General features: G+C 62.8%; 58 protein-coding genes. 33 read left to right on the top strand and 25 right to left on the bottom strand.

Annotated elements, in window-relative coordinates:
- The first annotated feature begins 15 nt into the window (after window positions 1-15).
- Complete coding sequence (locus QFZ91_RS00290) at window positions 16-804, top strand: hypothetical protein (RefSeq protein WP_176378495.1); 789 nt, start codon at window positions 16-18, stop codon at window positions 802-804.
- Window positions 805-843: 39 nt separating this feature from the next.
- Here the strand turns inward: QFZ91_RS00290 and QFZ91_RS00285 are convergent, their stop codons facing one another.
- On the bottom strand, window positions 844-2,121 hold the full coding sequence (locus QFZ91_RS00285) for a hypothetical protein (RefSeq protein WP_429565817.1): 1,278 nt from the start codon (window positions 2,119-2,121) through the stop codon (window positions 844-846).
- A gap of 456 nt (window positions 2,122-2,577) precedes the next feature.
- Here QFZ91_RS00285 and QFZ91_RS00280 point away from each other — a divergent pair, with 456 nt between their 5' ends.
- From QFZ91_RS00280 to QFZ91_RS00265, 4 genes are all read left to right on the top strand, one after another.
- Complete coding sequence (locus QFZ91_RS00280; protein WP_176111517.1) at window positions 2,578-3,651, top strand: AI-2E family transporter; 1,074 nt, start codon at window positions 2,578-2,580, stop codon at window positions 3,649-3,651.
- A 104-nt stretch (window positions 3,652-3,755) separates the two neighbouring features.
- Entirely contained in the window at window positions 3,756-4,250 is a 495-nt protein-coding gene (locus QFZ91_RS00275) for a helix-turn-helix domain-containing protein (RefSeq protein WP_429566621.1), read from the top strand.
- A 177-nt stretch (window positions 4,251-4,427) separates the two neighbouring features.
- Entirely contained in the window at window positions 4,428-4,730 is a 303-nt protein-coding gene (locus QFZ91_RS00270; protein WP_429565816.1) for a hypothetical protein, read from the top strand.
- Between the two features lie 88 nt (window positions 4,731-4,818).
- Window positions 4,819-5,232 (top strand): VOC family protein, encoded by a 414-nt coding sequence (locus tag QFZ91_RS00265; protein ID WP_429565815.1) that lies wholly within the window; start codon window positions 4,819-4,821, stop codon window positions 5,230-5,232.
- A gap of 109 nt (window positions 5,233-5,341) precedes the next feature.
- On the opposite strand, the gene QFZ91_RS00260 is transcribed toward QFZ91_RS00265, so the two are convergent.
- The 6 genes from QFZ91_RS00260 to QFZ91_RS00235 all read right to left on the bottom strand — a co-directional run bounded on the left by QFZ91_RS00260 (window position 5,342) and on the right by QFZ91_RS00235 (window position 12,399).
- Entirely contained in the window at window positions 5,342-5,734 is a 393-nt protein-coding gene (locus tag QFZ91_RS00260; RefSeq protein ID WP_184227037.1) for a 2-oxoglutarate dehydrogenase, read from the bottom strand.
- Between the two features lie 57 nt (window positions 5,735-5,791).
- The gene (locus QFZ91_RS00255) at window positions 5,792-7,627 is read right to left on the bottom strand and encodes a S10 family serine carboxypeptidase-like protein (protein WP_429565814.1); all 1,836 of its coding nucleotides are present in this window, start codon (window positions 7,625-7,627) and stop codon (window positions 5,792-5,794) included.
- Between the two features lie 526 nt (window positions 7,628-8,153).
- Window positions 8,154-8,522 (bottom strand): DUF2784 domain-containing protein, encoded by a 369-nt coding sequence (locus tag QFZ91_RS00250; RefSeq protein ID WP_429565813.1) that lies wholly within the window; start codon window positions 8,520-8,522, stop codon window positions 8,154-8,156.
- 74 nt (window positions 8,523-8,596) lie between these two features.
- Entirely contained in the window at window positions 8,597-10,270 is a 1,674-nt protein-coding gene (gene treA / locus QFZ91_RS00245; RefSeq protein ID WP_429565812.1) for an alpha,alpha-trehalase TreA, read from the bottom strand.
- 361 nt (window positions 10,271-10,631) lie between these two features.
- The gene (locus QFZ91_RS00240) at window positions 10,632-11,432 is read right to left on the bottom strand and encodes a transporter substrate-binding domain-containing protein (RefSeq protein WP_176111508.1); all 801 of its coding nucleotides are present in this window, start codon (window positions 11,430-11,432) and stop codon (window positions 10,632-10,634) included.
- Between the two features lie 211 nt (window positions 11,433-11,643).
- A complete protein-coding gene (locus QFZ91_RS00235) occupies window positions 11,644-12,399 on the bottom strand; it encodes a DeoR/GlpR family DNA-binding transcription regulator (protein ID WP_176369357.1) in 756 nt (251 codons plus the stop codon).
- Window positions 12,400-12,479: 80 nt separating this feature from the next.
- Between QFZ91_RS00235 and QFZ91_RS00230 the strand changes: the two genes are divergently transcribed.
- Window positions 12,480-13,079 (top strand): NUDIX domain-containing protein, encoded by a 600-nt coding sequence (locus QFZ91_RS00230; RefSeq protein ID WP_429565811.1) that lies wholly within the window; start codon window positions 12,480-12,482, stop codon window positions 13,077-13,079.
- Here the strand turns inward: QFZ91_RS00230 and QFZ91_RS00225 are convergent.
- Window positions 13,062-13,796, bottom strand: coding sequence for a haloacid dehalogenase type II (locus tag QFZ91_RS00225; RefSeq protein ID WP_429565810.1), 735 nt, complete (start codon window positions 13,794-13,796; stop codon window positions 13,062-13,064). The genes QFZ91_RS00230 and QFZ91_RS00225 overlap by 18 nt on opposite strands.
- Before the next feature lie 216 nt (window positions 13,797-14,012).
- On the opposite strand from QFZ91_RS00225, the gene QFZ91_RS00220 reads away from it, so the two are divergent.
- On the top strand, window positions 14,013-14,459 hold the full coding sequence (locus QFZ91_RS00220) for an SRPBCC family protein (protein ID WP_176111504.1): 447 nt from the start codon (window positions 14,013-14,015) through the stop codon (window positions 14,457-14,459).
- A gap of 116 nt (window positions 14,460-14,575) precedes the next feature.
- Here QFZ91_RS00220 and QFZ91_RS00215 read toward each other — a convergent pair whose 3' ends face one another.
- Window positions 14,576-15,268: a CBS domain-containing protein gene (locus QFZ91_RS00215; RefSeq protein WP_429565809.1), complete on the bottom strand. Its 693-nt coding sequence runs from the start codon at window positions 15,266-15,268 to the stop codon at window positions 14,576-14,578.
- A 527-nt stretch (window positions 15,269-15,795) separates the two neighbouring features.
- Between QFZ91_RS00215 and QFZ91_RS00210 the strand changes: the two genes are divergently transcribed.
- Together QFZ91_RS00210 and QFZ91_RS00205 are read left to right on the top strand one after the other, a co-directional pair.
- The gene (locus QFZ91_RS00210; RefSeq protein ID WP_176378148.1) at window positions 15,796-15,963 is read left to right on the top strand and encodes a hypothetical protein; all 168 of its coding nucleotides are present in this window, start codon (window positions 15,796-15,798) and stop codon (window positions 15,961-15,963) included.
- A gap of 10 nt (window positions 15,964-15,973) precedes the next feature.
- A complete protein-coding gene (locus QFZ91_RS00205) occupies window positions 15,974-16,153 on the top strand; it encodes a hypothetical protein (protein ID WP_176111502.1) in 180 nt (59 codons plus the stop codon).
- Window positions 16,154-16,274: 121 nt separating this feature from the next.
- Here the strand turns inward: QFZ91_RS00205 and QFZ91_RS00200 are convergent, their stop codons facing one another.
- Both QFZ91_RS00200 and QFZ91_RS00195 read right to left on the bottom strand, forming a co-directional pair.
- The gene (locus QFZ91_RS00200) at window positions 16,275-17,909 is read right to left on the bottom strand and encodes an NADP-dependent glyceraldehyde-3-phosphate dehydrogenase (RefSeq protein ID WP_429565808.1); all 1,635 of its coding nucleotides are present in this window, start codon (window positions 17,907-17,909) and stop codon (window positions 16,275-16,277) included.
- A gap of 96 nt (window positions 17,910-18,005) precedes the next feature.
- Window positions 18,006-18,275: a hypothetical protein gene (locus QFZ91_RS00195; RefSeq protein ID WP_429565807.1), complete on the bottom strand. Its 270-nt coding sequence runs from the start codon at window positions 18,273-18,275 to the stop codon at window positions 18,006-18,008.
- A gap of 401 nt (window positions 18,276-18,676) precedes the next feature.
- On the opposite strand from QFZ91_RS00195, the gene QFZ91_RS00190 reads away from it, so the two are divergent.
- From QFZ91_RS00190 to QFZ91_RS00180, 3 genes are read left to right on the top strand one after another with little or no spacing between them, the layout of a single operon-like run.
- Entirely contained in the window at window positions 18,677-19,117 is a 441-nt protein-coding gene (locus QFZ91_RS00190; protein WP_429565806.1) for a hypothetical protein, read from the top strand.
- Window positions 19,118-19,138: 21 nt separating this feature from the next.
- The gene (locus tag QFZ91_RS00185) at window positions 19,139-20,227 is read left to right on the top strand and encodes a hypothetical protein (protein ID WP_429565805.1); all 1,089 of its coding nucleotides are present in this window, start codon (window positions 19,139-19,141) and stop codon (window positions 20,225-20,227) included.
- Window positions 20,228-20,273: 46 nt separating this feature from the next.
- Window positions 20,274-20,579, top strand: a complete 306-nt coding sequence (locus QFZ91_RS00180) for an acylphosphatase (protein ID WP_429565804.1) — start codon at window positions 20,274-20,276, stop codon at window positions 20,577-20,579.
- Between the two features lie 57 nt (window positions 20,580-20,636).
- Here the strand turns inward: QFZ91_RS00180 and QFZ91_RS00175 are convergent, their stop codons facing one another.
- Window positions 20,637-21,452 carry a class I SAM-dependent methyltransferase gene (locus tag QFZ91_RS00175; RefSeq protein ID WP_429565803.1) on the bottom strand — a complete coding sequence of 272 codons (816 nt, stop codon included), beginning with the start codon at window positions 21,450-21,452 and terminating at the stop codon, window positions 20,637-20,639.
- A 258-nt stretch (window positions 21,453-21,710) separates the two neighbouring features.
- Here QFZ91_RS00175 and QFZ91_RS00170 point away from each other — a divergent pair, with 258 nt between their 5' ends.
- Window positions 21,711-21,983, top strand: a complete 273-nt coding sequence (locus QFZ91_RS00170) for a hypothetical protein (RefSeq protein WP_176121464.1) — start codon at window positions 21,711-21,713, stop codon at window positions 21,981-21,983.
- Window positions 21,984-22,063: 80 nt separating this feature from the next.
- On the opposite strand, the gene QFZ91_RS00165 is transcribed toward QFZ91_RS00170, so the two are convergent.
- The gene (locus tag QFZ91_RS00165) at window positions 22,064-22,969 is read right to left on the bottom strand and encodes a cation diffusion facilitator family transporter (protein WP_429565802.1); all 906 of its coding nucleotides are present in this window, start codon (window positions 22,967-22,969) and stop codon (window positions 22,064-22,066) included.
- Between the two features lie 452 nt (window positions 22,970-23,421).
- Between QFZ91_RS00165 and QFZ91_RS00160 the strand changes: the two genes are divergently transcribed.
- The 9 genes from QFZ91_RS00160 (at window position 23,422) to QFZ91_RS00120 (ending at window position 31,687) form a co-directional block, all read left to right on the top strand.
- Complete coding sequence (locus QFZ91_RS00160; protein WP_176378482.1) at window positions 23,422-24,693, top strand: MFS transporter; 1,272 nt, start codon at window positions 23,422-23,424, stop codon at window positions 24,691-24,693.
- A 120-nt stretch (window positions 24,694-24,813) separates the two neighbouring features.
- On the top strand, window positions 24,814-25,743 hold the full coding sequence (locus tag QFZ91_RS00155; RefSeq protein WP_176121461.1) for a LysR family transcriptional regulator: 930 nt from the start codon (window positions 24,814-24,816) through the stop codon (window positions 25,741-25,743).
- A gap of 179 nt (window positions 25,744-25,922) precedes the next feature.
- A complete protein-coding gene (locus QFZ91_RS00150; protein WP_429565801.1) occupies window positions 25,923-26,417 on the top strand; it encodes a hydroxyquinol 1,2-dioxygenase in 495 nt (164 codons plus the stop codon).
- 91 nt (window positions 26,418-26,508) lie between these two features.
- A complete protein-coding gene (locus QFZ91_RS00145) occupies window positions 26,509-27,528 on the top strand; it encodes a hydroxyquinol 1,2-dioxygenase (RefSeq protein WP_429565800.1) in 1,020 nt (339 codons plus the stop codon).
- A 46-nt stretch (window positions 27,529-27,574) separates the two neighbouring features.
- On the top strand, window positions 27,575-29,041 hold the full coding sequence (locus QFZ91_RS00140; RefSeq protein ID WP_429565799.1) for an aldehyde dehydrogenase family protein: 1,467 nt from the start codon (window positions 27,575-27,577) through the stop codon (window positions 29,039-29,041).
- Window positions 29,042-29,048: 7 nt separating this feature from the next.
- Window positions 29,049-30,116, top strand: a complete 1,068-nt coding sequence (locus QFZ91_RS00135; RefSeq protein ID WP_429565798.1) for a maleylacetate reductase — start codon at window positions 29,049-29,051, stop codon at window positions 30,114-30,116.
- A 45-nt stretch (window positions 30,117-30,161) separates the two neighbouring features.
- Window positions 30,162-31,034 (top strand): intradiol ring-cleavage dioxygenase, encoded by an 873-nt coding sequence (locus tag QFZ91_RS00130; RefSeq protein ID WP_429565797.1) that lies wholly within the window; start codon window positions 30,162-30,164, stop codon window positions 31,032-31,034.
- Window positions 31,035-31,039: 5 nt separating this feature from the next.
- Entirely contained in the window at window positions 31,040-31,351 is a 312-nt protein-coding gene (locus tag QFZ91_RS00125; RefSeq protein ID WP_176111488.1) for a YciI family protein, read from the top strand.
- A gap of 3 nt (window positions 31,352-31,354) precedes the next feature.
- A complete protein-coding gene (locus QFZ91_RS00120) occupies window positions 31,355-31,687 on the top strand; it encodes a Rieske (2Fe-2S) protein (protein WP_429565796.1) in 333 nt (110 codons plus the stop codon).
- Between the two features lie 32 nt (window positions 31,688-31,719).
- On the opposite strand, the gene QFZ91_RS00115 is transcribed toward QFZ91_RS00120, so the two are convergent.
- Both QFZ91_RS00115 and QFZ91_RS00110 read right to left on the bottom strand, forming a co-directional pair.
- Window positions 31,720-32,202 (bottom strand): hypothetical protein, encoded by a 483-nt coding sequence (locus QFZ91_RS00115; protein WP_429565795.1) that lies wholly within the window; start codon window positions 32,200-32,202, stop codon window positions 31,720-31,722.
- Window positions 32,195-32,968 (bottom strand): hypothetical protein, encoded by a 774-nt coding sequence (locus QFZ91_RS00110; protein ID WP_429565794.1) that lies wholly within the window; start codon window positions 32,966-32,968, stop codon window positions 32,195-32,197. Before QFZ91_RS00110 ends, QFZ91_RS00115 begins: the two co-directional genes overlap by 8 nt.
- A 533-nt stretch (window positions 32,969-33,501) precedes the next feature.
- On the opposite strand from QFZ91_RS00110, the gene QFZ91_RS00105 reads away from it, so the two are divergent.
- Both QFZ91_RS00105 and QFZ91_RS00100 read left to right on the top strand, forming a co-directional pair.
- Entirely contained in the window at window positions 33,502-33,639 is a 138-nt protein-coding gene (locus QFZ91_RS00105) for a hypothetical protein (RefSeq protein ID WP_429565793.1), read from the top strand.
- Window positions 33,636-33,935, top strand: coding sequence for a PIN domain-containing protein (locus QFZ91_RS00100; RefSeq protein ID WP_429565792.1), 300 nt, complete (start codon window positions 33,636-33,638; stop codon window positions 33,933-33,935). The genes QFZ91_RS00105 and QFZ91_RS00100 overlap by 4 nt, the downstream gene beginning before the upstream one ends.
- A gap of 71 nt (window positions 33,936-34,006) precedes the next feature.
- Here QFZ91_RS00100 and QFZ91_RS00095 read toward each other — a convergent pair whose 3' ends face one another.
- The 5 genes from QFZ91_RS00095 to QFZ91_RS00075 form a co-directional block, all read right to left on the bottom strand.
- Window positions 34,007-34,774 carry an ABC transporter ATP-binding protein gene (locus QFZ91_RS00095; RefSeq protein WP_368591354.1) on the bottom strand — a complete coding sequence of 256 codons (768 nt, stop codon included), beginning with the start codon at window positions 34,772-34,774 and terminating at the stop codon, window positions 34,007-34,009.
- 32 nt (window positions 34,775-34,806) lie between these two features.
- A complete protein-coding gene (locus QFZ91_RS00090) occupies window positions 34,807-35,520 on the bottom strand; it encodes an ABC transporter permease (protein ID WP_429565791.1) in 714 nt (237 codons plus the stop codon).
- Window positions 35,517-36,206: an ABC transporter permease gene (locus QFZ91_RS00085; RefSeq protein ID WP_018434772.1), complete on the bottom strand. Its 690-nt coding sequence runs from the start codon at window positions 36,204-36,206 to the stop codon at window positions 35,517-35,519. Before QFZ91_RS00085 ends, QFZ91_RS00090 begins: the two co-directional genes overlap by 4 nt.
- Window positions 36,207-36,295: 89 nt before the next feature.
- Complete coding sequence (locus QFZ91_RS00080) at window positions 36,296-37,069, bottom strand: ABC transporter substrate-binding protein (protein WP_429565790.1); 774 nt, start codon at window positions 37,067-37,069, stop codon at window positions 36,296-36,298.
- Window positions 37,070-37,356: 287 nt separating this feature from the next.
- Complete coding sequence (locus tag QFZ91_RS00075; protein ID WP_176111474.1) at window positions 37,357-38,274, bottom strand: LysR family transcriptional regulator; 918 nt, start codon at window positions 38,272-38,274, stop codon at window positions 37,357-37,359.
- A gap of 445 nt (window positions 38,275-38,719) precedes the next feature.
- Between QFZ91_RS00075 and benA the strand changes: the two genes are divergently transcribed.
- From benA to QFZ91_RS00050, 5 genes are all read left to right on the top strand, one after another.
- Window positions 38,720-40,087: a benzoate 1,2-dioxygenase large subunit gene (benA, locus tag QFZ91_RS00070; protein ID WP_429565789.1), complete on the top strand. Its 1,368-nt coding sequence runs from the start codon at window positions 38,720-38,722 to the stop codon at window positions 40,085-40,087.
- Entirely contained in the window at window positions 40,084-40,575 is a 492-nt protein-coding gene (gene benB, locus QFZ91_RS00065) for a benzoate 1,2-dioxygenase small subunit (RefSeq protein ID WP_176111472.1), read from the top strand. The genes benA and benB overlap by 4 nt, the downstream gene beginning before the upstream one ends.
- Window positions 40,576-40,600: 25 nt before the next feature.
- Window positions 40,601-41,623: a benzoate 1,2-dioxygenase electron transfer component BenC gene (gene benC / locus QFZ91_RS00060; RefSeq protein ID WP_429565788.1), complete on the top strand. Its 1,023-nt coding sequence runs from the start codon at window positions 40,601-40,603 to the stop codon at window positions 41,621-41,623.
- On the top strand, window positions 41,620-42,411 hold the full coding sequence (locus QFZ91_RS00055; protein ID WP_429565787.1) for a 1,6-dihydroxycyclohexa-2,4-diene-1-carboxylate dehydrogenase: 792 nt from the start codon (window positions 41,620-41,622) through the stop codon (window positions 42,409-42,411). The genes benC and QFZ91_RS00055 overlap by 4 nt, the downstream gene beginning before the upstream one ends.
- 173 nt (window positions 42,412-42,584) lie before the next feature.
- Window positions 42,585-43,802, top strand: a complete 1,218-nt coding sequence (locus QFZ91_RS00050; protein WP_429565786.1) for a benzoate/H(+) symporter BenE family transporter — start codon at window positions 42,585-42,587, stop codon at window positions 43,800-43,802.
- A gap of 12 nt (window positions 43,803-43,814) precedes the next feature.
- Here the strand turns inward: QFZ91_RS00050 and QFZ91_RS00045 are convergent, their stop codons facing one another.
- Genes QFZ91_RS00045 through QFZ91_RS00025 form a run of 5 tightly spaced genes read right to left on the bottom strand, consistent with a single transcriptional unit; the run spans window position 43,815 to window position 49,133 of the window.
- The gene (locus tag QFZ91_RS00045; RefSeq protein WP_429565785.1) at window positions 43,815-45,332 is read right to left on the bottom strand and encodes an efflux transporter outer membrane subunit; all 1,518 of its coding nucleotides are present in this window, start codon (window positions 45,330-45,332) and stop codon (window positions 43,815-43,817) included.
- 12 nt (window positions 45,333-45,344) lie between these two features.
- Entirely contained in the window at window positions 45,345-46,460 is a 1,116-nt protein-coding gene (locus tag QFZ91_RS00040; RefSeq protein ID WP_368623772.1) for an ABC transporter permease, read from the bottom strand.
- 32 nt (window positions 46,461-46,492) lie between these two features.
- Window positions 46,493-47,479 (bottom strand): ABC transporter ATP-binding protein, encoded by a 987-nt coding sequence (locus tag QFZ91_RS00035; RefSeq protein WP_429565784.1) that lies wholly within the window; start codon window positions 47,477-47,479, stop codon window positions 46,493-46,495.
- Window positions 47,476-48,441: an HlyD family secretion protein gene (locus QFZ91_RS00030; RefSeq protein ID WP_429565783.1), complete on the bottom strand. Its 966-nt coding sequence runs from the start codon at window positions 48,439-48,441 to the stop codon at window positions 47,476-47,478. Before QFZ91_RS00030 ends, QFZ91_RS00035 begins: the two co-directional genes overlap by 4 nt.
- Window positions 48,438-49,133, bottom strand: coding sequence for a TetR/AcrR family transcriptional regulator (locus tag QFZ91_RS00025; RefSeq protein ID WP_429565782.1), 696 nt, complete (start codon window positions 49,131-49,133; stop codon window positions 48,438-48,440). The genes QFZ91_RS00030 and QFZ91_RS00025 overlap by 4 nt, the downstream gene beginning before the upstream one ends.
- Window positions 49,134-49,618: 485 nt before the next feature.
- Between QFZ91_RS00025 and QFZ91_RS00020 the strand changes: the two genes are divergently transcribed.
- From QFZ91_RS00020 to QFZ91_RS00005, 4 genes are all read left to right on the top strand, one after another.
- Window positions 49,619-50,293 carry a glycosyltransferase gene (locus QFZ91_RS00020; protein ID WP_429565781.1) on the top strand — a complete coding sequence of 225 codons (675 nt, stop codon included), beginning with the start codon at window positions 49,619-49,621 and terminating at the stop codon, window positions 50,291-50,293.
- Between the two features lie 236 nt (window positions 50,294-50,529).
- Window positions 50,530-52,446 carry a potassium transporter Kup gene (locus QFZ91_RS00015; RefSeq protein WP_429565780.1) on the top strand — a complete coding sequence of 639 codons (1,917 nt, stop codon included), beginning with the start codon at window positions 50,530-50,532 and terminating at the stop codon, window positions 52,444-52,446.
- Between the two features lie 188 nt (window positions 52,447-52,634).
- Window positions 52,635-54,122 carry an alkaline phosphatase family protein gene (locus QFZ91_RS00010; RefSeq protein WP_429565779.1) on the top strand — a complete coding sequence of 496 codons (1,488 nt, stop codon included), beginning with the start codon at window positions 52,635-52,637 and terminating at the stop codon, window positions 54,120-54,122.
- 334 nt (window positions 54,123-54,456) lie between these two features.
- The coding region (locus tag QFZ91_RS00005) for a trehalase family glycosidase (RefSeq protein ID WP_429565778.1) at window positions 54,457-55,251 on the top strand (795 nt) is incomplete at its 3' end.

Raw genomic sequence — 55,251 nt, 5'->3', positions numbered from 1 at the left:
GTGGAGTCGAGCAACGTGAAGATCTCCCGCTTGCTGCTGGCTAGCGTGCTGCTTTTCGTGGCGGGCACCGTGCTGCAGATGATATGGCCGCTCGCGCAGCCGGCCTCGTATCACCACTTCGCCGATCAGCGCTCGCTGGGGCCGCTGCACAATGCGGCGGACGTGCTCTCGAACGTCGTCATTCTGATCGCCGGCGTGCTCTGTCTGCGCTGGGTCACGCGGCATGCGTCGAACCAGCCGGCGCAATTCCCCGGCATGGTCGTCGCCGCGATCGGGCTGCTGTTCACCGCATTCGGTTCGGCTTACTACCACATGGCGCCGAACGACGCGACGCTCGTCTGGGATCGCCTGCCGATGACGATCGTGTTCGCCGGCATCCTCGCGATGCTATGGACGTCGTGGAGCGGACAGCGCGTCGGCTGGGCGCAGATGCTGATCATGGTGGTCGTGTCGCCCGCTACCGTCGGCTACTGGCTGGTATTCAACAGCCTGTGGCCTTACGCGATTCTTCAGTTCGGCGGCCTCATGCTGATCGTCGGCATGACGCTCACGCGCAAGGTGGACGGCGTGATCGCATGGACGCTCGTGATCGTCTTCTACGGGGTCGCGAAGATTTTCGAAAGCCTCGATTGGCAGATATGGGAGCTCACGCATCACGTGATCGCCGGCCATGCGTTGAAGCATGTGTCGAGCGGTCTTGCCGGCGCGTCGATGATTCTGGTCGCGAACACGGCGCCGCGCTCCGTCGCGGGCATCATGCCGCGCCGGCCGGGCGGCATCGGGCATTCGGGTACGCCGCGTTGAAGCCGCGTCACGGCGAAGTGATGCGGCCTGCGGCCGATGTTACTGCGGCTCGTACCACGAATACGTCGCCAACGTGCTCACCGGCGGCGTGCCGATCTGCAGCGTGATGTCGCGCAACGATGTCAGTTCGATATTGCGCAAGTCGCCCATATAGCGGCGCGAATCGCCGTTGTCGTTGATATACGCGACCACGTCGCCCATGATGCCCGCGACGTTCGTGCTCGTCAGCGGCTCGCCCCAGATATCGAAGAAGTCGCCGAGCGTATAGGTCTTTGCGTTCGGCGCTTCCATATGGATGATGCCGGTGTTGTCGTGCGTGTGCATTTCATACGTGCATTGCGACAGGATGCCGACGTTCGCCGGCAACGCGAGCCATTGCCCGTCCTTGATGATCGCGAGGTGCGCGTGCACGTGGTACAGCACATTCATGTTCGGCGCGCAGGTCAGGCCGTCGACCGGCGAGCCGTTGCCGCCCGTCGACGTCGTGCCGTTCGGCCAGAACGACGAGCCGACCACGCCTCCGAAGACGAGCGTGATCGGGTTCGGGTCGAACGGCGGCGGATCGGTCCACGTATAGGTGGGCACTTGTGTGACAGGCGTGCCGGCCATGATCGTGATTTCGTCGTGCGGCTTCAGCACGAGGCTCGCGGGGTCGCCCGTGTATTGCGTGAGCGTGCCGCCGTCGTTCACGTAGATCGAGACCGGCGAGGCGGTCAGACCGGCCACGTTCGACGCACTCAGCGGCTCTCCCCAGATCGAGAAGAACTGGCCGAGCGTATAGGTCGCGCCGGTCGTCGCGTCCATATGGATCTTGCCGCTCGAATCGACCGTGTGCACCGGATACGCGCAGCCAGTCGGCGCGGTGATGGTCGGCTCGACCATGCCGATGTTGGGCGGCAGCGTCAGGAGTTGCCCGTTCTGGTAGATCGAGACGTGCGCATACGTGTACGCGGTGCTGCGCAACGCGCAGTTCAGTCCGCCGACGGGCTGACCGGTTCCGCCCGCTGAGGTGGCGCCCGCGGGCCAGATGGCGGCGCCGAGTGTCGCGCCGTCGATGATCGGCGTCGCGGCGGCGAGCTTGGGCGTCGTCGCGCTCGCGTCCGATGCGCCCGACGGGCTCGACGCCGGAGTTGGACTTGATGTCGGTGTCGGACTCGATGCGGGCGCGGGACTCGATGCGGGGGTGGTCGCTCCCGCCGCGCCGTTCGAGCCGGTGCCGCCCGGCTCCGCGCCGCTGCCGCCACCTCCGCCGCCACAAGCGGACAATGTCCAGATCAGACCGAATGCGACGAATCGCGACCCCAGCCGTTGCAGCATCTCGTTCTCCATGCCGTGAATTGAGAGGGATGCGTGCAGCGGACATCGCGCACAGACCTAGTGCGGACATCGCACCGCCACGCGCGGCGCGGGCTTCACTGCGTGGATTTGACCAAGCGCTACCACCGCGTGGCGCAGGCGCTCGCGTCGGATCACGTCAGGTGATTGAAACCGATTAAAACAGCGTAACAGATGGTTTCACGAGCGAATGCGGCTCATCACAACGTTCCGCGACATTCTGCTGGCGCATTTCGAGGTATCGGCCTGGAGTTTGCGGACGGAACGATCTGGCGCGCTTTATATGTGAGCTGTCATCGTTCTGTGCGAAGATCGGTTCTGTCCATCGCGCGGCCTGCTGTGTAAGGGGCTCGTACGGCGGGCGCGTGCGCGGCGATCGCCGTCGTCCTCGGGTCGAGCGCGGGCGCACCTGTTTGCGGATTCATGGAGCACTGACCAATGACCGACAGATTGCAAGCGTCCGTATACGTAGTGCTGCTGCTGCTGATTGTGGGCTGGTTGCTGTATATCGGGCGTGCGGTTTTCGTGCCGATCGTGTTCGGCGCGATCGCGGTGTACCTGGTGGTCGACCTCACGCGGCTGCTGCAACGCATTCCGCTGATCGGCCCGCGGCTGCCGGTGCAGTTGCGCTATGGGCTGTCGATGTTCCTGATCTGCGCCGCGATTTTCTTCGCGGTCGACATGCTGGTCGCCAACTATGACGCGCTCGTCGCGCTCGCGCCGCGCTACCAGGACTCGGTCTTGCTGATGATCCACAAGATCTCGACGCTGCTGCACCTCGAAAGCGAGCCGACCTGGGAGTCACTGCGGCGGAACATACTCACGCAACTCAACATTCAGGCGATGGTGACGGGCCTGCTGGCGTCGCTCTCGTCGATGATCATCGACCTGTTCGTGATCGTGCTGTATGCGAGTTTTCTGCTGTTCGAGCGCCGCACGTTCGGCGACAAGCTGGCGAACATGACCGCCAATTCGACCAACGCGGCGCGCATCCGGGGCGTGGTCATCGACATCAACCGGCGCATTGGCGCGTATCTCGCGCTGAAGACGTTTCTCGGCGTGCTGCTCGGCGGGCTCTGCTGGCTCGCGATGCGCAGCGTCGGCCTCGAGTTCGCCGGGCTGTGGGCGATACTGACCGCGCTGCTGAACTATGTGCCATATATCGGCTCGGTGCTCGCGGTTGCGTTCCCGGTGCTGATGTCGGTACTGCAGTTCGGCGACGTGAATTCGGTCCTGATCGTGCTGGTTTCGCTGTCCGCGATTCACTTCGTGATCGGCAATATTCTCGATCCGTATCTGACGGGCAATTCGCTGAACCTGAGCCCGTTCGCGATTGTCGCGAGCATGGCGGTGTGGTCGGCGTTGTGGGGCGTGCCGGGCGCCTTTCTCGCGGTGCCGATCACCGCCAGCATGACGATCATTTTCTCCGAGTTCGAAATGACGCGGCCGGTCGCGGTGCTGCTGTCGAAAAACGGCCGGCTCACTTACGGCAAGACCGAGCAGACCGCTTGAAGCGGTTGCCGCGGCGGCCCTTTCACCAGCGTGTTCTTCGACGAGCCGTTCCAATGCGAACTCATGTCCCGCTCACACGACCCTGAACTCCAGCCCCTCTTCCGATCCCGGGCAGCGCCGAAGCGCTCGAAGATCCGGCGTTGTTGCGCCGCCTGCTGCGCGCGAAAGACCGCATCGATGCCGCGTCGCACGAAGCCTGGCCGGTGCGGCGCCTGGCTGAAGTAAGCGGCGTGTCGGAAGCGCACTTCGCGCGTTCGTTCAAGCGGGCCTTCGGCGTGCCGCCGCACCGCTATCTGTTGACGCGGCGTATCGAGCAAGCCACCACGCTGCTGCGTGACACCGACCTCGGCATCACGGACATCGCGTTCGCGACCGGCTGGGAAAGCCTCGGCACGTTCGGCCGCGTGTTTCGCGACATCACCGGCCTGAGCCCGAGCGAGATGCGCGTGCAGGCACGCGCCAATCAGACCGAACTCGATCGCGTGCCCGCCTGTGTGCTGAAGGCCGCGCAACGTCCGGACCTGACGACCGCGGTTCTGGAAAAGCGCCGCCGCGCGAACGGCGACGCTGCCGAGCCTCCTGCCAGCGAGAAAACATGAATCAGGCAGTGCTCGCGCCCGCCGCGCCTTGATGCCGGAATCCGCATATTCGATGCGGCTTCCAACCAAGACCCGCCCATTTCGACTTCCTATACTCGTTCGATCAAGCCCGGTGCCACGGCGCCGCCATTTCTGGAAGGAAGTTATGTCGACGATTCCCGCGCGTAGAGCGAGGCCTTGCATATCGAGGGCGTGCGCTATGGCCTGTCGGCCGAGAGCGCGGCCAAGATCGACATCGTGCGTGAAGCCGGCTTGAAGCCGCTGGAGATTTTCAAGCGCGCCGGGGTCAAGATGGGCTTCGGTTCCGATCTGCTCGGCCCGGGCCATCGGATGCAAAGCGACAAGTTTTCGATCCGCGCACAAGTGCTGCCCCCCGCCGAGATCATCGGCAGGCGCGATCTGAGTTGTCTGACGGGCCAGGGCGAGCGTATCCCGCTGGTGATGAAGGGCCGGCGCGTCGAGTTCAACGAATTGCATTGAACCGGCGCGCGAGCCGAGCGCAGTTCTGGAGAAGCGCCGCCCGGTGCTCGGCGATACAGTCGAGCCCTCAACCACCGAGGGAGGAGTCATGAATCAGGGTATCGATGTGGTCGGTTTGTACGTCGACGATCAGGACGCGGCGCTTTCGTTCTACGTCGACAAGCTCGGCTTTCGCGTCCACACGGACGTGCGCAACGGCGCTTACCGCTGGCTCACGGTCCAGCACCCGGAGCAGCCGACTTTCCAGTTGGGCCTGTTCGTGCCGGGGCCGCCGATCCACGATGAGGCGACCGCGCAAACGCTGCGCGCGATGGTCGCGAAGGGAGCGATGCCGCCGCTGGTGCTCTGCGTTGCCGACTGTCGGGCGAGCTACGCGCAGTTGAAGGCGCGCGGCGTGGAATTCACGCAGGAGCCGGTGGATCGTTTCGGCAGCGTCGATGCGGGCTTTCGCGATCCGGCGGGCAATGGATGGAAGATGATCCAGGCGGCGGCGGAGAAGTGAGCGTAAGCGATCCGCGCGGCGCGTAGTCACAAACGGCCGGCGCCAAGTCGCACGATCGCGACGCGTTCGCCGGCCGTCCCACCTACGGGACCGATGGCCTAATCGGGTATCACTGCTGATGCTGCTGCAGATACTGCCGCACGTCGTTCAACGTCACACGACCCGAATGCGCGCTATCGATCTCGTCAAAATGCCTCGCGATATAGCCGAGCCCATTGCTTTGCGCCTGAGCCTTGGTGATCGACGAGCCGTTGCTGAGCACCGAATTCGCGCCCAGCCTGCTCTCCATGCGCTGCTGAGCCTGCTGCTGCAATGTCGAGCCGGTGGTCGGCGCGACCGCGCTAGCACGGTTATGAGGAAAGAACGGACCGTCGACGCCGTGTCCGCCGTGGGGTAGCGTCACGGGCGCGACCGGCTGAGGCGGCAGCGCGTGCGCACTACCGACGACCACACCGAGGACGATCAACGCCAGCGTACGTCGCAAGATATCGATTGAAGACATGATCACTCGCCATAAAAAGTAGTCGGAGGGTCTCGCGCGAAGCGAAACCACCATCGATCAGGGCGCGGCCGCGGCGACCGCCTCGCTCGTCGGCGTGGCGGCGGGCGCTTCGTCGGCCCACGGCTGCGGCAGCGTCGCGAGCGTGAGTGCGCCCGCTATCGGCGTGCCACCATAGAAGGCCGCCAGGTCCGCCTTCATCTGCGGGCGCGCCACGTCATCCAGATAAATCATATGCCCGCCCTGGAAGAAGTTGACCTGCAGATTCGGATTGAGGCCCTGCACCGTCTTCAGTCGCGCCAGCTGCTTCTCGGTATTGAAGAACGGCGTGGCCAGATCGTGGTAGCCGTTTTCCGCCAGCACCTTCAGTTGCGGATTCAGCTTCAGTGCGCCGAGCAGATCGGGGATCGTGTCGGGCAGCGGCTGACCGCCGTGCGAGAAATTCCACGCCTCGATGACCGCGTCGTTCAGCGGCATATACGCGGCGTTCGGTGCGGTGTAGCCGAGGTAATCCGGCATCTGCGTGGCCAACGCATTGGTGAACGGCAGCGAGATCAGGATGTCCGACGGGTCGCCGTCGCTTTGCAGGCGCGGGTCCGAGTTGGGCAACGACACGCGACCATCGTAGCGGCCGATGGTCGAGCCCGGCACCAGCGTGAGGTTGAACGGATCGATGTTGAAGTAACCCTGCATCGCCTGCAACGTGAGGCCGGATTCGGCGTCCCAGAACTTCTCGAGCCACGTCGGCGGGAAGTTCGGCGGTCCCGCGTAAGTGGGCGCGCCGAGCTGGCTCAACGTCCAGTACAGCGAATAGTTCTTGAACAGGTTGTAGTTGGCGGTCACGAACGCCTCGCTGCGAAGCGCGTAAGCCGCCTGATTCACTGGCGCGGGCGACACCTGGTTGTAGTACGCCGCGACCTGGGCATAGCCCGGCATGTAGCCGCTCAACGTATCGGTTTCGAGCGCGAGCTGATTGGGCGAACCCGTGATCGCCACCGCCTCGATCGCATCCGCGAAGTAGTTGAGGATCGAGGACTGCAGCGTGATCCCTGTGAGGTGCACGCCGGCCGATTCGAGCGCGAGCGCGAGGATGTCGGTGCGAGGCGTGCCGTACGATTCACCGTACAGATAGATCGGCGAGCTGCTGCGCGAATTGACCGTCAGGTAGCGGACGATGAAGTCACGCATGATGTTCGCGTCCGCATCGGTGCTCCAGTAGGTCTGGTTGGTGTTCGGCAAGATCGCTTCGGAGAGGCCCGTGCCCGGCGGATCGATGAACACGAGATCGGTCGTGTCGATCAGGCTTTCGGTGTTGTTCACGAGCGGGTAGTTCGGCCAACTGGTGCCGTTCAGCAGCGGATCGGCGGTCGCGACGCGCGTCGGCGCGAACGATCCGAGCCGCAGCCAGATCGACGAAGAGCCCGGCCCGCCGTTATAGACGAACGTGACGGGACGCGGTTTGCCATCCGTGCTCGGCGCCGTGTAGGCGACATAAGACATCGTCGCTTCGGGTGCGCCGCTCGTCAGATCCATTGCGGTCAGATGGCCGGTGGTCGTCGTGTAGTTGATGGTGGTGCTGCCGGACGTCCATTGGTAGTGCATGATCGCCGCTTTCTCCGCGACCAGTGACGAGGCAATGCCGGACGTCGCGCTCGTCGAATAGGTGGTGAGATCGGTGTAGGGCTGATTGGCGGACGGCGTCTGCGGCGCGGATGCGGCTTGCGCCTGCTTGGCGACCTGCGCCATGCTGCCTGGGACCGCCGACGCCGACGAACCTCCATCGCTGCCGCCGCATCCGGCGACGATCACGATTCCGAGTGTCAGCACGCTTAGCGCGGCTAGCCGTCCATGACGACGGACGCGGCCATCGTCGGTACTCTTTCTGTCTGGTTTCATCTCGTTCCCTGGTGAGTGATACCGCTACACAAAGGCCGCTTTTCCCCGGTCGCGAGCGTTGGAGATCGAATAACCCGCACCGCACTCGAAGGCACGCAGCGCTTGCATGGACAGCTTTTCCGAATTCATTGATTCAAATTGCTTGCGTTGATATTTCTATTTGCTTTCCAGAGTTATCGATTGAATGGGCAAAGGAATTCCCTGTCGATTTATCTCGACATTTCAAGAGAAATCTAAAATTGAATCTTTCCGGTGCTTACAGCAAGAGTGAAAATAGAATGCGAAATGAGGTCTTGTCAAGGATGGAGCGGTGATTATGCTATTCGGGATAAAGAGCGTCTGTCAGCGAGCACCGGTGCGGTCTCGGCGGCTTGGCGCGGAGAAATGCTGTCCGGATTTATCCGCATTGCATTGAATTTTCGTGGGAAAGTCGTCGGAATTAATCGCGTTTCAAAAAATAGAATTAAATGGTAAATTTAACCGGTGCAAACGTATCCTCCATCGAATTGAAAAGGCGATATTCGAGTCACGCCCGTGGCCGAATTCGATACCAGGTAAGAATCACCGCCAGCAAGAACGCGACATAGGCGACCACGAACACCCACGGTGGAAAGTCGTAGTACAGCCAGGCGCTTACCCACCGCTGTATGAAGCCTTGCGGACCAGCCGTGCCCGTGCGCAGATAGTCCTCCAGCACGGTCAACGGGCACGGCACATCGAGCACCGCGAGCATTGCGACGATACCGATGGCGAGAACATGCAGCGTACGAAACGCGCGATTGCGCGCCCACGGGAGTCGCAAACCGTGGGCGATCCAGATCGCGAGTAGTCCGCCGACGATAAACACCACGATCAGCGCGTGCAGCACGAGAACAACATTGGCGAGCCAGATCATTCTGCTTCCACTCGGGATGTATCTGGAATCATAAGGCCAAGCTCAGTGCACTCGCCTGAACATGCCGCGGCGCCTCACTGCCCATTGCCATACAGATCGAGCAGCATCAACGTCACACCATTGGTCCACCCGAAGCCGTCCTGCAGCGGATACTCGCCACCCCCGCCGCCGCCTTCCCCCGCACCTTCGACGATGTACTTCTCGACGAGCTTCTGCTGCGTGTTGTAGACGTTCTGGACGTCCGCGAGAAAGCGCGTGCCGATCGACTGAGCAAGATCGGTGCGTCCGTAGCGCTTGAGGCCCTGAATCGCGATCCAGTGCAACGGCGCCCAGCCGTTCGGTGCGTCCCATTGCTGCGTGGTGTTATAGATCGAGGTCGCGAGGCCGCCTTGCTTCAACAGCACGTTCTGCACGGTCTGCGCAGTCTTCCACGCGCGATCGGGCCACGCCACGCCGGCCATCAGCGGATACAGCATCGCCGGTGTCTGGTTGTCGCGTGACTTGCGCAGTTGCCAGTCGTAGTCGCCGTAGTAGCCGTTGCTATTCCACAGATAACGGTTGATGCCTTCCGCGCGACGTGCCGCGTAGCCGATGAACTGCGCGACGCAATGGAAGTCGCGTGTCGCCGAGCAGCCGCGCGCGATCGTCGTCTCGAGATGGAATAGCAGGCTGTTCAGATCAACGGGGATGATCGATGTCGTGCGCACCGTGGCGAGCGTCTGGTTGTCGCCGAACCAGCGTGAGCTGAAATCCCAGCCGCTTTCGGCGGTCGCGCGCAGATCGCGGTAGACCTGGTTGGCCGGCCGGCCGCTCGCCTGCGCGGTCTGCACGTCCTCGAGATAGGACTCGTCGCGCGGCGTGTCCAGCTCGTCCCAGTAGCGGTTCAGCACGGTGCCATCGTTGAGGACGACGACATTGCGCGTCGCGCCGCCGCGCGGCGTGCTGGCCGAACCCTGCATCCAGTACGCGTACTCCTTGCGCAGCTCGGGCAGGTACTTCTGATAAACCTTATTGCCTTCCTTTTGCGCCGCGAGCTCGACCATATACGAGTAGAACGGCGGTTGCGAGCGGCTCAGATAGTACGTGCGATTGCCGTTCGGGATATGACCGAACGTGTCGATCATGTACGCGAAGTTGTCGAGCATATCGTCGACGAGATCTTCACGTCCGGACTCCTGCAGCCCCAGCATCGTGAAATAGGTATCCCAGTAGTAGCCCTCGCGAAAGCGGCCGCCCGGCACGACGTACGGTTTGGGCATCGGGATCAGCGAGCTGTAGTCGGGCGCGCTCGTCGTCGTGCGCGTGAGGCCGCTCCAGAGCCAGTCGATGTGCTCGCGCAGACTCTGATTGGGCGGCGGCGTGATGCTCTGATCGGGCGGCGGAGTGAAGTACTGGCTGACGAATTTCTGCAGCGAAAAGCCGGGTTGGTTCTTTTGCGCTTCGTATAACTGCACGATCGCGGCGGGACTGCCATTCGGCGTCGAGTCGACGAACGTCTTCTGGTCGTTGAAGATCTGCGCGGTTTGCACGGCGACGAACAGATCGCCGTACAGGATGTCGGGCGCGGGCGGCAGCGCGGCGCCCACCTGGGTATCGGCCAGACAGCTCGCGGATGCGAAGACGAGCGTGGCGATGCACGCGATGCCGAGCGTGATCGGCGAACGTCGCGGCACGAAGTGGTCATTTAAGCTGGGGAAGAGATGCGTGCTGGATGCGGTGCTGCTGCGAGACAGTGATTGAGTGCTCATGATGCCTCCAAGGTTGTGGGCATGTCACTGGTCTCTTCGCACGCCATTCGACGTCGTCTCCCGACGACATGCGAGTCCGGCACTAGGTGGCCGGATCAATGGCCCCGAAAGCATCGCACGCTTTCGAAGCATCAGGCAACTGCAGCGCAGCACATCCTGTATGCACTCAGCATGAAGATCGAAACGTGATGAACGAAGGGGAAGATGCGCGCAATCGCGTATTTGCGCGTGCTTCGTGATTGGAAGCAATGGAAGCGATGAGCGCGAGCGATTCCGCGAGAAAAACCGCTCGCGGAGCAAGCGACGTACCCGCGTCGACCATTCTGCAGGCCGGCGCGGGCACGGGAGAACAACGAGAAATTTACTGCGCGAGAGGCTGTGTCACGTCCGTACCGAACCAGTGCATCGAGATCTTCTTGAGCGTGCCGTCCTGCTTCATTTGGGTCAGCGCATCGTCGAGTGCTTTTGCGAACTTCGGATTGTCCTTGCGGAACGGGATGCCCATTTCCTGGTCGGCGCCTTTCAGCACCGCGCCCGTACGCAGCGGCAATTGCGAGTTCTTGATGATGTAAGGCAGCATCAGCCTGTCGTCGATGGTGGCGTCGATACGCTTGGCCGCGAGATCGCGCAGCTTCTCGGGTGCGCCCGGATAAGTCTGCACGTTGATGCCGGGTACTGCGCGCGCCATCTGGTCGTAGTTGGTGCCGAGCGTCACGCCGATCTTCTTGTCGCCCTTGAATTCGTCGAGCGATTTGAACTCACGCTTGTCGTCCGCGCGTTGAATCAGCTGCGCGGCCGAGTACGTGTATGGCTGGCTGAAATCAAGAACCTGTTTGCGTTGCGGGGTAATGGTGACCTGATTGATGATGACGTCGAATTTGCCACTCTGCAGCGCCGCGATAATGCCGCTCCACTCGGTCGGAATAAACTCCGGTTTTACCCCGAGCTTCGCCGCCACGGCTTTTGCGACATCGACGTCGAAGCCTTCCAGTTGACCGTCCTTGTTGCGCGAGTCGAACGGCGGATAGGTGCCTTCCAGACCGATCTTCAGGACTCCAGCCTGTTTGACCGAGTCGAGCAGATCTTCGGCATGAGCCGCGATTGCGGTAAAGCTGAAGGCGGAGATGGCCAGCGCGTTAATCAGCAGCTTCGAAAGTTTCATTGAGTGTCTCCTCTGTACTTGAGTATCAGGCTGCACGACGCAACGATTTCATCATCGTGTGCACACTCTCGACTGTCTCGTTTCGTGGATCATGTCGGGGTGCGGCGTCATCCTAGCACTCCAAAAGTCGTCTGTTTTATCTTTGTTCGGAGGCGGTGGAGCGACGCTTCGAGACCACGATGATGCCAATCAGTCAATTCGTGAAGACACCCTACGCCCTCACCACGGTCACCCCGGCCGCCTCGATCGGCTTCGTCAATTCCGCGCTGGTCTTCTTCTCGACCACGATGGTCTGCGCGAGCGTGATATCACCGATCACGAAGCGCGACGCGGCGTTCAGTTTCGACGACGACGCGAGCACGACCGTCTCCGCCGCGCGCGCGGCGAGCGCGCGCTTGATCGCGGCTTCCTCGAAGTCGCCGGTGGTGAGCCCTGCGCTCGGATGCACGCCGGTCACGCCCATGAAGTACAGGTCGGCATGGATGCGCGAAATGCCTTCCATTGCCGCGGCGCCGACGGCCACGATCGAATGCTTGTAGAGCCGCCCGCCAATCAGGATAACTTCGACGCAAGGATGCGCGGCCAGCGCCGTCGCGACGCTCGGGCTATGCGTGACGATGGTCGCGTGCAGATCGGCCGGCAGTTCCCGGACCAGTAGCGCCGACGTGGTGCCGCCGTCGACGATCACGGTTTGCCCCGGCGCGATCAGCTCGACCGCTCGCCGCGCGATGCGCCGCTTGGCGAGCGTCTCGATGTCCTGACGCTGCTCGAATGACGCGAGTGCGGCAGACGCCGGCAACGCGCCGCCGTGGACCCGCTGCAAGCGCCCCTCCGCGGCCAGTTCGCGCAGATCGCGGCGGATCGTATCTTCCGACACGCCAAACGCCACGCTCAGCTCGCCTGCGAGCACCTGCCCGTTGCGCGCGAGCTCGTCGAGGATCGCTTTCTTGCGTTGGGTGGTCAACATTGGATTGCACGAAATCGCTTGAAATTGCATGAAGTTGCACGATACCATGAATCATTGTCGATGATCGACAGGAGGGCAACATGACTGCAACGAAAGACCGGGTTCGCATCGTCGCCACGACCTTGCTGTCGGACGACTGGTACACGCTGAAAAAGGTGACGTTCGACTTCCTGCGCCGCGACGGCACATGGCAGCGCCAGAACCGCGAGACCTACGATCGCGGCAACGGCGCGACGATCCTGCTGCACAGCCCGCGCACCGGCAACGTGATGCTCACGCGACAATTCCGCATGCCCGCGTTCGTGAACGGTCACGACGGCATGATGATCGAAGCGCCGGGCGGATTGCTCGACGACGCTTCGCCGGAAGAGCGCATCCGGCTCGAAGTCGAGGAGGAAACGGGGTATCGCGTCGGCGCGGTCCACAAGATTTTCGAGGCCTACATGAGCCCGGGGTCCGTGACCGAAAAGCTCCACTTCTATGTCGGCGAGTACGAGGCGTCGATGCGCGTCCACGATGGCGGCGGCGTCGAAGATGAAGGGGAAGATGTCGAGGTGATCGAAATGCCGTTGCAAGCCGCGTTGCAAGCGGTCGAGGCAGGGGAAATCGTCGACGGCAAGACGATCATGCTATTGCAGTACGTCGCTTTACGTGGGTTTGCGTCAGCGCGGGCAGCCTAGTTGCGTCGCGAGTTCGTGCAGATCGCCGACGACGAAGTCCCATGCCTCGTTCGCCTTCAGATCGCTCGTCTGCTGAGGGCCATGCTCGGTGGGCCGCAGCACGAACGCGGTGCTCAGACCGACGCGCCGGGCGGCGGCGAGATCGTTGTTATGCGCGGCAACGAGGCATAGCTCGCGCGGTGCGATGCCGAGGATTTCCGCCGTTTCGCTATACACCCGCGGCGAGGGCTTATAAGCGCGGACGACTTCGGCGCCGAGAATGGCATCCCACGGCAGACCGGCACGCTTTGCGATGTCCACCATCAGGCGAATGTTGCCATTCGATAGCGGCGCGATGATGAAGCGCCCCTTCAGGCGCTGCAATGCATCGACGGAATCGGGCCACGGGTCCAGCCGATGCCAGGCGAGGTTCAACTCATCGATCTCGGGCTCGGTAACGTCGACGATGCCGAAACGCGTCAGCACTTTGACGAGGTTTTCCCGGTGCAGCACGTCGAGTCTTACATACGGTCTGCGTCCGCTATGCACTTCTTCCATCGCAGGCGAATACTCGCGTCGCCACGCGTCCGCGAAATCGGATGCGTCGAGATTCGGTGCGTACCGCTGCAGAAACGGTTGCGCTTCACGCGCGACGCCGCTTCGCCAGTCAACCACGGTTCCGAAGACATCGAACACGAATGCTTTGATGGTGGTTTGGCTGGTAGAGTCGATGCCCATGATCGTCCTTTGCGGGTATGGCGAGAACAATCCATCTTAGGCGAAGAGAAAGCACGCGTTGCTAGCATCGCGGCCGAGTGTACAAGGCTCGTAATGAACGAGGCGCCGCAGGTGCTGAGAGCCGTCCAGGGTTTTGCCTGGTCTCGCGCGTGTCGATTCCCGCAGCGGCGGCCCGTCGTGACAGTATGTTCAACCCCTCCAGTGAAAGGCACACTCATGGCTACCGGAACCGTCAAATTTCACCGTGTTTTGCGCACGACGCCCGAGCGTATCTATCGAGCGTTCCTCGAACCCGCCGCGATGGCGAAATGGCTGCCGCCGTATGGTTTCACCTGCGACGTGCATCAGATGGATGCGCGCGTCGGCGGCACCTACAGGATGTCGTTTCATAACTTCGGCTCGGGCAAGGGTCACTCGTTCGGCGGCGAATACCTCGAATTGGTGCCGTTCGAAAAGATCCGCTACTCGGACTATTTCGACGATCCGAATCTGCCCGGTCAGATGCATACGACCGTTTCGTTGCGGCAGGTGTCGTGCGGAACTGAACTGAACATCGTGCAGGAGGGCATCCCCGAGATGATTCCGGTCGAGATGTGTTACCTCGGCTGGCAGGAGTCGCTCGCGCAGCTTGCGAAGCTGGTCGAGCCGGAGATTCCGGACTGACATTCAATACCAGTCGCGTGCTGCGTCATCCAGCAAATGTGCGAGCCCGGCGCGGTCCGAAACCGCGCCGCTCGCACTCAATCAGGGAAGGTTCGGCATTTTGACGGGCGCGCCGGCTACATCGTCGGAATCACACTCGGCGACTCCAGATGGCTCTCCACCCGCTTGATGCCGGGCACGTTTTCCGCGGCGATGCGGATCGCGCGCTTCTCCTCTTCGGATTCGATGATGCCCCACAGATGCGCGACGCCGTCCTTGACGAATACACCTTGTTTCGCGAGCCCCCAGCGCTGTCCGTGCATCTCGCGCACGATTGCGTCGCGCAGGCTCGCATCGTCGTGCGAGCCCGTGTCGATTATCGGCTCGGCGGAAGCGAGCGCGCGGATCAGGTTAGAGCGGCTGACGATGCCGACGAGCTGCGCATCCTTCAGCACTGGCACGCGTTTCAGATGCCGGCGTTCCATCAGGTCGGCGATCTGGTGCAGCGGCATGTCTTCGGGAATCGAAATGACGTTCTCGCACATCACGTCGCCGACCACATGCCCATGCTCCTTGATATACCTCGCGGCCTGCTCGCGCGCCGACGACGACAGCAGTTCGAGCCACCATCGACGTTTGCCGTGCCCGGTGCCGTTTTCCACACGATGCAGCAGATCGCCCTGGCTGACGATGCCTATCACCTGCCCATTGGCGCCGAGCACCGGCATGCCGCTGATGTGGTGATCGACGAATAGCTTCGCTGCGTCGTGGATAGTCATATCCGGTGTGGCGGTAATGACCGAAGAAGTCATGATGTCGAGCGCGCGCATGTTCTTCTCCTGTGCGGGCCGCGACGGGTCCTCATCGGTTGCACGCGTCGCGCGAGGTCGGCAGACGCACCGGGGGACAAGGCCGCGGTGCTGAGGCGCCTTGAGTGTAGGTTAACTTTACCGGCTGGTATGCAACACAAGGCAGATCTTCCCGCTGCTGATGGACTACGACCAAGTCGGCGCCGAACCATATTCAATACCTGATTAACGATAGGGTCGGTTTCAACCGGGATGTCGTTTAGTGCAATGCAGCAATTCGAGGTCGACACGGAGTGTGGGCGGCGAGCTGTGCGCGGAATCACCCACGCGATTTCGGCATTCGTCGTCGCAGCGAGCGGTTCTGAATCGCTGTCGCGGCAGAGGCGTTCCTACCGCTGGCATTGTTTAAGCTTGAATTAAGCAACGCGACCTACGCTTCGAACCGTAGCAGGAGAGGAAAAAACGGCGCGACGGAGTGCCCCTTTCCGCCGAGCTACGCACGTAACAACTCGGGGCATCCCCGGCAGAAAGAGGTTGAGATGATGTACTTGATTACCGACCTGAAAATGGTCGAAAGCTACGGTCGCATCAAGGCTGACAGCGGCAATGACGCGCTGCATGAGTTTGCGCTCAGCGAGGGCTTCGTCGACCTGATGGAGCTTGCCTCCGCCCGGCCCGCGTTCGCCAACGACTTGCTCGCTGTTCAACTGCAATAAGGAGACTGACGTGGCCATAACTTTGGGGCAGGCGCTGGTGCACGCCGAGCAGTTGGAAGTCCACGGCGTGATTTCCAAGACGTCGCAGGCGCTCATCCGGCTGATGCAGGAGTACCGAGCCGTAGTCGGCGTGGAACAATACGAGCAGGTTATCGAGGAAGCGGGCCTGGCTCATCCGGAGCCGCAGTGACCCGCTTTGCGCATCCTGAACCAAGAAAAAAGCACTACTGATGCGTGCGGTGCCGGCGGGAATTTGTGCGCATTCTCGCCGACACTGAAACCGCCAAACCTCCAAAAGCCGCACTTAGCCGCTAAAAAATAAAACCGGTGTTCACGAACTTCGAGTGATGATTCGAGACCATCGTGTCGAGCAGCGTCTTGTTCAAGTCGGTCTCCTTGGCTGCGACCATGGACCGGATCGAGAACGCGCGCAATGCATCTGTGACCGATAGCGTGCCTTCCGCCGAATCCTTGCGGCCCGCAAACGGAAAGACGTCTGGGCCTCGCTGGCACTGGCTGTTGAGATTGACACGGCACACCTGGTTGACGAGCGGGTCGACCAGCGCGCCAATCTGGGCGGCGTCGGTGCCGAAAATGCTGACCTGCTGACCGTGGTCCGAAGTGATGACATATTCGAGCGGTGTATCGATGTCATCGAACGGCACGACCGGGATGATTGGTCCGAACTGCTCTTCACGATAGAGCATCATCCCTTCCTTGACGGGGTACACCACGGCCGGATAGAAAAGCGTTTTGCAGAACACGCCACCACCTTCATTCACGACCGCCGCGCCTTTTGCTTTCGCATCGTCAATCGCCTGAGTCATGTAGGCTGTACGATGCATGCCAGGCAGCGGTGTAATGGACACACCCTTTTCCCACGGCATACCAACCTTGAGATTCTTGAGCGCTGCGTTGAAGCGTTCCAGAAACGTATCGACGATCGAGCGGTGCACCATCAGGATCTTGAGCGCTGTGCACCGTTGACCATTGAACGACAACGTACCGAGCAGACATTCTTTCACGGCGAGGTCTATGTCGGCATCAGCCAGCACGATCGCGGCGTTTTTGGCGTCAAGGCCGAGAACGGCGCGGAGCCGATGCGACTTCGGGTGCTGCTTTTTCAGATGGTCTGCAACCTTGCTCGAGCCGATCAGGGCAAGCACGTCGATCTTTCCCGAGGCGAGCATGTGTGGCACGACCACCGCGCCCGGTGCATAAATCGTGTTGATGACGCCCTTCGGAAAAGCGGAGCGGAATGCCTCGAGCAGCGGGAAGAACAGCAGCGTGCCATATTGGGGCGGCTTGAATACGACGGTGTTGCCCATCAGCAATGCGGGAATGAGCGTCGCGAACGTTTCGTTCAGCGGATAGTTGTAAGGCCCCATGCACAGTACGACGCCAAGCGGTGTGCGGCGAATCTGGCCGATGGTGCCCTCGGCGATGACAAAGCGCGAGTTGCTATTGTCCAGCTCCTTTAGCGCCGAGATCGTGTCTTGCATATAGCTGATGGTGCGGTCGAACTCCTTCTGTGAATCGGCAAGGCTCTTGCCGATTTCCCACATGATCAGATTCACAATCTCATCGCGCCTGGCCGCCATCAGACGAATGAAGTCCTGCATGCAACCGATGCGCTGCGCGACCGTCATCGTCGGCCACTCACCGCGGCCGTGGTCGTAGGCTCGCACGGCGGCGTCGAGCGCGGCATCGCTCTCGACTTCGCCCATGACGGGATAACTGCCGATTACGACCTGTTCAGCGTCGCCGGAGGCTTGTCGCACGCAGACCGGAGATAGCACGGTCTTGCAGTTTCCATCCCATGCCTTCAGTTCTCCATCGACGAGCGAGACGCGCTGATGAATGGGCTCCGCCAGGCGGGCGGTCTCTGGAATATCGTCGGTGACTGGAAACAACTGCTGGAGGTTTTCGAAGTCGATACTTGCCACGTTTCGCTCCCATGTTCGTGCAGTACGCGGTAGGCGCAAGACACAGACAGAAGCATAGCCAATGGCGGCAGAGTTGGAGCCGAACCGTGTCCAACATCAATCAGGAGCGGCGGAAGCGTCCTCGAAACCGGATTCGATGAGATTCATCATCGTAGCCTGCAATTCGACCAGCGGCGTAGCAGTCACTGCAGTCGCTACTCCGTCGGATTTCGGGAGCAGTCCAACGAATGCCGCAATGCCGGTTCCGCATGCCGCTATGAGTAGGGCGGCAGCCAGTACGGCTACGCTGCCGCGCACCGCTTGCCTGGGAACGAATTCCGCAAAACATCGCATGATGGCTATCTCCGATTGACGCAGCTTCTGCAAGCAAAGGCCGTGCCGACGTAGCGAGCTGCCAGGCAAGCGTGCCACTGGAAGGCTGCATACGCGTCGGCTGCTCACGCGACAGCGGCAACGTGGATTCGATGGTGGGATTCACCAGACAGTTTGAGCGGGCCGAGAGGTCCGAAACCAACACGTTTCCGCGGAGAATCGGGCGCTTCGACCTTGACGGCGACGCATGCAACATCCTGTGACAGGGAAAGACGGCAGCGTGTAAGCCTCGCGATAGTTCATTCATTGCGAAGTCCGACGCGACGCCTCTGCGGCATGCGCGCACGATTTACTGTTTCCTCCTACCGAACAGCTGTACTAACATCGAGTAACGGTTCGAGCACTGACGACCGGGCGGGGCCGGGAGGCAAATTGCCTCCTCCTGGAGGACCAAGATGAAACAAAACTCGTCTCGGGAAATCGTCGAACTGCTGACCAAAGTAGCCGGGCGGGCCGCCATGCATGTGCCCAGGGGGCAGACCCGCAGGAGTGCGTCGATAGCGATCGACCAGCTCGAAGAGATCAAGCGCAGCGCGGCGTTTGCTCGCCAATATGAATCAGCACCGGAACCGCTACGCGAACTGGTGATGAGGCGGGCCGTAGAAGTCCATGACCTGGCGACTGCTCAAGACTACGCGAGCGCCCTCAATGCCCTCAAAGCGGTAGTCGATTTCCTTTATCAACATCTGGTAGACGACTCCGGCTCAGCAACGCCACCGAGCAAACTGGCAAGCATCGACTTGAATGCCGTTCACAGGGCTCTTCAATTCGGAGGTCTTCCGGGACAGTCGCAGCAAGACCCCGATGACGACAACCCGCCGCCAGTGCGTCGCTGAACTTGCCAAGGATAACCGCCGATGCTCTCGGGCCTATCGAAACTACTGGACAAAGCATTTATCCTCGGCTTCTTTTTGCCAGCCCTGCTTGGCTTTACAGGTTTTCTCGCAGCTAATGCGGACATCCCGCTGTTCGGCGATTTGCTGAACAAAGCGACCTCGGACAGCGAAAAGGTCGGCGGCTTGTTTACTTTCCTCATAATCGTATGGGTTCTATCGCTGCTCTTGATGGTGCTGAACAACTGGTTTTATCAGGTCCTCGAAGGATACAAATGGCCATTCAATCGAGAGGCCTGGAAGCGCGATGAGCGCGACCGCCGCAATCGTCAGCTGGGCCTTATAGAACGCCTCCGTACCGAACTCGATACTGAGAACAGTACGATCGAGCGGCTCAAAGCCTCAAAGCAATCGTCGGAATACAGAAAAGCCGAATTGAACAGAGCCACCGTAAGGGCGAGGCTGTATCGCACTCAGGAGCGCAACGCGCGTGATTTCCCTCGCTACGAAAACCTCGTTCTTTCTACGGCCTTTGGGAACACGTTGCGTGCATTCGAGGGTTACTCGAGCGAAGTCTACAAGGTCGACAGCATATTCGTCTGGCCGCGTCTTCTAGCCGTGATCCCAAAGGACTATCAGGCAATCATTGCGGACGCGAGAGCTCCAGTTGACTTTCTGGTCGGACTCGTCGTTATGGGTTCATTGACGTCCATCTTTACGTTCGTGCGAGCGCTTGACATCTGGCTTGCGGACGGGCTGGGCGGAAATTACGTGTTAGCCGATCTTTTGCAGAATGCCGCGATTGCGGCCGCTATTGCGGTAATCGCGTATCGGCTGGCGATTCTTGAGGCAAGAAGCTGGGGCGACGTTGTCAAATCGGCGTTTGACCTTTATCTGCCGGCACTCGCCGAGCAGTTAGGTTTTGTTCTTCCGACGTCCCAGGCCGCGCAGCAGGAGTTTTGGGCCGCATGGAGCACGCAGTTCCGCTTTCATGCACCGGCAAATACCGCGTGGTGGACACGTGTCCAGCCGGCGACGCCACCAGCAACGACCCAGGCGGATTGGGAGGCGACAGACTCCGCAGGCGAAAGCGACGAGATGCGCGGAGGTTGAGAGGCAACTGCGCTGCCTTTTATTTCAGCCTGGAGTTGCGTGCACCATGACACCACAGTTCGATACCGATTTGCGGACCAGACTGGTGAGAGTCTACGGTCGTGTGCAGGGGGTAGGTTACCGGCAGGCTTGCATCGAGGAGGCCACGGCTCGAGGGATCACGGGTTGGGTGCGCAACCGGATGGATGGTTCGGTCGAAGCTGTGTTGCAAGGGCGCGCTCAAGACCTCGAGCGAATCTGCGACTGGCTGGTCGACGGTGCGCATGGAGCGCTGGTGGACCGCCTGGAAATCAAGGAACTGTCGCCACCGGTAGCCAGGTTCGATGAATTCAAGCTGGCCGCGACGGTCTAGTTCGGGTCACGCTACGAGTCCACGCCGTCGGACATGAACGCTGATTCTTCGAGCGCCCTAAGGCTTGACCGCGGAGGCCAGAACGCAGCTCATCGGAAGCCGCAGGTCCCCGTTATCGCTGCGATACGCCTCTGCGTCGCGTGCGACGGCCCGTTCGATAGACGCCAGCGCGGCCGGCGTTTGCGCGTGTAGCAACGCGGAAAACCGCACGCCGCCGCGCAGGAGTGCATGAAAAGGTGTATTGGGAGCATGAAGCACGAGCGTGAGGTCCAACTGCCGCATCTCGGGTTGGACGAACCCGGCATCGAGCAACATGTGCTTCGATTCCTGCCAATCGCTGAACCGGAAGAGGGCTGGTCCCGGCGGCAGGGGCACATCGGTCGTCCCGTGCTGCTCGATTGCCTTCAACACCATGTCGAAGGCCACCGCCTTGTTCGGTGTCGCCCATTCCGTGAAGGCAATTCTGCCATCGGGTCGCAGTACACGAAGCGCCTCCGCGAGTGCGCGCTCGGGGTGCGCGAAGTGCAACATTCCGAAGCTGATCCCCACAGCGGAGAAGCTTTCGTCGGGAAATGGCAAATCCTCCGCGTCGCCGACGCGGAACTCGAGTGCCGGAAAGACGCGTCTCGCCTTGTCGACCATCGCAACCGAGAAATCCACGCCAGCGACATCCGCGCCGCACAGTGCGGCGGCCGCCGCGAGGTAGCCGGGGCCGCATGCGACGTCGAGAAAACGCGCACTCCGACCAATGCAGAGGGTCTCGAGAATTGCCTGGTTAGACTGCGCGGTCAAATCACCGAAATACTCATGATAGGCCTGCGCGACCCGCTCCCAACCTTCATGTTCGAAGGTGCTGAAGTCGAGTTGTCCCATGCTTACCCCCACCGGTTTTACACGTGTGCAACTTGTAGCGCACGACTATGTTCCTCGGAATCCGTAGGTCTGGCTATCGGGGAAACAATTCAGGCGGTCGACACGGCAAACAAACGGATGTGTGGTGCGGCGCACAACTAGCGTCGTCTAAAGCCGCCAGACTCGCGCGCGCGTCGGCGCTTCTGGCATTTCAGCGCCCGGGTCGCGAACCGCCTCACTTGCGCTAGACTGGCTCGAGCAACCGCAAGGAGACCCAGGATGATACGCAAGACGCTTAATGCCTCGCAGCTTCAGCAGGAGGTCAATCGGAGAATTCATCGACTGCCGGAAATCGTCGATGATGGCGTGAAGATTCGCGTGCCGCGGCCGCAGCTGCAAGAGGCTGACAAGACTGGCTGCAACTGGAACATGACCCACTTCGGCAATGCGATTGGCTTCGAGCGCGACATCGAGGGTGTACTGAAGGCCATGCGTGCGGAATACAACCTCAGTACCGAAGTCAAGGACACCGGCAATCCGTTCGGTGACTAGCCGCGACACACACCGATTCCTTGTTCGTTATTGAACGCGTGCGCATGTTGGGAATGGCAACGCACACCCGCAACGCGTCGTTACAACCAGCGCGGGTCGCGCGTAAACGCGACGGTCAACCAGCGGTCCGGGCCCGACTCACCGATCGCGCGCGAGATTCTGTCGCGGATATGATCGAGCTGGCGCACGCCGGCGTGCTCCATCGCCTCGGGCAACACGATATGCACCTCGACGAACAGGCCTCGGCCGACGCGTGTCGCGTAGTGCGAGTGCTTGACGAAGCCATAGTCGGCGGTCAGTTGTTGCATCAGGTCGCGCAACTCGTGCTCCAGATCCGGCGGCGTGATCAGCAACACTTCCTTGACCGCGCCGATCACGGTTCCGATCGGCATCGGGATCAGCACGAGAGTTAGCAGGGCCAGCACGCCGGGGTCGATGTACGGCGTCAGGTGGCCTTGCCCAATGCGTTCGAGCAGCCATGCAATCGAAAACGCCAGCAGCAGCGCCGAGCTGATGCACGCCGACATCAACCAGCTCTTGATGTCGAGGCCGAGCAGTTCGGAGTCGATCACGCGATTCACGCGCCGTTCGCGCCAGAACATGAAGAAGCAAAACGCCGCGACCACCACGGCGTAGAAGACCCCCCAGCCGAATTCGAGTTCGCGGCCGCCGTCGAGCAGGCCTTTGACCGCGTTGATGAAAGCGTAAAAGCACAGCACCGCCAGCAGACTGCCGTTGAACACGAGCACGAGCGGCTCGATGTGCCAGAAGCCGTGCTGGAAGCGTCGACTGCTCTCCTGTTGAAGCAGGCGGGTGACGAGCAACGACAGGCTGCACATCGCGGCGTCGAGCGCGGAGAACATGCCGTCGAAGATGATCGCCAGCGAGCCGCTCAGAATCCCGACCACGATGCCGAGTCCGGCGATCATCACGGTGCAAAGCAGCGACTGCTTGAGGATGCGTTGTTCGAGGTCCGTTGCTTTCATGATCCGAGTGACCGCCCGTGGCTGAAAGACGTTCAGAGGTGAGGGGAGTATATCGGGCGCGTATGCCCGGAATGTCGCGGCCACGCGCGAGCGCGCCGCAACGGCTTGCCCGCGCGCCCCCCCGCCCGCGGCACATCCGCGCGTCTACCCGGGCTTGTCCTGGGGTGCCTCCGCGCGCATCCAATTCACCTCATCCGCATGCCGCCAAGCCTTGCCCACGCTCGCCGCCGCGCTATCCCTCGCGATTATTTGCGATTCACGAATACCGCATTCGCCGCTTGTCCCGTACCTGAGCCGCCGCACTTGGGCCAATCTTGGCCGCGTCGCTGCCGCATCGACGAAGCGCGGCACGACACCCGTTGCTGAATTCGACGAACCCGGCGGCGCGCCGCGGCGCCAGCGAATGCCGTGCGCGCGCCAGGCGGCCGGACTACGGAGACATGGAGACACAGATGAAATCGAACGACTGGGACGTGGCCTACGAATGGAAGGCCGTCGTGCTGCTGGCCCTCGGCTTCGGCCTCGTGGGACTCGACCGCTGGCTGATCGCGCCGCTCTTTCCGGCCATCATGAAGGACCTGCATCTGACCGCGCAGGACGTCGGCAACTGCATCGGCATCCTCGGCTTGTCTTGGGGCATTTTCGCGGCGCTGATGGGCGGCATCTCCGACAAAATCGGGCGCCGCAAGGTGCTGATCCCGGCGATTCTGGCGTTTTCGCTGCTGTCCGGTTTCTCCGGACTTGCCGGCGGCCTGATGAGCCTCCTCGCGGTGCGCGCATTGATGGGCGTCGCCGAAGGCTCGTTCTGCCCGACCAGCTTCGCCGCGACCGCCGATGCGTCGCATCCGAAGCGCCGCGGTTTCAATCTCGGCCTGCAGCAAAGCGGCTTCGCGCTGTTCGGCCTCGCGCTGTCGCCGATCATCGCGACGCAGCTGCTCAGCGTGGTCACGTGGCGCTGGGTGTTCGCGCTGGTGTCGGTGCCCGGGCTGATTCTCGGCGTGCTGATGTTCTTCGTGATTCGCGAACCGAAAGCCGCGCCGCAAGCTACGCCAAAGCGGCCCGCTTGCCCGGCCGAACGCGGCAATTGGCGCGACGTGCTGAAGAGCCGCAACATCCCGATCGCGATGGCCGCGCTGTTCTGCGCGATGACCGGCGTGTTCGTGCTCGGCGCGATGCTGCCGCTGTACCTGACCGAGTATCTGTCGCTCGACACGCAGCGCATGGGCGTCGTCGTCTCGGCGATCGGCTTTGGCGGCTTTATCGGACAGTTCGGTTTGCCGGGGCTGTCGGATCTGACCGGGCGGCGCGTGGCAAGCATCGTCGGCTTCGCCGGCACCGCCGTGATGCTGTACCTGTTCCGCGGACTCGGTGCGCAGCCGGTGCAGCTGTTCGCGGTGCTGTTCGTCGCGTCGTTCTTCACGCTCGGACTCGTGTCGCTGCTGTCCGGTCCGGTTGCGACCGAAGCTGCGCCGATCGGCATGATCTCGACGTCGATCGGCATCGTCGTCGGCGCGGGCGAGATATTTGGCGGCGGCATCGCGCCGGCATTGGCGGGCTTCGTCGCGACGCACTTCGGCATTCAGAACATCCTGTGGCTGCCGATCTGCGCGGTGCTGCTAGGTATCGGCGTGAGCCTGCTGCTCGAGGAAACCGCGCCGGCCCGAGTGCGTCGTCAGCGGCTTGCGCCGTCGCTCGACCTGCCGGCCAGCGAGCAACCGGAATGATGCGCTGCAACCGGTCGGCGCAGCGCTCGACAACTAGGCCGTTGTCGCCGACGGGGCGGCGCGTTCACGCGCCCCAGCCCGGATACACTGACAGGCTGGACGAGTGGACAAGGACCCAGCATGGATCGTTTTCTGAGCATCGAGGCCTTCGTACGCGTGGCCGAGACGAGCAGCTTCGCCGAAGCGGCGCGGCAGTTGGGCGTGACGAGTTCGGTGATCACGACGCGCATCCAGCAGCTGGAGAAGTTCGTCAACGCGCCGCTCTTTCATCGCAGCACCCGGGTCGTACGCCTGTCCGAAGTGGGCGAGGCGTTCTATCGCGAATGCGCAGAGGTGGTCGGGCGTGTCAACGAACTGACCGACCAAATGCGCGAGTTGCGCGCGACACCGACCGGCCGCTTGCGCATCCAGATGCTGCCGGGTTTCGCGCTCGGCCACTTCGGCGCGCCGCTTGCGGAATTCAACCGACGCTATCCCGGCATCCAGCTCGATGTGATCGTCAACGACCGGGTGGTCGATCCGATCGAAGAGGGCTTCGACGTCGCTTTCCAGATCTTTCCGCCGATCGCCGAATCGCTGATCGAGCGACGGCTGTTCAAAGTGCGGCGTCTGTTCTGCGCTACGCCCGCGTATGTGAAGGAGCATGGCGCGCCGCAGCATCCGCGCGAGTTGCTGCAACACACCACCGCGCTTTATTCGGGCTACCCGTCGCGCAATCGCTGGACCATGACGCACGGTGACGAGGTAGTCGAGATGGAGCTGCCGGGCATGATCCGTTCGAACTCGGTGCATCTGCTGCGCGACTATGCGCTGACTGGCGGCGGCGTCGTCTGTCTGCCGACGCTGGTCGCGAGCGCCGCGCTGCTCGATGGTTCGCTGGTGCCGATTCTGACCGGCTACACGCTGTCGCCGCTGAACTTCGCGGCCGTGTATCCGGCGACCCAACGACAGGCGCTCAAGGTGAAAGCGCTGGTCGAGTTTCTGGCCGAGTACCTGGGTCCCGAGCCCGCGTGGGACCGGCCGCTGATCGAGCGTGGCTGGGTGACGTAAGGCTATTCACGCGGCGATTATTTGCAAAGTCCGAATGCTGTAATCGCCCGATCGCCGGTTGTTGCCATCCTGTTGCGCTTCTAAAGTTGAATCAAACGAACTTTTTCAACAACCGCAACTTCGTTGCATGGGATCGGAGTAGGCGCTAAAGCGCCAACTCCGATCGACAGGAGACAGCAATGACCGAGTCGTCATTCCACACCGTCTTTGGCTCGCTCGACGGCTACCGCAAAGGCGAAATCGAAATCACGAGCGGCGAAGCGCGCCACTACGTGTTTTCCAATATCTTCGAGGTCGCTGCCGGGTCGGCGCCCTACGAGAAGGTGGTGGTCGGCAAGAACCTCGACTACGTGATCGAGGCGCTGCGCACCGAAGGCCAATCGCAATGGTTCGCCTGCGCGCACGACGAGTTCGCGATCCTGATGGACGGCGAAGTACGCATCGATTTCATCAAGCTCGACAACCCGCCGAAGAGCGGCACGGGCACCGTCGCAGCGGGCGCGCAACCCGCCGGCCGCGCGATGGGTTACGTGGTGCTGCGTCGCGGTCATCAGGCATTGCTGCCGGCCGGCTGCGCATATCGCTTCACCGCGCAGAAACACGGCGTCGCGCTCGTGCAAACGATGCTCGGCGAACTGTCGGTGGAGAAGTGGGCCGACATCTGCCTGCACTGATACGCAGAACATGCACCCACCCCGCAACTACGTTGCATGGGACCAGAGTAAGCGCTAAAGCGCCAACTCTGGTCGACATAGGAGACAAAACATGGCATCCCTCGAAACCCTCGATCACCCGGCCGGCTTCGCCGCCGACACCGTGCGCGCCAGCGAACCCGACGCGGTCACCGGCTATCGCCGCTTTACGCTCGGCGCGTTCGAATTCCTGCGCGACGAGTACTTCGTCAAGATCAACTGGCCCGCGAAAGGCCAGACCCGCACCCACGCGGTGCCCGCCGATGCGTTCCTGCGCGCGATGATGCGCGACGTCGCATGGGGCTTCTTCTACGGCTGGGTTAATTTCGACCAGGTGTTCGGCACGCGCAATCACTACGGCAAGGTCGACGTGTATGCGGGTTCGTTCAACGGCATCATGAAGGACGCGGGCGTCGATTACATGGAGACCTTCGAGACGCCGACGATCATGGCGACCTTCAAGGCGATCCTGCACGACTGGACCAACGAAGGCTTCGACCCGTTCGCGGCACCCGAGGAAACCGGCACCGCGTTCGGCCGCAAGCATGGCGACAACGATGCCGCGATCGAGCGCACGCGCATCGCGACGCGTCGCATGCCGGGCCTCGAAGGCGACTCGCCGCTGCGCGACGATCTGCCGGTGAACCGCGCGTTCGCCGACGTCACGCAGGACGATCCGGAGGTGCATGTCGAGCCCGGCTTCGAGGGCCAGCTGCACGCGTTCAACCTGTTCAAGTATCTATCGCGCTCGGACGTTACCTGGAATCCGTCGGTCACGTCGGTGTTCGGCCAGAGCCTGTTCTGCCCGACCACCGAGGAATACATCCTGCCGGTGTTTCACGGTAACGATCGCGTCGAGTGGTTCCTGCAACTGTCCGATGAAATCGTCTGGGACATCGGCGACAAGAACACCGGCGCGCCGCGCGCGCGGATCACGATGCGTGCGGGCGACATCTGCGCGATGCCGGCCGACATCCGCCATCAGGGTTATTCGACCAAGCGCTCGATGCTGCTCGTGTGGGAGAACGCGACGCCGAATTTGCCGAAGCGTTACGAAAGCGGCGAACTGAAGCCGTACCCCGTCGATTTCTGAACGCTCGATTCAAGAGCCCCGCGCCCGCATTCACCGAGGACCATTCATGCAAACCCAACTGTTCATCGACGGCCGCTTCACGGACGCCGTCGAAGGCGGCACGATCGACGTGCTCAATCCGCACGACGGCTCGCTGATCACACAGATCGCCGCGGCCACCGCCGCCGATGTCGATCTGGCCGTCGACGCCGCCGCGCGCGCGTTCCCGAAATGGGCCGCGCTGGCCGCCGCCGAACGCGGTCGGCTGCTGCTTAAGCTCGCCGACGCGATCGAGGCCAAGGCGGAAGAACTCGCGCAACTCGAATCGCTCGACACCGGCCACCCGATCCGCGATTCGCGCTCCCTCGACGTGCCGCGCACGGCGGCATGCTTTCGCTACTTCGGCGGCATGGCCGACAAGCTGCAAGGCTCGGTGATTCCGGTCGAAGCTGGCTTTCTGAACTACGTGCAGCGCGCGCCGATCGGCGTGGTCGGACAGATCGTGCCGTGGAATTTCCCGCTGATGTTCACGAGCTGGAAGATGGGTCCGGCGCTCGCGGCCGGCAACACGGTCGTGCTGAAGCCGTCGGAGATCACGCCGCTGTCCACGCTGCGCATCGTCGAGCTGATGGCCGAGGTCGGTTTTCCCGAGGGCGTCGTCAACATCGTCGCGGGTTATGGTCACACTGCGGGGCAGCGGCTCGCCGAGCATCCGGGTGTCGGCAAGATCGCGTTCACCGGATCGACCGCGACCGGGCGGCGCATCGTCGAGGCCTCGCAGGGCAACCTGAAGCGTGTGCAGCTCGAACTCGGCGGCAAGGGCGCGAACATCGTGTTCGACGACGCGAACCTCGACGCCGCGATCAACGGCGCCGCGTGGGCGATCTTCCACAACCAGGGCCAGGCGTGCATCGCGGGCTCGCGGCTGATCCTGCACGAGCGCATCGCGGATCAGTTCCTCGAACGCTTCGTGTCGCTGGCGTCGTCGATCCGGCTCGGCGATCCGCTCGATGCCGACACCGAGATGGGGCCGCTCACGTCGAAGCAGCATCAGGAACGGGTGCTGGCGTTCGTCGACATCGCGCGTCAGCAGGGCGGTCGCGTACTGACCGGTGGCAGCGCGCCGAGCGATGCGTCACTTGCGAACGGCTACTACGTGCGCCCGACCGTCGTCGAGGCTGCGAGTCCGAACGACCGCGTCGCGCAGGACGAAGTGTTCGGCCCGTTCGTCACGGTGCTGCGTTTTCGTACCGACGACGAAGCGCTCGCGATCGCCAACGGCACCGACTACGGACTCGGCAGCGGGCTGTGGACGCGCGATCTGTCGCGCGCGCATTCGATGGCCGCGAGAATCCATGCGGGCATGTGCTGGGTCAACTGCTACAAGCGCGTCAATCCGGGCAGCCCGTTCGGCGGCGTCGGACAGTCGGGCTATGGCCGCGAGATGGGCTTCGAGGCGATGCACGACTACACGGAAGCGCGCTCGGTGTGGGTCAACGTCGACGGCAATGTGCCGCCGCACTTCAAGCGCTGAGGGTCGCATGGAGCGCTTCGTCTATCAGGGCACGCCGTCGCGTGTGGTGTTCGAATGGGGCGGGCTCACGACGCTGCCCGCGGAGGTCGAGCGGCTAGGAGCCAGGCGCGCGCTGATCCTGGCGACACCCGAGCAGCACGCGCTGGCCGAGCGGGTCGCGGAGGTGCTCGGCAAGCGCGCGGCGGGTGTGCATGCGCAAGCCGTGATGCACGTGCCGATCGAAGTCGCTCGCGCGGCGCGCGATGCGGCCGCCGCGCTCGATGCCGACTGCTGCGTCGCGGTGGGCGGTGGTTCGACGGTCGGCCTCGGCAAGGCGATCGCGCTCGAATCGTCGCTGCCGATCATCGCCGTGCCCACCACCTATGCGGGCTCCGAGATGACGCCGATCTACGGGCTCACCGAAGGGCGTCTGAAGCGCACGGGCCGCGATATGCGCGTGCTGCCGCGCACGGTGATCTACGATCCGTCGCTGACGTTGTCGTTGCCGGCGGGCATTTCGGCCGCGTCGGGCATCAACGCGATGGCGCACGCGGTCGAAGCGCTGTATGCCGAGGACGCGAATCCGGTGATCAGCCTGATGGCAGAGGAAGCGATCCGCGCGCTCGGCGAAGCGCTGCCCGCGATCGTGCGCGCACCGGACGATGCCCCCGCGCGCAGCAGCGCGCTGTACGGCGCGTGGCTCGCGGGCACCTGTCTGGGCGCGGTCGGCATGGCCCTGCATCACAAGCTTTGTCATACGCTGGGTGGCACGTTCAACCTGCCACATGCGCAAACCCATGCGGCGATGCTGCCGCATACGGCACACTACAACCACGGCGCCGCGCGCGATGCGCTCGCGCGCGTCGCGCGCGCGCTCGGCGGCAAGCGCGAGGCCGACGCGGGTCCGCTGCTGTTCGAACTGAATCGCGCGCTCGGCGTTCCGCTGGCGCTCGCGCAGATCGGCATGCCCGAGCAGGGACTCGACGAAGCGGCCGATCTCGCGTGCAAGAATCCGTATGCGAACCCGCGTCCCGTGGAACGCGATGCGATCCGCGCGCTGCTGCAACGGGCGTGGCAGGGTGCCGAACCCGTCTGAGCGCCGGGCAACGCGGCGCCGCCAGATCAATCGATGGAGGAAGACATGTCGACAGACAGCAAAGAGGCCGAGCAGGCCCTGACCGAGCAGGTGGTAGCAAGCTTCGCCGGCACACCCGACGATCGGCTGCGCACGCTGATGCAAAGCCTCGTGCGGCACATGCATGCGTTCGTGCGCGAAGTCGAGCCGACCGAGGCCGAATGGATGTCGGCTATTCGCTTTCTGACCGACACCGGCAAGATGTGCGACGACCTCGTGCGCCAGGAATTCATCCTGCTGTCGGATACGCTCGGCGTATCGATGCTGGTCGACGCGATCAACCATCGTCTGGCGACGGGCGCCACCGACACTACTGTATTTGGCCCGTTCTACATTCGCGGCATGCCCGAGCGCGCGTATGGCGAGAACATCGCGTTCACGCCCGGCACACCCGCGCTCGTGCATGGGCGCGTGCTGTCGACGGACGGCGAGCCGCTTGCGAACGCGGTGCTCGACGTCTGGCAGACCGCCGGGAACGGCATGTACTCGGGGCAGGACACCGAGCAGCCGCACGGCAATCTGCGTGGACGTTTTCGTACCGACGCCGAAGGCCGCTACGCGATTTCGACGATCGTCCCGGTCAGCTATCCGATTCCGACCGACGGCCCGGTCGGCCGCATGCTCGAAGCGACCGGACGGCATCCGTGGCGACCCGCGCATCTGCACTTCATGATCGACGCGCCGGGGCATCGGACGCTCGTCACGCATTTGTTCGATCGCGAAGACCCGTATCTGGGTTCGGACGCGGTGTTCGGCGTGAAGCCGTCGCTGATGGTCGATTATCGCGAGTGCCCCGCGGATCACGAACTCGCGCGCCGCTTCGGTTTCGATGGACCGTTCCGCGAAGCGCGCTACGACTTCATCCTCGATCGGAGCTGATGGCGATGGCACGTTTTTTCGCGGTATTCGCGACCGACAAGCCCGGCATGCGCGAAGTGCGCGAACGGGTGCGTCCGGTGCATCGCACGTGGCTGCGCGGCGGTACGCATCGCGGCGTGCTCGTGCGCCTTGGTGGTCCGACGCTCGCGCCGCAATGCGATGCGATGAATGGCACGTTGCTGGTCGTCGAAGCGGAGCGTATCGACGACGTGATGGAGTTCGTCAGCAACGATCCGTACATGCAGGCGGGACTGTTCGATTGCGTCGAGATTCGCCCGTGGGACTGGAGCCTCGGCAATCCTGAACGGAGAGTCTGAGCGATGAACGAAACGCCGCTATGTCCGCTCGCCGACGTGCCCGATGGCGGCGCGCGGGTCGTCGATGCAACGGCTTCCGGCGTGCCTGTCGTGGTGGTGCGGCGGGGCGAGCAGGTGTGGGCTTACGCGAACCGCTGTCCGCATTTTTCTGTGCCGCTCGATTTCGAACCCGGCGACGTGCTGTGCTATCGCTCGCAGGTGTTGATGTGCGCGCATCACAGCGCGTTGTTTCGCTTCGAAGATGGACGCTGCATCGAGGGGCCGTGCGCGGGGGCGAGCCTCGATGCGGTGAAGATTGTGGTCGATGGGGACGCGTGGGTGGTGTTGAATCCGTAGTCGGCGCGACTTTTCTCGATAACATCGCGCCGTCACGACAACGACCAGGGATCGACCTTGCCACCCTCGATCACGAAGGGCTTCTCATCGACGCTAGGCGCGAAAAGGCGCCAGTCCTCGTCATCTTCGATTCCGTCTGGAATCACCACAAGGCGATACCCTCGCGAGAACAAAACGACGATGCCGCCCGCGTCGTCTGCCGATGCGTCCGCGCACTTGAAAGGCTCTTGCGTTACGAGTATTTCGTGCAAGCGCCTGGCCGTGTCGTGCGCTTTTTCATCAGAGCCGCGCAGATCGTCCCGTGTTGCTACGGTTAATCCATCTCGCTTGATCTGCCAGGCACATTGCACGTGGAGCGCCCACGCTCCATCCTCGTGCTCTTCGCCCCCGAGCGTATACCGCCTTTGGGGACCAAACTGCATGGTGAGCATGTCTCCCGCATGACTGACCCAACTCACCTCGAGCCCAACAAGCACGGCAAGCCGCTTCGTAATTTCTGCCTTAATATCAGTCATCACCATCTCCGAACATTTCCCGCCCGCGCTCTAGCATCTCGTGATAGCCGAAGCCCTGTCTACTGGTTTCTCGATGAAGTCGCTGGGCCTGATCTTTATTCAGACCCAACGCTCTTACAACGGCCTTGAACTGCCTGTTTTGCGCCTGATTGTTGCGCGGCGTACCTTCGCTACCCGCGACCTGCACACCGTCACCATCCGGCATATCGGGCTGATAGTCGAACGGCTGTGCATTGCCGAGGTTCTGCGGCACGCGCGGTCCGTTGCCATAGAGCGACCTTGGCATGTCCGCGCGGTCCGGTTGCTGCGCGCGCGCGGAGTCCGATTGTGAGGCCTTTTCCCGCTGCTCTCGTATCGCCTGCACGCACTTTCGCATCTCGTCCCGCTCAGGGACAAAGATCAGACTACCGCCCTTCACCTCGTTATACAGGGCTTTGGCAACCTCATCGTCTTTCATCCTGTACATATGAAAGCGGTTGTGACTCCGGCCGAGCATATCGCGCAACTCGTACGACTGGTGCGACAGCAGCATGGATGGGCTATATCGCAGCCACGCTGCGCGCGCTTCCTCCATGCCCTGCACGATGTCATCGTGCGACTCGCGGGGCACGCTCGCCGGCAATGCAAAATGGAACCACCGGTCAACGTCAAACAACCAGTTAGATTCGATGTGAAGGTTGAACGATCTGTAAAGACTGATCGAGAAGAAATGTCCGTGCCGCCTTTCACGGAGCTCATGGAAAGAACCGAGGGAAAGTGAAGTCATCGTGCCTGACAGCCAATGAAGGAGGCCCGATTGTGCAACAAGAAGCCATCCTAAAAAACCCCGGATAAAGTCTCGCGGGAGGGGCGCTGCGCCTGGACAGGCTTTTCACCAAGCCTCGGTCACCCGCCCTTTGCGGACAACAAGTTACGTCGGTGCGCCCCTGACCATCAGTCATACCAACGTGTTGTCGCGCGCTGGCTGTGACGCGGTAACAGGCGCTTCCGATATCGGTAACTCCTTTTCGAGTATGCGGGTGTTCGTTAGCGCGCACCAGTCTCCGCATGCGAATTGGCAACTTGTGGAGGAAAGGGGCGAGTGTTTCGGGCGTCACCGCAAAGCTGGCGACCCGTTGAAGCCCCGGCGTGTTACACAGCTTCCCGCATCCAGAAGACGGACACTTGCGAACGAATCTGGCACCAATCCGCCATTTATCGTCAGGACCGACCATTCCCCCACGCAGCCCGAGTCTCGACAGCAGCCCTCCAGTGATATTCGGGAATTAGCCGGAGCGGCACGGCTTTCTGAGCCTGCCTTTGTACGTGCGGCCGAATACGCTGCTCGCGATCGGGACCGAGAACCAGCGGCCCGATTACGACTATGCGTTGCGCAGCGAACTGCACCTGTTCGAGCTGGATTCCGGCAAATCGGCGAGCGTGACGTTCGCGAAATGAATGCGGGCGAAATCGCCATTTCGATGATCAGCGTCCTCGAGGTAGCGGAATACGTCGAGGATGGCCGGCTCAAACTGTGTGTCGATACACGGCGCTGGTTGTCGACCTTGGCGTCGGTCGAGGGCCTGCGCGTTGTGCCGGTCGATATGGCGATCGCCGTCCAGGCCGCGGCGCTGCCCACCACGCTCACGTCGCACCAGCGGTTGATCGCATCCACGGCGATGGCGCTTGGCGGCACCCTGATCACGCCCGACGCGCGATTGCGCGAGTTCTCCTACGCGGGGGCAATCTGGTGAGTGGCACAGTCGTTCCGCGGATGATTCGGGCTAAGGCACGAGACTGAACCACGCGCCATACCCTGCCGCCGCTACTTCAACCGCCCCGCCAGAAACTGCTGCAACCGCTCGCTACGCGGATTCGTCAGCACCTGATGCGGATGCCCTTGCTCCTCGATCTTGCCCTTGTGCAGGAACACGACATGATTCGACACGTTGCGCGCAAAGCCCATTTCGTGCGTGACGACGATCATCGTGCGGCCTTCTTCGGCGAGCGCCTGCATCACCCGCAGCACTTCGCCGACGAGCTCGGGATCGAGCGCCGAAGTCGGTTCGTCGAACAGCATCACTTCCGGCTCCATCGCGAGCGCGCGAGCAATCGCGACGCGCTGCTGCTGACCGCCCGACAGATGCGACGGATATTTTTTCTCCGTGCTGGCCGGCAAACCGACCTTGGTCAGATACTTGCGAGCGCGTTCCTCGGCTTCGGCGCGGCTCAATCCCAGCACGCTGATCGGCGCCTCGATGATGTTCTCGAGCACCGTCATATGCGCCCACAAGTTGAAATGCTGGAACACCATCGACAAACGCGTGCGCATCGTTTGCAACTGCTTCGGATGGGTCACGCGTAGCGAGCCGTTGCGATCCCTGCTCGTGTTGATCTCCTCGCCGTTCAGCGTGATGCGCCCGGAGCACGGCGATTCGAGAAAGTTGATGCACCGCAGGAAGGTGCTTTTCCCGGAGCCGCTCGACCCGATGAGGCTAATCACGTCGCCCGCCTTCGCCTTCAGCGAGACGCCCTTCAATACCTCGTTGTCGCCGAACTTCTTGTGCAGGTCGTCGACTGTCAGCTTGTACATGCTCGTATGCTCCATCATGGCGCGAATGCGCTTTAGTGCCCTTGCGGTTTGAGATAAGCCAGCAAACGGACTTCCATCTTGCGGAAGCCCCAGATCAGCGCGAACACGATCGCCGCATACAGGATCGCCGCGATGCTGTACGCCTGGAACGTCGCGTAGGTCGCGGAGTTGACGTCGCGCGCCACTTTCAGAATGTCGGGGACGGTCGCCGTGAACGCGAGCGTGGTCGCGTGCAGCATCAGAATCACCTCGTTGCTGTACGAGGGCAGGGCCCGGCGCAGCGCCGACGGCAGGATGATGCGCGTATACAGCTTGAACTTCGACATGCCGTAAGCCTGGGCCGCCTCGATCTCACCGTGCGAGGTCTCGCGGATCGCGCCCGCGAAGATCTCGGTGGCGTACGCGCATTCATTCAGCGCGAACGCGAGCAGCGTGCAGTTCATCGCATTGCGAAAGAAGCTGTCGAGCATCGCGTGCGAATGGACGAAATGCAGACTGTAGAGCCCCGTGTAGATCAGCAGCAGTTGAACGTACAACGGCGTGCCGCGAAACACGTAGGTGAAAAGCCAGACGGGCCCGGAGATGTAACGGTTGCGCGACGCGCGGGCGATCGCGAGCGGCACGGCCAGCACGAAACCGAGCACGATCGACGCAACCAGCAACCACAGCGTGATGACGAGGCCGGTGTAGTTGAAGCCATCCGTGAAAATGTAGTTCTGCCAGTATTGACGGATCAGTTCGATCACAGCGCGGCCCTCCGTACGCCGATCGAGTAGCGCTTCTCGAGGCGGATCAATACCAGATTCGAAATGGTGGTGATGGCGAGGTAGATGGCTCCGGTCGCCAGCGTGAAGAAGAAGAACGACTGGGTGCTCTTGCCGGCGTCCTGCGATGCCTTCACGACGTCCGCGAGACCGATGATCGACACGAGCGCGGTGGCCTTCACGAGCACCTGCCAGTTGTTGCCGATGCCGGGCAGCGCGAAGCGCATCATCTGCGGGAACAGAATGCGGGTGAACACGCGCCGCGCGCTCATGCCGTACGCGAAGCCCGCTTCGATCTGCCCGCGCGGCACCGACAGAAACGCGCCGCGGAAGGTTTCGGTGAAGTACGCGCCGTAAATGAAGCCCAGCGTGATCACGCCGGCGAGAAACGGATCGATGTCGATCTGCTCCATGCTGAACATGTCGGTCAGCTCATTGAGCCAGATCTGGATGCTGTAGAACAGCAAAAGCATCAGCACGAGGTCGGGCACGGCGCGGATCAGCGTCGTGTACATCGTGCCGATGCGCGAAAGCACGCGGTTGGTCGACAGCTTCGCGGCGGCGCCGAGAAGTCCCAGCGCGAACGACGCCGCGAGCGACAGCACCGCGAGCTTGATGGTTACCCACGTGCCCGCGAGGAGCAGCGGACCGAAGCCTTGAAACAGCATGGGAGTGTCCTTGTTGAGGGTGCGACCCGCGCGCATGCGCGCGGGGCCTGGCGATCGGGTGGAGCGGGCCCGTGGTGTTGCGCGCGGGCTTAGCCGCCGTACACGTCGAAGTCGAAGTACTTCTGCTCGATCTTCTTGTACGTGCCGTCCTTGATCATGTCGGCGATCGCCTTGTCGACCTTGATCTTCAGGTCTTCGTCTTCCTTGCGCATGCCGATGCCCGCGCCGTTGCCGAGGATCTTCGGATCGTCGATGTTCTGGCCGACGAAGGCGAAGCCCGCGCCGCGCGGCGTCTTCAGGAAGCCCTGGTCAGCCTGCACCGCGTCTTGCAACGCTGCGTCCAGACGGCCCGACTGCAGGTCGGTGTAGACCGCGTCCTGGTTCTGGTACGGCACGACCTTTACGCCCTTCGCCTCCCAATAGGTCTTCGCGTAGGTTTCCTGGATCGTGCCCTGTTCGACGCCCACCGTCTTGCCCTTCAGCGAGTCGGCGGTCGGCCCGATACCCGAGCCATTCTTCGCGACGAGTCGTGTCGGCGTATTGAACAGCTTCGACGAGAAAGCGATCTGTTCAGCACGTTTCGGCGTCATCGACATCGACGACAGCACGCCGTCGAACTTCTTCGCCTTCAGTGCCGGAATCATGCTGTCGAAGTCCTGCTCGACCCACACGCACTTCGCATTCAGACGACGGCAGATTTCGGTGCCGAGATCGACGTCGAAGCCGACCAGCTTGCCATCGGTCGCTTTCGATTCGAACGGCGCATAGCTCGCATCCACGCCGAAGCGGACTGTGGACCAATCTTTGGCGAAAGCGCCGGTGGCAGCGAGCGCGAGGGCGAGGGACAAGGCAAGTTTCTTCATCAAAGTCTCCGGGAGGGATGCAACGAGTGCGATGTTGTATAGACAAATTATCCCGTACGGCCGATGAGCGGCAATCAGGGTTAGTGCTTACGCGCACCCAGGAGGGGAGACGGAGAATAGGAGTAAAAAGCTTTGCAGACAAGCTTTTCAGGCTGATTGACAGGCCGCGGGCTCAGCCGGAATTTTCGCGTATACCCGCGGTCTATACCGTGGCGACGAGCTTGTCCATACAACTTCGTTACGGCGACACCCGCAGGGACGTCTAGCCGCGAACCGCGCGATCCGCGCTACTGGTGCGAAGGCGGTAGATAGGTCATGTGCTGTTCGTTGTACAGCGCGTAGATCAGTTCCTGCATGCGCTGGATGTCGGCCGATTCGTCGAGCATGCGCATGCTCATGATGATCGGCGACACGAGGTTCTCATCGTCGAGGTCCTTATAGGCGATGTCGCCGCGCTGCAAGCCGTACACGCTCGCCGGCACGATCGAGATGCCTTCGCCCGCGGCGACGAGGCCGAGCGCAATCTGCAACTCGCGCGTCTCGTAGAGCCGCTGCGGCTTCAGCCCGCGATCGTGAAACGCGGCCAGCACCTGGTCCGCGTAACTGGGCCGAGGCGCCTTCGGAAAGATGATCAGCGTTTCGCTGGTCAGGTCGTGCATTGACAGCACCGGCTTCGCGTCGATCAGCGGATGGCCGAGCGGCAGCGCGACGATCATCCGTTCTTCGCGCAGCACGACGCGCCGGATGCTCGGGTCTTCGTGACGAATGCGGCCGAAGCCGACGTCGATGCGGCCTTCCTTGAGCGCCTTGATCTGATCCATCGTCGACATCTCGTGCAGGCTCAGCTCGACCGTGCTGTTCTCGGTGCGAAAGCGCCGGATGATTTTCGGCAGCATGCCGTACAGCGTCGAGCCGACGAAGCCCACCGACAAACTCCGCTCGATCTTGCCGACGCGCCGCGTCATCGCCTCGATTTCCGTCGTTTGCGCGAGCAGCTGCACCGCGTGCGAATAGAAAAAGCGGCCCGCCTCGGTCAGCTTCAGCGGCCGCGAGTTGCGCTCGAACAGCTGCACGCCGAGCGTGTCTTCGAGCTGCTGGATCTGCCGGCTCAGCGGCGGCTGCGCAATATGCAGACGTTTGGCGGCCTTGGTGAAGTTGCATTCCTCGGCAACGGCGACGAAGTAGCGGAGGTGGCGCAATTCCATAAATACCTTCTAAGTATCGTCGCGATACTAAATCAGTGTTGGACGATGCAAATGGCGGGCAACTATCCTTCAGTTACCGTAGACGCCCCGCAAAATTATACCTCCCGAGCATTGACAACTCGGCCCGGTCTGAAGCGTCGGTCGGCCCCACGGAGACGGCGCAGGCAAATCCTCGCGCATGGGATCCAAGACTTAGAAAGAGTTCAGGAGCAGCAATGAAACACGCTGAAATCGAAACCCTGCCGAAAGGGTTGTCCACCGATATCCCGCCTCTCGTGCCGAAGGTCGAGCCCTTGCGCGCCGCGACCTGACGCAGCCCCCGGAGGCGCACCGCCTCCACTCCCCGACGTGAAAGACGAATGGGCCAGCCGGCCTCGCGGCAGGCAGGCCGCTCCCTACACACGTGCTTCGCACTCATACCGACAGTCCGTACCAGGAGACACGCATGATTCCGATCTACCCGGATCACACTCCACAATTGAAGAACATCGACGACTTTCTCGTCGAAGACCGCGAGCGCGGCGATTACCGCCTGCATCGCAGCGCGTTTACCGACGAGCGTCTGTTCGAACTCGAAATGCAGCACATTTTCGAGGGCAACTGGATTTATCTCGCGCACGAAAGCCAGATTCCGAACAACAACGACTATTTCACGACCTACATGGGCCGGCAGCCGGTCGTGATCGCGCGCAACCGTCAGGGCGAGCTGAACGCGTTCATCAATTCGTGCACGCACCGCGGCGCGATGCTGTGCCGTCACAAGCGCGGCAACAAGGCGACCTATACGTGCCCGTTTCACGGCTGGACCTTCAACAACAGCGGCAAGCTGCTGAAGGTCAAAGACCCGTCGGAAGCGGGCTATCCCGACTGCTTCAACAAGGAAGGCTCGCACGATCTGAAGAAGCTCGCGCGCTTCGGCAACTATCGCGGCTTCCTGTTCGGCAGCCTGAGCGATGACGTGCCGCCGCTCGAGACGTTCCTCGGCGAGGCGGCGCTCATCATCGACATGATCGTCGACCAGTCGGAAGACGGACTCGAAGTGCTACGCGGCTCGTCGACCTACACGTATGAAGGCAACTGGAAGCTGACCGCGGAAAACGGCGCGGACGGTTATCACGTGTCGGCCGTGCACTGGAACTACGCGGCGACGACCAATCATCGCAAGGAAGAAAACGCGCGCGAAGACAAGATCCGCGCGATGGATGCGGGCAGCTGGGGCCGCCAGGGCGGCGGCTTCTACGCGTTCGAGCACGGCCACATGCTGCTGTGGACGCGCTGGGCGAATCCCGAAGACCGTCCGAACTTCAGCCGCCGCGAGGAATTCGCCGCGCGCTGCGGCGCCGAGCGCGCTGACTGGATGATCCAGAACTCGCGCAACCTGTGCCTCTACCCGAACGTGTATCTGATGGACCAGTTCGGCTCCCAGATTCGCGTGCTGCGGCCGCTGTCGGTCAACAAGACCGAGGTGACGATCTACTGCATCGCGCCGAAGGGCGAGTCCGACGAAGCGCGCTCGCGCCGCATCCGTCAATACGAGGACTTCTTCAACGTGAGCGGCATGGCCACGCCCGATGACCTCGAGGAATTCCGCGCCTGCCAGTTGGGCTATGCGGCCCGCGCGGTCGAATGGAACGACATGTGCCGCGGTTCGAAGCACTGGATCGAAGGCGCCGACGAAGCCGCGCAAAAGATCGGCCTGAACCCCGTGATGAGCGGCGTGAAAACCGAAGACGAAGGCCTCTACACGGTGCAGCACCGCTACTGGATCGACACGATGAAAAAGGCGCTGAACGCGCCGGGGAGCCGCGCATGAGCAACATCGCCATCACCGATATTCAGGCTTTCCTGTTCCGCGAAAGCCGCCTGCTCGACGACGAGCAATGGGACGAATGGCTCGCCTGCTATCACCCGGACGCGTCGTTCTGGATGCCGTCGTGGGACGACGAGGACAAGCTCGTCACCGATCCGCAGCGCGAGATTTCGCTGATCTATTACCCGAACCGCCAGGGCCTCGAAGACCGCGTGTTTCGCATCAAGACCGAGCGCTCCAGCGCGACGATGCCCGATACGCGCACGAGCCACAACGTCGCGAACGTCGAAGTGGAGAGCGCGGAGAGCGGCGTGTACACGGTGCGCTTCAACTGGCACACGCTGAGCCATCGCTACAAGACGAACTACAGCTACTTCGGCATGTCGCGCTACGTGATCGACTTCAACGGCGCCGAGCCGCAAATCCTGAGCAAGTACGTCGTGCTGAAGAACGACTACATCAATCAGGTCATCGACATCTACCACATCTAGCCGGTGCGGTTGCAGGAGACAGGTCATGGAACACACTATTGCACTTCAATTCGAAGACGGCGTCACGCGCTTCATTAGCTGCCGTGAGAACGAAACGCTGTCGGATGCCGCGTACCGGCAGAAGATCAACATTCCGCTCGACTGCCGCGAAGGCGCGTGCGGCACCTGCCGCGGACTGTGCGAATCGGGCGCGTACGACATGCCCGAGGAGAGCTACGTCGAAGATGCGTTGACCCCCGAGGAAGCGGGCAAGGGCTATATCCTCGCGTGCCAGACGCGGCCGCGCTCGGATCTGGTGATTCGCGTGCAGGCGTCGTCGGCGGCGTGCAAGACCGGGGTGTCGCGTTTCGAAGGCACGCTCGCGGCGGTCGAACGGCTGTCGGATTCGACCATCCATTTCTCGATCGATATCGACGGCGCGAGCGCGCCGAGCTTTCTCGCGGGTCAATACGTGAACGTCGAGATTCCGGGCGCGAGCGGCGAGAGCCGGTCGTACTCGTTCAGCTCGGCGCCGGGCGCGGCGCGCGCGGCGTTCGTCGTGCGCAACGTGCCGGACGGCAAGATGAGCGGCTTCCTGAGCCGCGATGCGCAGCCGGGTCAGCGGATCGGCTTCACGGGTCCGTATGGCAGCTTCTATCTGCGCGATCCGCAGCGTCCGGTGCTGTTCCTCGCGGGCGGCACCGGCATTGCGCCGTTCCTGTCGATGCTCGACGTGCTGAAGGCGGGCGGCAACACGCAGCCGGTGCGCCTCGTGTACGGCGTGACCCACGACATCGATCTGGTCGCGCTCGAACAGCTCGAACAAGCGCAGCGCACGCTGCCGAATTTCAGCTACCGCACGTGTGTCGTCGATGCCGCGAGCAGCCACGAGCGCAAAGGCTATGTGACCGCGCACGTCGACAGCGAATGGCTCAATAGCGGCGACGTCGACGTCTACCTGTGCGGCCCGGTTGCGATGGTCGAAGCGGTGCAGGGCTGGCTGCACGACAGCAGCGTCGAGCCCGCGAACTTCTACTACGAAAAATTCTCGGCGAGCAACGTAGCATGACTTCGACCTTTACCGATCGCTTCAAGAGCAAGGTGCTCGTCGTGACCGGCGCGGGCCAGGGCATCGGCCGCGGCGTCGCGTTGCGCGCGGCGCGCGAGGGCGCGGCCGTGGTGCTGGTGGACCGTTCGCAGATCGTGCACGAGGTGACCGAAGAGATTACGCGCGCCGGCGGCGACGCGCGCGCGTTCATCGCCGACCTCGAAACCTATGCGGGCGCGACTGCGATGACGGCCTTCGCGATCGATGCGTTCGGCCGCATCGACGCGCTCGTCAACAATGTCGGCGGCACGATCTGGGCGAAGCCGTACGAGGAGTACGAAGCGGAGCAGATCGAGGCCGAGGTGCGGCGTTCACTGTTCCCGACGCTGTGGTGCTGCCACGCGGTGTTGCCCGCTATGCTCGAGCGCGCGAGCGGCGCGATCGTCAACGTGTCGTCGATTGCGACGCGCAGTATTTATCGGGTGCCGTACGCGGCGTCGAAGGGCGGCGTCAATGCGCTGACCGCGAGCCTCGCATTCGAGCATGCCGAACACGGCATCCGCATCAACGCGGTCGCGACCGGCGGCACCGAAGCGCCGCCGCGCCGCGTGCCGCGCAATACCGCGCCGCAAAGCGAGCAGGAAGCGACGTGGTATCAGGGCATCGTCGATCAGACGATCGCGTCGAGCCTGATGCATCGCTACGGCACGATCGACGAACAGGTCGGCGCGATCCTGTTCCTCGCTTCCGACGAAGCGTCGTATATCACCGGCACCGTGCTGCCGGTCGGCGGCGGCGATCAGGGCTAGCGAGCGTCGGGCCGAACGACGCCGATAGGCCGCGCGGCGATTGTCCTTCATACTATCGGCCCGGAATGACTCCGCTGCCGGATGGTGACATGCGGTGATTCGCGGTCACTCGCGGTGACATGCGCCGCCCGGCGCGTGTCACCAACAGCGGGCTGCCACGATCCACATCGACGATGAATCCCACCCCTAGCCAGGCGCCCACCACGCGCGCCATTGCGGCCGACTGGTCCGTGTCCGCCATCGTGGCCGGCTTTCTGGCCGTGCTGATCTCGTACGCGGGCCCGCTCGTGATCTTCTTCCAGGCCGCGCAAGCGGCCCACATGCCCAACGAGATGGTCGCGTCGTGGGTATGGGGCATCTCGATCGGCGCGGCCGTCTCCGGCATCTTCGCGAGCTGGAAGCTGAAGGTGCCGGTCGTGACCGCGTGGTCCGCGCCCGGCACCGCGCTGCTGGTCGGACTGTTCCCCGCGTTGACGCTGCATCAGGCGGTGGGCGCGTATCTGAGCGCGGCCGTGATCATTCTGCTGATCGGCATATCGGGCTATTTCGATCGCATGGTGCGCCGCATTCCGAAGGGCATCGCCTGCGGGATGATGGCCGGCATTCTGCTGCAGTTCGGCACGCATGCGTTCAAGGCGGCCGCGTCGATGCCGGCGCTGGCGTTCGGCATGATCGGTGCGTACATCGTGTTCAGGCGCGTGCTGCCGCGCTATTGCATCGTGCTGGTGTTGCTGACGGGCACGGTGCTCGCCATTGCGCTCGGCGCCGCGCACCTCGGCGCGCTGCCGCTGCAAGTCACGCGGCCGATCTTCATCCAACCCGAATGGACGCTGAGCTCGACGCTGAGTCTTGCGCTGCCGCTCGTCGTCGTCAGTCTGACCGGCCAGTTCCTGCCGGGCATGGCGATTCTGCGCGTGTCCGGCTATCACACGCCGGCCCGGCCGATCATCACAGCGACTAGCATCGCGTCGATCGGCGTGGCGTTTTTCGGCGGCATCACGATCGTGATCGCCGCGATCACGGCGGCGCTGTGCACCGGCAAGGACGCGCACGACGAGCCGGACAAGCGCTATATCGCGGGCATCGCCAACGGCGTGTTCTATCTGATCGGCGGGACCTTCGCCGGTGCGATCGTCGCGCTGTTCACGATGCTGCCGAAGGAATTCGTCGCGATTCTGGCGGGCCTCGCGTTGATCGGTGCGATCACGTCGAATGTGATGGGCGCTATCCAGGACGAAGACCATCGCGAGGCCTCGGTCATCACGTTTCTCGCGACCGCATCCGGTATGACCTTCCTCGGGCTCGGCTCCGCGTTCTGGGGCATCGTGGTCGGCTCGTTCGCGTACCTCGTGCTGAACAAGGTGCGGCGCGAGACGTCGGCAAACCAATGACGAAGCGGTAACTCAAGGCCGCGCGCCGAGCGCCTGAAACAGCGCGGCGGTATCGGCATAACGCTGCGCGGCGGCTTTGGTGCGATCGAGTCCGGTCTGCAATTGCTGGCGCTGCGTATCGAGCAGCGTCAATTGGCTGATGCCGCCCGCCGCATAACGCTGACTCGCAATACCGGCGCTGTGCTGGGCGCTGCGCTGCTCGGCATCGAGCGCCTGCAACGCAATCGCATCCTGATCGAGCGCGCGCAGCGCGTCGGCGACCTGTTGCAGTCCCTGCAGCACGGTTTGCTTGTACACGGCGAGCGCCGCCTGGTAGGCCGCCTCGGACGAATGCTTGCGCGCCAGCAGTTCACCGCCATGAAACAGCGGCTGCGTGAGACCCGCGCCGAAATTCCACACGTTGAAACCCGTCAGCAGATCGGACACGTTGACCCGTTCGGTCGCGGCGCTGCCTGACAGCGTGATACGCGGATACAGGTTCGCGGTCGCGACGCCGAGGTTCGCGCTCGCCTGATGCAACAACGCCTCGGACGCGCGAATGTCGGGCCGCTGCTGCGCGAGCGTCGACGGCAAGGTCAGCGGCAGGTCGGCGGGCAGCACGAGCGTATCGAGGTCGAGCGCGGCAAGGTCGTGCGTGGTGGCCAATTCCGCTGGCGCGCGTCCCAGATAGATCGCCAGTTGATGATCGGTCTGTGCAAGCTGCGTGCGCAACGGCGGTAACGTCGCGCGGGTTTGCTGCACGAGTGTGCGCTGACTCAGCAGATCGACCTCGGAGATGCCGCCCGCGTGATAGCGGTGTTCGGCGATATCGAGTTGCTGCATCTGATTCGCGAGCAGCGCTTCTGTGAGCGCGACCTGTCGCGCGAGCGACGCGCGCCGGATCGCCGCCGTCACCACATTGCCCGCGACCGTCAAACGCGCGGCTTCGAGTTCGTATTGCTGATAGTCGACCTGCGCGGCCACCGCTTCGAGCGCGCGGCGATTCGCGCCGAACAGATCGAGCGTGTACGACACGGTGACTTGCGCGCTGTACAGCGTGAACGGCGCAAACGCGCGGCCTTGCGTCAGCTGGCCGAAGCCCAGCGCTTCGGGATCGATCCTCTCGCGCGTAGTCGACAGGTTCGCATCGACCTGCGGCCACAGCGTGCCGCCCGCCTGCGCGCGGTAGTCCTGCTGCGCTTCGTCGAGTTTCGCGCGGGCTTGCGCGAGGGTCAGGCTGTCGTCGAGCGCCTGCTGCACCAGCGCGTTCAGCGCCGGCGAGCCGAACGCGCGCCACCAGCCGTCGCCGGGCACATCAGTCGGCACGAAGTGTTGCGCGGCGCCGCCGGGACCATCGGCGGCGACCGTGCTTGCCGCAAGCGGCGCGGCGGTATAGTTCGACACGCTGGTCACGTCGGGCCGATGGAAATCGGGGCCGACGGTGCACGCGCACAATGCCGCGCTTGCGCCGCAGGCGGCGAGCCGACGCGTGACGGATAAACAAGCCGCGCGATGAAAAACCACGTCACGAAAGCGAGGAGCGGAACACATTGCAGGCCTTCCTCAATCGAGCGTGCGTCGATAGAACTTCACGGCGACGCCCATCACGACAAACAGAAAGATCAGCAGCGGCCACACATGCGGCCACATGTCGGCCCAACCGACGCCTTTTAGCAGAATGCCGCGCACGAGCCGGTTGAAGTAGGTGAGCGGCAACAGATTGCCGATGTACTGCGCCCACTTCGGCATGCCCGCGAACGGGAACATGAACCCCGACAGCAGGATGTTGGGCAGAAAATAGAACATCGTCAGCTGCATGGCCTGCAACTGATTCTGCGCGAGCGACGACAACGTAATGCCGATCGTCAGATTGGCCGCGACGAACAATAGCGCGGACAGATACAGCGCGATCAGACCACCTTCGAACGGCACGTTGAACACGAAGCGAGCGGCCGCGAGAATGATGCTGACCTGCACCAGACCGATCGCCACATAAGGCACGATCTTGCCGGTCATCACTTCGAGCGGCAGCACGGGCGTAGCCAGCAGATTTTCCATCGTGCCGCGCTCGCGTTCGCGCGTGATCGCGAGGCCCGTCATCATCACCATCGTCATCGTCAGGATCACGCCCATCAGGCCCGGCACCACGTTGTACTGGGTGATGCTTTCGGGGTTGTAGAGCCGGTGCAATTGGACATCGAAAGCGGTGGGGCCGACCGCGAGCGGCGACAGCGGTCCCGTGAGGTCCTTCTGCAGTACCGACTGCGTGATCGACGGCAATGCGCCGAGCGCGGTGCCCACCGCCATCGGGTCCGTCGCGTCGGCTTCGACGAGCAGCGAGGGCCGCGCGCCTTTGGCCAGCTGGCGGGTGAACCCGACCGGAATATTCAGCACGAACAGCACCTTGCCTTGCGCGAGCGCGCGGCGGCCGGACTCTTCATCGGGCAGCGTCGAGACGATGTCGAAGTAATCGGAGTTGCGCATCGCCATCAGGAAGCTGCGCGTGAACTCGCTGTGATCGGCGGCGATGACGGCGGTCGGCAGATGCTTCGGGTCGGTATTGATCGCGAAGCCGAACAGCGCCATCTGCATGATCGGCAGCACGATCATCATCGCAAACGTGATGCGGTCGCGCTTCAGCTGCAAAAACTCCTTGCGCACGATGCTCCACCAACGCATCAGCGAAAAGCGCGGAAGTCGGCGCGCGGAATTCACGATGCTTTGCCCGCGGAAGGCGTTGCATAGTTGTCGGTCGAGCGGTTCATCATGAAGATGAACACGTCCTCGAGGCCGGTTTCCTGTCTTTCGATTCGTAGCGTGGAGTTCGAGCGTTCCAACTGGTCGATGCTCGCGTGGAGTTCGGGCGTGTCGGGCCCGCTCACGTGCAGCGACGAACCGAACGCGACCGTCTGCTCGACGCCGGGCGAGCTGCGCAGCCGGTCGCCGAGCTCGACGAGATTCTGGCCGTACACGGCCCACGTCACGAGCCCTTGCGAGTCGATCACCTGTTTCGACGTACCCTGCGCGAGCAGCTTGCCGTACGCGATATAGGCGAGCTTGTGGCAGCGTTCCGCTTCGTCCATATAGTGCGTGCTGACGAGTACCGAGATGCCACGCGCCGCGAGGCGGTGCAGCTCTTCCCAGAAGTCGCGGCGCGCGCTCGGATCGACACCGGCGGTCGGCTCGTCGAGCAGCAGCAGTTCCGGTTCATGGAGCATGCACGCGGCCAGCGCGAGACGCTGCTTCCATCCGCCCGACAGTGCGCCGGCCAACTGCTTCTCACGGCTTTGCAGGCCAAGCTGTTCGAGCGCGCGATCCACCGCCTCGCGGCGGTTCTTCATCTCGTAGATGCGCGCGACGAAGTCGAGGTTTTCGCGGATCGACAGATCTTCCCAATAGGAGAAACGCTGCGTCATGTAGCCGGTGCGGCGTTTGATCTGCGCGCTGTCCCGCACGATGTCGTAGCCGAGACAGGTGCCGCTGCCGGAGTCCGGCGTCAGCAGTCCGCACATCATGCGGATGCAGGTAGTCTTGCCGCTGCCGTTCGGGCCGAGAAAACCGAAGATCTCGCCGCGCTGCACCTGCATCGTCACGTCGTTGACCACGTGCTTGGTGCCGAAATGCTTGTTCAGCCCGTGCACATCGATCGCGTACACGCGCTCGCTGGCGTTGGCGGGGGGCGGCGCGGGCGCACTCATTGCAGCGTGACCGTGACGGGCTGGCCGGGCCGCAGCTTCGGCGCATCGGCGGTTCGCGGTCTGGCTTCGACCATGAACACGAGCTTCGCGCGGCTTTCGTTGCTGAAGATCACTGGCGGCGTGTACTCCGCCTCGTCCGAGATGAAGCTGAGCACGGCCGGCACATCGGCGGCGCACCCGTCGCAATGAATCGATACACGACGGCCCGGCGCGAGCGAACCGACCACTCCCTGCGGCACGAAGAAGCGCACCTTGACGTTTTCCGGCGGCAACATGCGCACGACGGGGCTGCCCGCCGGCACCCATTCGCCGCTGCGAAACATCGTGTCGAACACGAGGCCCGCGTGCGGCGCGTGCACGCTTTTCTGATCGAGCTTCCATTGGGCCTGGCCGAGTTGGGCCTGCGCGGCGTCGACTTGCGCCTGCTGTGCGCGGATCTGCTCGATCCGTCCCGGCAGACGCGCGACGGCGAGTTGACTTTGCAACTCGCGCACGTGCGCGGCGCTCGACAGCGCGCTCGCGCGCGAGTCGTCGAGCTGGCTTTGCGCGATGCCGCCGGCGTCGAATTGCTGTTGGTCGCGGCGGAACTGGGTCGCGGCGCGCGCCGCATCGGCTTCGGCCTGCACGAGTTGCGCGCGCGTCACGTTGACTTCCGGCGGACGCTTGCCGGTTCCGAGGTCGGCGAGCTGGGCGCGGGCCGAGCGCAGTTGCTCGTTGGCCTGCGCCACGGCGTCGGTTTCGTTCTGCGCTTCGAGCGCGAACAGCGGCGTGTTCTGCGCGACGGTCTGCCCGCGCGAGACCGCGAGCTCGGTCAACTGGCCCGCCTGCGAAGACGCGAGGTACAGGAACTCGCCTTCCACATAGCCTTGCCATGTGTTCGCCGGTTGTTGCGAACAGCTCGCGCACGCGATGCACAGCGCAAGCAACGCGACACGTGTGGATGAGCGGGCGGACGGAATCATGACGGCTTTCCTTTCGCTCGGCGTGCGGTGGACGTCGCCCGGCTCCTTGCCCTGGCGCTGGTCTTGACCGCCGTGGTTGCGCTCATGCCCTGCGTGAGCAGTGCGACGACGTGGCGTTCGAGCGTCGCGCGATCGAACGAGCTGCGCGGATTCAGGCGTTGCCAGATCCTGGCGGTTGCCTGCGGCAGCATCACGAGCGCGAGCACCGAGTTGAACAGCAGCAACGGTTCGAGCTGCGCATTCAACTGACCCGACGCGCAACCGCGTGCGATGTTCTGACCGAACGCGGCGACCTTTTGCACGGGGATATGCGCAAACGCGCGCTCGCGCAGCAGGCCGCCTTCGTTGATGATTTCGCGCAGCCATAGCGAAGGCAGCCACGGCATGGCCTCGGTGACGTCGAACATGCGTTTGACGATGCCTTGCGTCAGCGAGAGAGGATCGTCGCGTTCGGCATCGACCGGGTCCCAGATGGCGCCGAACGCGGCGACCAGCTTTTCCTCGAACAACGCGTCGAGTAGCTTTTCGCGGGTCTGGAACCAGTAGTGCACCATCGCGGACGTCACGCCGCTCGCCGCCGCGATCTGCGCCACTGTGGTGTTGGCGATCCCGCGCTCGGCGAACAGCGCCACCGCGACATCGAGCAGATGTTCGCGTGCGTCGAAGTCCTGCGGATGAGGACGACGACCCATTCTGGAACGGGCGACTTGCGGCATGGACACCGGACTAACTGATGAGTTAGTTAGTTTTAACTCCTTGATAGTAGGACAAGTTTTGATGTGCTGAAGGAGGGGAAACCCTGGCTGAGGGTGGCCGCCGTTAAGCTTTCGCGGCGCAATAGCACTTCCAAAATCCCCCCGGCTGTAAGACGCAGTAAAAGAACGGTTACTTGCTTGGCGCGCTCTCACACACAGTCGTCGAAAATGACTTCATAAAATTCCCGACGAATTAACCACCATCATGCATGTACTCGGTGTCGTGAGATGTGCACCAACAGCGGGCCTAAACATGAAGCGCTGCAGGGTATTGGTAATAAACGATTATGCGTCGATGGGCGGCGCGGAAGTTGTTTATCAGCAATCGGCAGATCTTCTGAGTCGATTGCCCGGGGTCGAAGTTGAACGCTTCGACGACACCCGCTTTCCGGTGGGAACCACCAAGTGGTCCAAGTCCTGGAATGTCGGGGGAAGCGCTGCATCGCAGTGGCATCACGAATACGAGAGTCGTTTTTAACCCCTCCTCAGTACCGGTCGCGTTTCAGCCTTCGCGTGTTGCTGGCAAGCAGAGATTCAGGCTTGCCTTTGTCGGCAGGATTTCACAGGAAAAGGGACTCGCGGAATTTATCGAACTCGCAGAGAGCGTGAACTTTCATCGTATTGACGTATTAGGAGTCTACGGGGACGGTCCGGATCGTCGTGCGATGGAGCAGCGCTTCGCGTCGCTGATCGAGCGCGGCAAACTGGTTTTTTTCGGCAGACTGCCGCAGGAGGAATTGTTTGCGCGGATGCGGCGATTTGCCGGCGCAGTCGTCGTGCCATCGTTGGGAGCCGAGAATGCGCCGCTCGTCATTATCGAGGCCGCCATGCTCGGCTTGCCTGCCCTCGTCCACGACGGCGGCAGCCTGCCGACGACCGCTGACGCGGTGGGCAACAAGATCAAATTTCGGTCTGAGCCTCAGAGCCTCGAACTGGCACTGGATCGACTCGCGATACATCTGGCGGACAAGGGCAGAAGCTATTCACTCGCGGAGTATTTGCCGGAGCACTACCAGCAGCGACTCGTGGAAATCATGGAACTCGGAGAGCATGCCGGCACGGCGCCTTCGAGGCGGACGGACGAGGCGGTCTGCTGACACTTGCGCCGTTCTACCTGACGTTGAGCTGACGGTGGACGGAGCGACGGCGTCGGCCAAATGCGTGACTGCTGCGCAAAGCGCATTTTCGCCGGAAATTTCTATACTTCTCTAGCGCACTGGCACGATCCAGCACGCACGACCGAGACGAATTCGCGTCAACGAAACGAAAGAATCGAAGCGAACCCGCGGCGCGGCCATCACGGCTCACGCGCGATTCGTATGAGGAGGGAGACATGGCACATTCCGCAACCGCCGCGTCGGGGAAGGAAGGCCACGGCGACGCCTCACCGGCGCTTCCAGCGCTCGCGCTGGCCGCACTCGGTGTGGTCTATGGCGACATCGGCACGAGCCCGCTCTATACGCTCGCCACCGTGTTCGATCCCGCCAACGGTCTCACGCTCAATGCTTTCAATATCGTCGGCATCGTTTCGCTGATTTTCTGGTCGCTGATGATCGTCGTTTCGCTGAAGTACGTCGTCCTGATCCTGCGGGCGAATAATCACGGCGAAGGCGGGATCATGGCGTTGCTCGCGCTCGCGGCGTCGTCGATCGCGTCGCGGCCGCGCTTGCGTCGCGGGCTCCTCGTGGTGGGGGTGATGGGCGCGGCGCTGTTCTTCGGCGATAGCGTCATCACGCCAGCCATATCCGTGCTGAGCGCCGTGGAAGGGCTCGAAGTCGTCGAGCCCGGGCTCAAAACCTATGTGGTTCCGGTGACACTCGCCGCGCTGATCGTGCTGTTCGTCACGCAAAAGCACGGCACGGGCGGCATCGGCGCCGTGTTCGGGCCAGTGATGGTGCTCTGGTTCGTCGTGATCGGCGCGGCGGGCGTCGCGAACATCATAGCCACGCCGGTCGTGCTGTACGCGCTTAATCCGCTGGAAGGTCTCCGCCTGATCATGCATCACCGCTGGCTGGCGTTCGTCGCGCTCGGCGCGGTGGTGCTGTCGCTGACGGGCGCCGAGGCGCTCTACGCCGACATGGGCCATTTCGGTAAGCGGCCCATCCGTGTTACGTGGTTCGGCGTCGTTTTTCCCGCGCTCGCGCTGAACTATCTGGGCCAGGGCGCGCTGCTGCTGGCGAACCCTGGCGCGGTGCAAAACCCGTTCTACCGATTGTTCCCGCAGTGGGCCATCGTGCCGATGATCGTGCTGGCGACGATCGCCACCGTGATCGCGTCGCAAGCCGTTATTTCGGGTACCTATTCGATGACGATGCAGGCCATGCAGCTTTCCTTCCTGCCGCGCATGAACATCGTACATACGTCGGAGCGCGAGATCGGGCAAATCTACGTGCCCGGCATCAACTGGATTCTGCTGATCGCCGTGGTCGCGGCGGTGTTGGGCTTCCGCTCGTCCACGGCGCTCGGGGCCGCGTATGGCATCGCCGTGACCGGCACGATGCTGATCACCACGTTCCTGACGTTCTTCGTCGTGCGTTACGCGTGGCGCTACAACTGGCTGCTGTGCGTGCTCTCCACCTCGTTCTTCTTCGTGATCGACGCGCTGTTCTTCTCGGCGAATCTGCTCAAGATCGTCGACGGCGGCTGGTTCCCGCTCGTGGTCGGCGCGATCATGTTCACGATCATGGCGACGTGGGGACGCGGCTGGGAGATGATGCTGGCCGAAGCGCGCGCGCGGGCGGGAAAGACGCCGCTCAAACAGTACCTCACCACGCTGCTCGAAAGTTCGCCGACGCGCGTGGGCGGCACGGCGATCTTCCTGACGCCGGACGCCGAAGCGGTGCCGCACGCGCTCGTCAACAACCTGCGGCACAACCGTGTGCTGCATGAGCGCACGGTTTTCCTGAGCGTAATCACGAAAAGCGTGCCGAAGGTGGCCGACAGCGAGCGCGTGCAGATCAGGCCGCTGTGCGCGGGTTGCTGGCACGCAACGGTGAATTACGGCTTCAAGGACGAAGTGGACTTGCCGCGCACGCTGGCCGCCTACAAGTCGCCGGAACTCACGTTCAACCTGGACGACACATCCTGGTTCCTGAGCCGCGCGGCTGTCGTGCCCAAGCGCGTCCACGGCATGGCGCTATGGCGCGAGCGGCTGTTCGCGGTGATGCTGCACAACGTGGGCAATATCGCGGCTTTCTTCAAACTGCCGGCCAATCGGGTGATCGAAGTCGGCGCGCGCGTGGAGATCTAGGCGGACCAGGCCTCATCTACCTTTGAAGTCATTCGTTGGACATCGCCACTTCGCAACGGCCCGCCAATCCCTCGGGTTCGAAACTTGCTGCCAACGGCCAACCGCCGCTCCAATCGGCGCGCGCGGGTTGCTTCGCGGCAGGCAGGCATGGACGAATGCCCGCGCCGCAGCCAATCAGGAGGCGTGTGATGGGCGACGAGACTCACAAGACTCATGCACACGACCGCCGCCGCTTTCTTGCTGGCGTAGCCGCGGTGGCCGGCAGCGTTGCGCTATCGGGTTGCGGTGGCGGATCGGGCGGAGACGACTTAACGGGCGGAGGAGGCGGCGACCCCGCGCCCTCGATTACCGACATTCCGGCGCCCAACGCCGCTGACCGCTATAGCCTGCCGCGCCCGGCGTTGCCCGCGCCGGCCAGCTCGGGCATCGACTTCATCGTGCTGGTCACGATGGAAAATCGTTCGTTCGACCATTTCCTCGGCTGGGTGCCGGGCGCCGAGGGCATGCCCGCGAACCAGAAGTTCAAGGACGCGTTCGGCGCGACGCAAACGCCGTTTTCGCTCGCGGCGAATGCCGCGTACGGCTATCAGGCGTGCGCGTTCCTGGACCCCAATCACAGCTTTTCGGGGGGCCGCACGCAACTGGCATCGGGTGCGATGAATGGCTGGCTGCTCACGCCGGGCACGAGCCTGAGCCGGGGCGACCTGCTGCCTATCGGCTTCTACACGCAGGCCGATCTGCAATTTTTCAACGCCGTGGCCAGCAGTTACACGATCGGCGACTTTTACTTCAGCGGCATCCTGACCAGCACGTTTCCCAATCGCCTCTATCTGCACAGCGGCGCAACGGACCGGCTCGACGACAGCGCCGACACGTCGTCGCTCGCGACGATCTGGGACAAGCTGAGCGACGCCGATGTCGACGCTCGCTACTACTACCACGACGTGCCGATCACGGCGCTTTATGGCACGCGGTATGTCGGCATTTCGCGCCCGTTTGCGGATTTCCTCGTGAATGCCGCGGCGGGGACGCTGCCGCCGTTCTGCATGATCGATCCGTCATTTACGGGCGAGCCGGAAGGCGTTTCCTCCGACGATCATCCACATGCCGACATCCGCGACGGCGAGGCGTTTCTCGCGCAGGTCTACGAGGCGCTGCGCACGAGCCCGACGTGGAGCCGCACGCTGATGATCGTCGTCTACGACGAATGGGGCGGGTTTCTCGAGCACGTGGTGCCGCCCACCAGGCCGATCAGCAACAACGAGCTCACGCTCGGCAACGACGGCAAGCTCGGCTTTCGCGTGCCGCTCGCGCTGCTGGGCCCGCGCGTGCGCGCGGGTTCGATCACGCGCTATCCGTTCGACCCCAGCTCGATTCACGCGCTGCTGCAATGGCGCTTCGGCTTGCAGCCGCTCGGCGTGCGCGGCGGCGATCGGGCGACCTTCAATCTCGCTTACGCGCTCGATTTCAACGGCGCGCCCCGCACCGACGCTCCCGCGTTCACGGTCGCCCAGGGGCCGTTCGGCGGAACCTGCCTGGGGGCGGTCGCGCCTTCGCCGTCGAGCTCGCTATCGGCGATCGATCAGTCGCAAAAGCGGGCGATCAACCCGACGGCGGACCGCTTCGCGAATCTTCGCGCGAAGGCGGCGTCATTAGGATTCGCGACCGGAGGCTAACGGCGGTTTCCGCCTAGAATGAGCGGGCCGCAAGCCGGCGCCGGACCGCGCGGCCCGATGAAGGCTCATGCTTCGAGCGCAGTTCGGTAAGAACCTGGTTAGCACCCGGTAAAGAGCGCTTGCGCGCGACATCGTTTTGCGGAGCGGGCCCCGCATTTGCTGGCGAGACCCTCTCGAAGCCCCGCGGTGGCGTGCAGCATAGGATCGGCACGCGCGGCGGGCCGCCTACGTCGACGTCACCGCGTCGTCCTCAACGGGTCCGCCGATGCCATTTCGTTCCGATCTTCCCGTTTGGTCTTCCCGCGAGCGGCCGTACCGCTGCGTTCTAGCCTCCGTGGCCACCGCGCTTGCGCTCGCCGCAAGCAGCAGCGTCACCGCGCAATCCGCGCCGACGGTCGCGCCGACCCAGCCGGCCGTGCCGGTCCTTACGCTGCCCGCATCGGCTGCCGCTGCGAATGCCGGGAGCAGCGCCGCGGCCGGGCGCGTTGGCAACACGGATCACGCGCAGCCGTCGCCGGTCGTGCCGACGCCGCCATCCGAGCTGTATGGCGAGCTGTATCGCGACGTCGAACTCGCGCATCTGTACCCGGACAGCAAGACGTTCGCCGACATGTCGCCAAACGAGCCGCCGCCGCAAGTCATCGCCGACTACGAAAGCCAGCGCGCTCAGCCGCGCTTCGACCTGAAGCAATTCGTCGAACAGCGCTTCACACTGCCCCCGCGCGAGCCGAAGCGCTATGTGTCCGATCCGAACGAAAGCGTCACCACGCACATCGATACGCTGTGGAACGTGCTGCGCCGCGAACCGGATGCGAGCGCCAGCCCGTACGCTTCGCTGTTGCCGTTGCCGTCGTCGTACATCGTGCCGGGCGACCGCTTCGACGAGATCTACTACTGGGATTCGTACTTCATTCTGCTGGGGCTCGACGCGAGCGGCCAGCGCGCGCTCGTCGACGACGAGCTGAACAATTTCTCGACGTTGATCGACCGCTATGGCCATATCCCCAATGGCAATCGCACGTATTACCTGAGCCGTTCGCAGCCGCCGTTCTTCGCGCAGATGGTGCAGCTCGTCGCGCGCAAAAAGGGCGATCAGGTCTACGCCCGTTATCTGCCCGAGCTGCGCCGT

It is taken from the genome of Paraburkholderia sp. JPY419 (genome assembly GCF_050435705.1).
Classification (GTDB): Bacteria; Pseudomonadota; Gammaproteobacteria; order Burkholderiales; family Burkholderiaceae; genus Paraburkholderia; species Paraburkholderia youngii.
The sequence above is the reverse complement of the archived record's forward strand: the minus strand, read 5'-3'. Positions and strand labels throughout refer to the sequence as shown.

What these genes read in the sequence shown, in the direction of transcription:
- QFZ91_RS00055 (WP_429565787.1), top strand. Translation starts at nt 41,620, where the DNA reads ATGACTTCGACCTTTACCGATCGCTTCAAGAGCAAGGTGCTCGTCGTG.
- QFZ91_RS00175 (WP_429565803.1), bottom strand. Translation starts at nt 21,452, where the DNA reads ATGGGACAACTCGACTTCAGCACCTTCGAACATGAAGGTTGGGAGCGG.
- QFZ91_RS00080 (WP_429565790.1), bottom strand. Translation starts at nt 37,069, where the DNA reads ATGAAGAAACTTGCCTTGTCCCTCGCCCTCGCGCTCGCTGCCACCGGC.
- QFZ91_RS00135 (WP_429565798.1), top strand. Translation starts at nt 29,049, where the DNA reads ATGGAGCGCTTCGTCTATCAGGGCACGCCGTCGCGTGTGGTGTTCGAA.
- QFZ91_RS00185 (WP_429565805.1), top strand. Translation starts at nt 19,139, where the DNA reads ATGCTCTCGGGCCTATCGAAACTACTGGACAAAGCATTTATCCTCGGC.
- QFZ91_RS00140 (WP_429565799.1), top strand. Translation starts at nt 27,575, where the DNA reads ATGCAAACCCAACTGTTCATCGACGGCCGCTTCACGGACGCCGTCGAA.
- QFZ91_RS00120 (WP_429565796.1), top strand. Translation starts at nt 31,355, where the DNA reads ATGAACGAAACGCCGCTATGTCCGCTCGCCGACGTGCCCGATGGCGGC.
- treA (WP_429565812.1), bottom strand. Translation starts at nt 10,270, where the DNA reads ATGAGCACTCAATCACTGTCTCGCAGCAGCACCGCATCCAGCACGCAT.
- QFZ91_RS00150 (WP_429565801.1), top strand. Translation starts at nt 25,923, where the DNA reads ATGACCGAGTCGTCATTCCACACCGTCTTTGGCTCGCTCGACGGCTAC.
- QFZ91_RS00010 (WP_429565779.1), top strand. Translation starts at nt 52,635, where the DNA reads ATGGGCGACGAGACTCACAAGACTCATGCACACGACCGCCGCCGCTTT.
- QFZ91_RS00015 (WP_429565780.1), top strand. Translation starts at nt 50,530, where the DNA reads ATGGCACATTCCGCAACCGCCGCGTCGGGGAAGGAAGGCCACGGCGAC.
- QFZ91_RS00255 (WP_429565814.1), bottom strand. Translation starts at nt 7,627, where the DNA reads ATGAAACCAGACAGAAAGAGTACCGACGATGGCCGCGTCCGTCGTCAT.
- QFZ91_RS00240 (WP_176111508.1), bottom strand. Translation starts at nt 11,432, where the DNA reads ATGAAACTTTCGAAGCTGCTGATTAACGCGCTGGCCATCTCCGCCTTC.
- QFZ91_RS00235 (WP_176369357.1), bottom strand. Translation starts at nt 12,399, where the DNA reads ATGTTGACCACCCAACGCAAGAAAGCGATCCTCGACGAGCTCGCGCGC.
- QFZ91_RS00100 (WP_429565792.1), top strand. Translation starts at nt 33,636, where the DNA reads ATGAATGCGGGCGAAATCGCCATTTCGATGATCAGCGTCCTCGAGGTA.
- QFZ91_RS00155 (WP_176121461.1), top strand. Translation starts at nt 24,814, where the DNA reads ATGGATCGTTTTCTGAGCATCGAGGCCTTCGTACGCGTGGCCGAGACG.
- QFZ91_RS00030 (WP_429565783.1), bottom strand. Translation starts at nt 48,441, where the DNA reads ATGATTCCGTCCGCCCGCTCATCCACACGTGTCGCGTTGCTTGCGCTG.
- QFZ91_RS00260 (WP_184227037.1), bottom strand. Translation starts at nt 5,734, where the DNA reads ATGTCTTCAATCGATATCTTGCGACGTACGCTGGCGTTGATCGTCCTC.
- QFZ91_RS00160 (WP_176378482.1), top strand. Translation starts at nt 23,422, where the DNA reads ATGAAATCGAACGACTGGGACGTGGCCTACGAATGGAAGGCCGTCGTG.
- QFZ91_RS00190 (WP_429565806.1), top strand. Translation starts at nt 18,677, where the DNA reads ATGAAACAAAACTCGTCTCGGGAAATCGTCGAACTGCTGACCAAAGTA.
- QFZ91_RS00285 (WP_429565817.1), bottom strand. Translation starts at nt 2,121, where the DNA reads ATGCTGCAACGGCTGGGGTCGCGATTCGTCGCATTCGGTCTGATCTGG.
- QFZ91_RS00020 (WP_429565781.1), top strand. Translation starts at nt 49,619, where the DNA reads ATGTCGGGGGAAGCGCTGCATCGCAGTGGCATCACGAATACGAGAGTC.
- QFZ91_RS00045 (WP_429565785.1), bottom strand. Translation starts at nt 45,332, where the DNA reads ATGTGTTCCGCTCCTCGCTTTCGTGACGTGGTTTTTCATCGCGCGGCT.
- QFZ91_RS00170 (WP_176121464.1), top strand. Translation starts at nt 21,711, where the DNA reads ATGATACGCAAGACGCTTAATGCCTCGCAGCTTCAGCAGGAGGTCAAT.
- QFZ91_RS00125 (WP_176111488.1), top strand. Translation starts at nt 31,040, where the DNA reads ATGGCACGTTTTTTCGCGGTATTCGCGACCGACAAGCCCGGCATGCGC.
- QFZ91_RS00250 (WP_429565813.1), bottom strand. Translation starts at nt 8,522, where the DNA reads ATGATCTGGCTCGCCAATGTTGTTCTCGTGCTGCACGCGCTGATCGTG.
- benB (WP_176111472.1), top strand. Translation starts at nt 40,084, where the DNA reads ATGAGCAACATCGCCATCACCGATATTCAGGCTTTCCTGTTCCGCGAA.
- QFZ91_RS00145 (WP_429565800.1), top strand. Translation starts at nt 26,509, where the DNA reads ATGGCATCCCTCGAAACCCTCGATCACCCGGCCGGCTTCGCCGCCGAC.
- QFZ91_RS00265 (WP_429565815.1), top strand. Translation starts at nt 4,819, where the DNA reads ATGAATCAGGGTATCGATGTGGTCGGTTTGTACGTCGACGATCAGGAC.
- QFZ91_RS00075 (WP_176111474.1), bottom strand. Translation starts at nt 38,274, where the DNA reads ATGGAATTGCGCCACCTCCGCTACTTCGTCGCCGTTGCCGAGGAATGC.
- QFZ91_RS00180 (WP_429565804.1), top strand. Translation starts at nt 20,274, where the DNA reads ATGACACCACAGTTCGATACCGATTTGCGGACCAGACTGGTGAGAGTC.
- QFZ91_RS00130 (WP_429565797.1), top strand. Translation starts at nt 30,162, where the DNA reads ATGTCGACAGACAGCAAAGAGGCCGAGCAGGCCCTGACCGAGCAGGTG.
- QFZ91_RS00025 (WP_429565782.1), bottom strand. Translation starts at nt 49,133, where the DNA reads ATGGGTCGTCGTCCTCATCCGCAGGACTTCGACGCACGCGAACATCTG.
- QFZ91_RS00095 (WP_368591354.1), bottom strand. Translation starts at nt 34,774, where the DNA reads ATGTACAAGCTGACAGTCGACGACCTGCACAAGAAGTTCGGCGACAAC.
- QFZ91_RS00230 (WP_429565811.1), top strand. Translation starts at nt 12,480, where the DNA reads ATGACTGCAACGAAAGACCGGGTTCGCATCGTCGCCACGACCTTGCTG.
- benC (WP_429565788.1), top strand. Translation starts at nt 40,601, where the DNA reads ATGGAACACACTATTGCACTTCAATTCGAAGACGGCGTCACGCGCTTC.
- benA (WP_429565789.1), top strand. Translation starts at nt 38,720, where the DNA reads ATGATTCCGATCTACCCGGATCACACTCCACAATTGAAGAACATCGAC.
- QFZ91_RS00035 (WP_429565784.1), bottom strand. Translation starts at nt 47,479, where the DNA reads ATGAGTGCGCCCGCGCCGCCCCCCGCCAACGCCAGCGAGCGCGTGTAC.
- QFZ91_RS00085 (WP_018434772.1), bottom strand. Translation starts at nt 36,206, where the DNA reads ATGCTGTTTCAAGGCTTCGGTCCGCTGCTCCTCGCGGGCACGTGGGTA.
- QFZ91_RS00225 (WP_429565810.1), bottom strand. Translation starts at nt 13,796, where the DNA reads ATGGGCATCGACTCTACCAGCCAAACCACCATCAAAGCATTCGTGTTC.
- QFZ91_RS00165 (WP_429565802.1), bottom strand. Translation starts at nt 22,969, where the DNA reads ATGAAAGCAACGGACCTCGAACAACGCATCCTCAAGCAGTCGCTGCTT.
- QFZ91_RS00110 (WP_429565794.1), bottom strand. Translation starts at nt 32,968, where the DNA reads ATGACTTCACTTTCCCTCGGTTCTTTCCATGAGCTCCGTGAAAGGCGG.
- QFZ91_RS00115 (WP_429565795.1), bottom strand. Translation starts at nt 32,202, where the DNA reads ATGACTGATATTAAGGCAGAAATTACGAAGCGGCTTGCCGTGCTTGTT.
- QFZ91_RS00215 (WP_429565809.1), bottom strand. Translation starts at nt 15,268, where the DNA reads ATGCGCGCGCTCGACATCATGACTTCTTCGGTCATTACCGCCACACCG.
- QFZ91_RS00280 (WP_176111517.1), top strand. Translation starts at nt 2,578, where the DNA reads ATGACCGACAGATTGCAAGCGTCCGTATACGTAGTGCTGCTGCTGCTG.
- QFZ91_RS00220 (WP_176111504.1), top strand. Translation starts at nt 14,013, where the DNA reads ATGGCTACCGGAACCGTCAAATTTCACCGTGTTTTGCGCACGACGCCC.
- QFZ91_RS00050 (WP_429565786.1), top strand. Translation starts at nt 42,585, where the DNA reads ATGAATCCCACCCCTAGCCAGGCGCCCACCACGCGCGCCATTGCGGCC.
- QFZ91_RS00040 (WP_368623772.1), bottom strand. Translation starts at nt 46,460, where the DNA reads ATGCGTTGGTGGAGCATCGTGCGCAAGGAGTTTTTGCAGCTGAAGCGC.